The sequence below is a fragment of the Ureibacillus yapensis genome, from assembly GCF_003515775.1.
GTDB classification, from domain to species: domain Bacteria; phylum Bacillota; class Bacilli; order Bacillales_A; family Planococcaceae; genus Ureibacillus; species Ureibacillus yapensis.
Genome location: NZ_QWEI01000001.1, coordinates 922,742 through 979,816, shown reverse-complemented (window position 1 = coordinate 979,816; position 57,075 = coordinate 922,742). Strand labels below are relative to the sequence as shown.

The window sequence follows — 57,075 nt, the reverse complement described above, 5'->3', positions numbered from 1 at the left end:
GTTTATGACGACCGGAAGCTTTTTGAAATGCTGTGCCTGGAAGGGGCACAGGCGGGACTTAGTTGGTGGACAATCTTGCAAAAAAGGGAAAACTATCAGGAAGCGTTTGACCATTTCGATGCCGAAAAGATTGTAGGATACACCGAAGAAAAAGTGCAATCGTTAAAAGAAAATCCAGGGATTGTTCGCAATAAGCTAAAAATACAAAGTGTGGTAACGAATGCCGGAAATTTTCTGCGTATTCAAAAGGAGTATGGTTCCTTTTCCAATTACATATGGAGCTTTGTAGATCATCAGCCTATCATCAATAAGTGGAAGTCCATGGCGGAAGTCCCTGTCACAACGGAAATAAGTGATAGGATGAGCAAAGCGTTAAAAAAAGAAGGGTTCAAATTTGTCGGAAGTACCATTTGCTATTCCTACATGCAGGCAGTTGGAATGGTGAACGACCATATATTGGACTGTTTCTGTCATCCTTCTCATACCAAATAAACAATGGAGGAGATTTGTTAGTGGTGAAAAAAACATCTGCAGGTGAACTTATTTTATCGATTCTTGTAGCTTTAAGCTTTGTTATCAATTCTTTTAATTATACGGACTTTACCTTCGAGGGAGAATTCGCTTTACCTAGGTTACTTTTTTACCTTGTGATGATTGTTTCAGTTTTTAATGCAGGATTAATCGTACAGAAATATATCCATTCGAAAAATGAGAAATCTAATGAAGAATAACTTTTTATGCTTTATTTTCGATAAAAGCCTTAAAAAAGGGTAGATTGAAAATGTTGAGGTCCAAAAATGCTAGGGAGGAAAACAAAGATGAAAGAACAGTATAAAGAATTATTTTCACCATATACATTGCCGAATGGAGTAGAGCTTAAAAATCGGCTTGTCATGGCGCCGATGACAAATTATTCATCCAACGATGATGGAACGGTGACCGATGCAGAAGCAGATTATTATGCACGGCGCTCAAAAGGCCTTGGTATGGTGGTGACTGCCTGCATTTATGTAACGCCAAACGGAAAAGGATTCCCTGGCCAATTTGCCGGTTACGATGATGAGTTTATACCAAGCATGAAGAAAATAGCAACAGCAATTAAAGAGCAGGGCGCAAAAGCGATATTGCAAATCTACCATGGCGGGACACAAAGCCCCGAAGAATTAGTACCGAATGGTGAAATTGTAAGCGCCAGTGATGTACCTGCAACAAGCAACAGCAAAAAACCTAGGCCGCTTACGGAAAGTGAAATCGAAGAAATCATCGAGGCATTTGGCGAAACAACTCGCCGCGCGATTGAAGCAGGCTATGATGGAGTAGAAATTCATGGAGCGAACGGCTATCTGATTCAGCAATTCTTCTCCGCCCATTCCAATCGCCGTGAAGACCGTTTTGGAGGAACGTTGGAAAAACGCATGGCTTTTCCTTTAGCGGTGGTCGACCAAGTGAAAAGTGCTGCTGAGAAGCATGGCGATTCTTCGTTTATTGTAGGTTATCGTTTTTCTCCTGAAGAACCGGAGGAACAAGGCATCACAATGGCTGATACCCTGGCCTTGGTAGATGTGTTGGCCGATAAGGGACTGGATTATTTGCATGTATCCTTGAATGACTTTTTCTCGACGCCAAGAAGGGGAGTAGAAGATACCTCAAGAACGCGCATTGACTATTTACTCGAAAAAATAAACGGGCGTGTTCCTTTAATCGGTGTAGGGTCAATTTACACGGCAGAAGATGCACGGAAAGCATTTGAATCGGGAGTGCCGCTGTTGGCGTTGGGTCGAGAGTTAATCATCGACCCAGACTGGGTGGAAAAGATTGAGGAAGGCAAAGAAGAGGAAATTATCACAAAAGTGGATAAAGGAAAACAACAAGAATTAGTAATCCCTGACCCGCTTTGGGATCGTATTTTACATGTACCTGGCTGGTTCCCGGGAGTTTAGTTGACAGTTGATTGACAATAGGGTTTTGATGAGGTGATCTCAGGTGCTTGCACAGCCTAAGTTAAATAGAAGCAACTTAAAAGACAAACAAAAGCCGCTGACTAACCTCCCATGGGTAATGAAGCAAACATGGAATGATATTTTGTTTGCGCATTATCCTGTGAAAAAAGAAATTTTGGAGAAATTGGTTCCGGAACAACTCCCGTTGGATACATATGATGGCGTATGCTGGGTGACGATTGTTCCTTATTTCACGAGCGCGATGCACTTAAGAGGGATGCCGCCTGTTCCGGGAATGGCCAATTTTCCGGGATTCAATATCCGCACTTACGTGACGCTGAATGGAAAGCCGGGTATTTACTTTTTCAGTTTGGCAGCCGGGAATTGGCTGGCGGCATATGGGGCAAAAATAGCTTTTCAATTGCCCTATTTCTATATGAATATGAACTATAAGAATGTGAAGGATTTTATTATTTTTGAAAGCGAGAAGAAGCGAGGAGCTCAGTTGTTATGCCATTATAAGTCGATTTCTTCACCATCCTTGGCTGAAAAAGGATCACTGGAAGATTGGCTTGTTGAGCGATATTGTCTTTATACGGTTAGCAAAGGCATTGTGCTGCGCGCGGATATTTTGCATCATCCATGGCTGCTGGAAAAAGCAGAGGCAGAATTTCATGAAAATACACTATTATCCAGCCTGAATATTGAGCCGGCGAGCGAGCAACCCCTTTTACATTACGCTAAAAAAGCGGAAGTGCGAATTTGGCCGATTGTTAAAGCCGTTGAATAAAACAAAAAAGGAACGATCCAATACTAAAGTGGAATCGTTCCTTTTTTAGAATTTTATATCTCTAGGGTTATGCTTCTTTATTGAAAAGTTTATCATCCAACGATAATGGTGAACGATCCGCGAACATAAAATAAATACCTAGAGCCAGGTATACTACTTCTAGTTCGTATCCTGCATAAGTCCCGTCTCCAAATAACCCAAGCGGCAATTTTGCGGTAAAAATAGCACCTATCATGATAATTGCGAAAATAGCCCCGATAAAACGAGTTCCAAGCCCCACAATCAACAATAGACCGCCGATTAATTCTATTAAAGCAACGACATAGGCCAATGCACCAGGGATGCCCAGCATATCAAAATAACCGACTGTATTGCTAATTCCTCCTGTAAATTTAACTAGGCCATGGTAAAAGAACATAAAGCCGAAAACAACACGCACTAGCAGTGTCATGTATTGTTGTTTTGTCATAATGATAACCTCCGAAAGTTTATTTTTGTTATAAAGTTACGAAAAGTAAGTGATTAGGGGAAAATAAAGTGATCTACTAGAAAGCAGCTCACTAAGGATTATTTAATTACTTTTCGTAACTAAGTTTATTTCAGTAACTCTGAAAATTCCACTATTTTTTCGTAATCAAAGGAAAATTAATAATATACGGCTTAATATGTGTATTAAAGTACAAATATTTGTATTTTACTTTTGTGGGATAATAATCTTTTTACGAGATTTTCAAATAATTTTCCAACCGGGATTTTGAGAGTAAAGCAAAATATTATATAATTAACTTTGGAAATAAAAGTGAAAACTTTACATAACGATAAATCTAGAGTGAAACGGGGATATGTGATGGGGGAAGCCGCAAAGAATAAGCCAGGATTGGCAAGAAGATTAAGAAAGATTATATTGATTATCATTGGAGGATTAATTGCTGCATACGGATTGGAAGCTGTTTTGATTCCGAATCAGGTTTCCGATGGAGGAGTAACCGGCTTAAGTATTGTCGGTTCCAAATTATTTGGGTTGCCTTTGGGAGTTTTAATCGGAATTCTGAACCTCCCCTTTATCTGGTTGGGATATAAACAAATTGGGAAGAGCTTTGCCATCAATTCGGTGGTCGGCATTGCATCATTGGCAGTTGGGACGGTACTCATGCACCATGTAACGACGATTATCCATGGGGATACACTGTTGGTGACAGTTGTGGGAGGTATTATCCTGGGATTTGGCATGGGTTTGGCACTGCGCAACGGTGGGGCATTGGATGGAATTGATATGCTGGCTGTCCTGCTTTCCAAAAAACTTCCTTTTGGTACGAGTGATTTAATTTTATTCTTGAACTTATTTGTCTTTATCGTAGTCTCTTTGGTCTTTGGATTAAAAGGCGCGATTTTATCGGGAATCGCTTACTTTATTGCGTCTAAAGTAATTCATATTGTAGAAGAAGGGTTAAGCGGTTCAAAAACGTTCAAAATTATTACGGTTGAACCTGAGGTTATGGTGGAAACCATTCGTGACCGACTTGGCCGAAGTGCAACTTATCGAGATGCATACGGGGGCTATTCACACGAATTGTTTAAAGAGATTACTTGCGTCATTAACCGTTTGGAAGAAAGCAAGATGAAGGATATTATTGCCGAGATTGATCCAAATGCTTTTGTTACGGTATATGATGTTGCGGAAGTAAAAGGCGGGAGCTTCAAAAAGAGGGATATTCACTAATCAAGCAAGCTGTCTCAATATGGGACAGCTTGTTTTTCTTTGCACACGGAGAAGTGGAGGAGAGTGGGTTAAATGGTAATCACGATTTTCCCCTGAGCATGGCCTTGCTCAAAATATTTAAATGCTTCGCGAATATTGCTTAATTTAAAAGTACGGTCAATGATAGGCTTTACTTTGTTTGCTTCAATAAGCTCTTTTATAAAAATCAAGTCTTCTTGATTGGCTCTTTGCAGAATGTTGCTCAGCTTTTTGCCTTTCCTTGAATAAAAGGGACCCATGAAAATGGCTTGGTACATTTGCGCTTCGGAACCGCCAATCATTACGTAGGATCCACTCTGTTTTAATAATCGGTGGTAAGTTGAGATGGGCTGGTATCCATTCACGGCAAGGATAAGATCAAAGCGGTCTTCTAAGTTATTTATATCCTCCTTGGAATAGTCGATGACAACATCAGCACCCAGTGATTGTGCGATTTCAATATTTCTTGTACTGCAGACAGCCGTCACGTGCGTGCGGTAGGCTTTTGCGATTTGAAGTGCGAAGGTGCCCACTCCTCCTGAAGCGCCATGAAGCAGCACTTTTTGATCGGGTTGAATATTGCCTTTATGTAATGCTTGTAAAGCAGTGACAGCTGCCATGGGAACTGCTGCCGCTTCTTCAAATGTAAGGTTTGCGGGCTTGTGTGCGAGTGCTTTTTCCGTAACGGAAACATATTCTGCAAAACCGCCCCAGCCATAACTGGAAAGGTCGCCGAATACTTCATCACCCGGTTGAAACAAGGCCACATTTTTACCGACCGCCTCTACCGTTCCTGAAATATCGCCCCCGGGAACCGCATATTTTGGCTTAAACAGCCCAAATGCCAACCGAGCCAAATAGGGCTTTCCTGACAGCAAAACCAGGTTGCCATAATTCAAGGATGCAGCATGTACTTTCACTAACACTTCATAATCCTTTGGCATCGGCTTCTCAACTTCCTCTAACTGAAGCACATCGGGTGAACCATACTTTTTGGATACAACAACTTCCATTTTTCCCCTCCAACTATTACTATTTATAGTAGAAGATATTCAAAAAATAAGACATTCAACACAGCTTGCTAAATTATTTTGGGAGTGGAGTGGCTTGCAATTAGTTTTTTATGATAGAAGTTATCATGATTTGATCGAACAATATCAAATTACTGAACAACAGTTAAAGTTTACCGGCGCACCAATCGAAAGCAATAGGCTGACGGAATTGGACTCGGATCGATATGCAATTTTAGCCATACAGGAAGGGAATTTGGTGACCTATTTTAACTTGCATAAGAATGAGGGCGTCAAACCTTTCGCCGATAATCCTAGCGCCATTTTATTAAGGGCATTCTCAACAGATAACCGCTACCGGGGAAAAGGCTATGCAAAGGAAGTGTTAAAACTGTTGCCGTCATTTATCAAAGAGCATTTTAAGGAAATTGATGAAATCGTATTGGCCGTGAATAAAGAAAATGATGTGGCCCAGAAACTTTATGTGAAATGTGGCTTTATTGACCATGGAGAGCGCAGAATGGGGAAAAAAGGTGAATTGATCATTATGAGCTGCAGTTTATAGTATGAAAGCTCGCTTTCGGCATGAGGGATTAAAAAGCCTGATTTTGGTAAGGAAGTAATTTTGGTTATTCCCTATAACAAGATAATGCACCAAAAGCATATCAACCTGCTTTTGATGCATTTTGCAACCGTTATTTATTTTTTTTGCTTTTTTGTTGCTTGTTGTTATTATTTTTGATTACTTGGATATCCAGCTCTTGCGCGATTTCTTGATTGTTGTTCAGATTGTTGTTTTGTTGTTTTTGTTTTTTGTTGTTATTATTTTTAGCCATTGTGCATTCCTCCGTTATCTTATCTTTTATTTGATTTCTGGTTTTTATCGTGGTTTGTTGCGTTATTTTTATTTTTCACTTTTGAGTCAAACTCTTCTGCGATTTCAGCAGTGTTGTCCTCGGGATTGTCCCGATGGCTCGTTGTGTTGGTGTGCAGGTGCTTGTATGTTTCGAAAGGGTTATGGTTTCTAACGTTCAATGTTTCTTTGCTGTTTTTATTCCCCATGAGTTCACCTCCTAGATACTAATTTGCTCAGCATCAGGAGATTTATTCTCAAGAAGATTTTCATGTATAGAACATTTCTTGTCTGTTAAAAGTAAAGTGAGGCCGTAATTACTGTTCCACTAAGCTCGACAAGGGCACTTCTTGTTCTTTTTGGGGATCATCCAATGGATAAATTCTTGCTGTTGCTTGATTCGCGTCTACATGCTGGATATACACTCTTTCACCGTTATACATAACTTTGGCAATCACTGGTGATTCTGAAATTTCTTGAGCTCTTTGCGCATTCATCATGGCATCCTCCTAAAGTGATATTTTGCACTACTCTTTCATTATGAACAGGAAAGGCAAAAATACTCTTGAAAAAAGGTGATAAATGTTGCAAAAAAAGCCAGCTCAATGATGCTTTTCGTTGACTGGAAGCAACGCTATTTCCTCCATTCCTGCTCCAGCACGCCATAGATATAGGAATCCCGCCAACCATTATGAAGCAGGAAATCATCGCGAATTGTACCTTCCCTCGCCATGCCGGCCTTTTCCAGAACCCTTACCGAACCGATATTGCGCGGGTCACATGTGGCAGAAATTCGATGAAGATTTAATTGGGAAAAACCAAAGTCGATTAACAGCTTCGCCATCTCGGTTGCATATCCCAATCCCCAATAATCCGGATGGACGATATAACCGATTTCGCCTTTCCGATCAATAAAATCACGAATGGCAATTTCCCCGGAACCAATCAGTTTTTCTTCTGCAATCATTGCGAAAACATAGCGTGACCTGGGATATTCTTTAGCATCCGCTAGAACTTGTTGAACGAATTCCCATGAGTCCTCCTCGGAATTCGGTCCCCAAGGCTGGTATTCGCAAACTGCGGAGAGGGAAGCATATTTATGAACATCCACCCAATCGGCTTCCTTCATTTCTCTCAACAGTATCTTCCTGCCAGTTAAATTTGACAACATATCATCTCCTCCTAACCATGGTTGATTTCTATTACACTCTCGCACTCTATTGCAATCTTTGATAGTTGGTTTATAGTATGCTTGTACCCTTGTGAATGATGATTTATTTAGTTATTTTTACTTAGAAAAGACTATTAAAGAGCATTTTGTCTATAATCTTTTCATTATTAAGAAAAAAATGGAAAATAATTTCCTGAACTGTTACATTTTTCTGACATTTAAAATAGAAAATATAATTCTTTAAAACTACTTTCACGTTTCCACTATATTCTTTGGTAAAATAATGATATGTAAAGGTTATGTAAATATGGGAGGAAGCTTCAAATGCTCAGTATTTACTAAAGGAGAAAGCGTATGAATCGTTTTGAAAAACAACAACAAGTAGAAATGCAGGAGCGGATAGATGCTCTTCTTAAAATAGATTATGCGTTGGATAAGTCGGCCATCGTGGCAATTACGAATCCGCAGGGCGAAATATTATTCGTAAATGACTTATTCTGTGAGACCGCTCAATATAGCCGAGAAGAACTGATTGGCCAAAATCACCGCATTCTAAATTCAGGCTATCATTCAAAAGAATTTTTTAAAAATATGTATAAAACAATTGGCTCAGGAGAAATTTGGCGCGGCGAAATCCGGAATAAGAAAAAGAATGGCTCTTTCTACTGGGTACAGGCCACAATTGTGCCATTTTTAAATGAAAAGGGAAAACCGGAGCAATATATTTCAATCAGATCGGATATTACGAAAGAGAAATTACTCGAGGAAGAAGTAATCCAAAGCAATGAAAAATATCGGTTAATTGCCGAAAATTCGGTGAACCTGATTGCGTTGATTGAACCGGATGGACGATTTAATTATGTTTCACCGTCTTTTAAGAACATATTGAACTACGATTTGGCTACGTTGGAAACAAGTAATTTGTTTGACTTGGTCCATTTTGATGAACGAGGTGCTTTTGCCAAAAAGTTAAAAGCGTTCTTAAAAAAGAAGAAATGCAATTTCGAAAGGGAATTCCGTTTAAAATGCTCGAATGGCGAGTATATCATTGTAGAAGCATCCATCAGTCATCTGGATAATGACAAGGACTCCAGTGATCAAGTGCTCATCGTCATGAAAGATATTACAGGCCGAAAAGAAACGGAAAAGAGAATTTTCCATCTTGCTTACCATGATGCGTTAACGAATTTTCCGAATCGCCGTTCTTTTATGAGCCAACTTCGAAATGACCTGATGGAGCGAAAAAAATCAAAAGAAAAGATGTCCATCTTGATGATTGATTTGGATAACTTTAAGTCGATCAATGAACAAATTGGGCATGATAATGGGGATCTCGTCATTCAACAAGCTGCATCCAATATTAAAGAATCCATCCGCCCGACAGACATGGTTGCCCGAATGGGCGGCGATGAGTTTATCATCTTGTTGAAAGATGTTGAGCAAGAAGAAACGGTTATGATCGTCCAAAGGATTTTATCAAAGTTCAACTCACCGATTACGGTCAATGGAAACGATTTTATTGTTTCGTGCAGTATTGGAGTGGCGCACTATCCAGTCCACGGCCAATCGCCGGAGGAATTAATAAGAAATGCGGATTCTGCTTTATCGATCGTCAAAAGCGGGACCAAAAACAACTACCAAGTGTTTGATCAAACAATTGAAAACCAGTCATTGGAACGCAGATTATTGGAAAGTGCTTTAAGAAGCGCGTTAAAAGAAGAGCAGTTCTTTTTGGAGTTTCAACCCAAAATCAATATCGAAACCAATAAAATCATTGGAGCCGAAAGTTTGGTAAGATGGCATCACCATGATTTGGGAACGATTCCACCGGGAAAATTCATCTCCTTGGCCGAAGAAACAGGTTTGATCGTGCCGATGGGGGAATGGATCTTACGAGAAAGCTGCCGCCAAGTAAAAGCATGGCAAAATGAAGGGTTTCCGGATTTCGTCGTGTCAGTGAATGTCTCGGTTCGACAGCTGGAAGACCCTGATTTTATAGAAAAAGTAAAACGGATTTTAGAAGAAACAAGCCTAAGTCCAATGTCTCTTGAATTGGAAGTAACGGAAAGTATTTTTGCAGATGTAAGGAATACGGTTTCCATCTTGGAAGAAATCCAAAAACTTGGAATACAAGTTTCGGTAGATGATTTTGGGACAGGATATAGTTCCTTGAGCTATATTAAAAATCTTCCTATTAATACATTAAAAATCGACCAGTCTTTTGTAAGAGATCTTCACACAAATGAAGAAAGCAATGCGATTATTATGGCCATCGTGAATATCGCCAACAGTGTCGGCCTGAATGTAATTGCAGAAGGGGTCGAAATGGAAGAGCAGGCAAACTTGCTAGTCAAAAATGGCTGCAAACTCGCGCAAGGTTATTTCTACAGCAAACCGCTAAAGAAAGACGATTTCGAAAAGATTCTACAAGTTCAATAATTGGGAAAAGGCGTTTTGGGTTTATTCTAAAACGTCTTTTTTACAGAGATGTTTCTTCTTTCATTTTATGGAGATAGTAATAGTGCAATGAGAAAAAGCTTGGAGGTATTCGCTTGAAAAGTGCCAGTCCCTATATCTTTATTGAAAACTGTATTGAGATTGTGGAATACTATCGAAATATTTTAAACGGTGAGCTAAAAAATATGCAGCAAACAGAGGATGGGAAGTGTTTGCATGCAGAGCTGGTTGTTGGAAACAGCAGCATCTACTTTTCGGACACATTTGGCAAAACGGAGCAAGGCGACCAGATCCGTGTAAGTTTGGAGTGTGAAAGTGAAGAGGAGATCACGCGTGTCTATAACGATTTAAGCGTATCCGGAAACGTGATGGTAGAGCTTCAGGAAACAACTTGGGGAGCCTTGCATGCCAATTTAGTTGACCAGTTTGGCATAGGGTGGATTTTAAATTACCAGAAATAAAACTAAAGATTCAGGAGCCGGTTTCTAATGGGAAATCGGCTCTCTTCTGTTGAAAGAGAAGCTTTAGGTATATTGGTGAAAGGAGAAATATTTATAGAAGCAGCTTTTTTCTATATAATGGGAATACATAATTTTTTCTTGTGCCGAAAGTAAAGCTCAGGTTTATACGCCAAGGTGCAGAGATTTACAGGTCATTCGACAGAATCGAGGGTTACATATTGCACAAAATTAAATCAATTATTCCCGTTATAGTGATTAGCATAATAGGAGCCGTCTTGTTTGAGATGCTTCATCTTCCTGTGCCATGGATGCTTGGACCATTATTTGCTTTGTTAATCGGCCAATTTTTTATCAAGCATGAACTTGTAATGCCCGTCCAATTGCGGAATGCAGGGCTTGTGGTAATAGGGGTTTCAATCGGGCAAACTTTTCAATTGGATGTTTTTGCAGGGTTGGGTTGGCTCATTTTCGTGATGTTGCTTATTAATATCAGCATCGTCATGGTTAGTGTTCTGATGGCATGGGGTCTCTATAAAATGAGCGATCTATCGTTAAAGACGGCATTAACTTGTACGGTTCCGGGCGGGTTAAGCCAAATTGTCGTGTTTGCGGAAGAGGAAAAAGATATTGACCTGGCAGCTGTTGCCTATTTTCATGTGGTGCGGGTCATTTGCATTGTTATGTTGATTCCGTTTATTTTATCTGCTCATGAAAACCCGATCAGAATGGAAGATAGTTTGAATGCAGCTGATTTGCTTCCGCTTCTTTTGCTGTTCTTGGTGGCTGGAGCAAGTGTGTGGATTGGCAAGAAAATAAAGGTGCCTGTTCCATACTTTTTAACACCCGTTCTTTTAATAATCTTTTCAACTTTCGCTGGTATCGATACTCCTCATATCCCATCCATATTATTGCATGTTTCACAATTGCTGTTGGGGGCATATATCGGATTGTTGCTGAAGCCTAAAATGATTCGATTGGGGAAAAAGGTGGTTCTATTCGGTATTGGAAGCGCCTTGTTCTTGCTATTGGCTACTTTTGGCCAAGCTTATTTTTTGGTCTACTTTTTCGATTACTCAATGAGTACAAGTTTTTTAAGCACAGCGGCAGGCGGGCTGGATCAAATGAGTCTGCTTGCCACTGCTATTGGGGCGGATGTGTCGGTTGTGACCGTGTTTCAAATCTTCCGCTTGCTTTTTGTTTTTTTGATAATATTGCCTTTGTTAAAAATGGCGTGTGCCTATATTGACCGCAAGCAAAGCAACTAAATGAATCTATCAAAATTTTGCTGGATGTCATTGATTTTTCATAATAGTGGATTGTTGAAAGCCCTCATGAAGTGGTATGATAGAATATAGTGCTTCCGTAAAGGAGCCGAAAAACGAGGGGAAAAGACAAGTATGCGAAACTATATTGATCTCTGGGCTAGGACAGTCAAGACAGGGATTATTAAATCTAATTTAATACCGATGTTTGCTGCTCTGATGCTTGCTTTATATACGTATAATTTAAATTTTATCGACCATATACCACATATCGTGTTTGCTGTTGTAGGTTCTGCCTTGATTATCGGTGCTTCCGGTATTTTTAATAACTTATATGACCGTGACATTGATGCCATTATGCCACGTACCAAATCTAGACCTACCGTAACGGAGGAACTGAGTCTCCGTACGGTATTGATTGTCGGAATCATTCTATTGATTGCTGGGTTGGCAATCTTATCATTAACAACACCATTAGCCGCGTTTCTTGGCTTTTTAGGCGTCTTTTTCTATGTTGTCCCCTATACAATGTGGACAAAAAGAAGAACAATCTGGAACACGGAAGTAGGGAGCATCTCCGGTGCAATGCCGCCGTTGATCGGATGGGCAGCAGTCGCTCCGGATATTTGGTACCCGGCTGCTTGGGCGCTGTTCATCATCATGGTTATTTGGCAAATGCCGCATTTTTATGCCATTGCCATCCGGAAAAAAGATGACTACGCGGCTGCCAATATCCCGATGCTTCCGGTAAAAAAAAGCATGAGAAGAACGTATCTGCAAACGAATATTTACCTGGTCATCATGATGCTGACAAGCTTCTTGTTTGTTCCGCTAAGCTGGGGCTTAACGCTAAGTTCGCTCATCTTGGGCGGCATTTGGCTGTGGATCAGCATTGTCGGATATCGCCAAATGGATGAAACAAAATGGGCAAATAAAATGTTTGCGTATTCACTGATATATATGATGGCCGTATTTGCAACAGTCATCATCTATGCGAGTGTAGGTATGATTCTTCAATAACGAATAAAAAAAGTGTCCCAAGTGGGGCGCTTTTTTTATTTGGGTGGGGAGTTGCGGGTTGGAAATTGGGTTGGATGTAGTTAATGAACACAAAGCGTCTAAATGCCTTTTTGGAAAGAGTTTTTAGTAAAACGGGGGAATAGGAATCTTCAAAACGCCCGAATGAAGAAGGGTTTTAGTAAAACGGTCGAATAGAATGTGTCTATACGCCAAAATCAAGGTTGGACGCGGATAAACAGTTTAATAGGAGCGTAAAAAAACTCTAATTTAAAGTGAGTTTCCGGGAAAACGGAAAAAAGAAAGACTCTCTAAAAATTATATTACGTTATACAATTAATATTATATTCTGGTAGAAAATTACCAACCAGCCAGCCGAAATAGAATGTTGTTGCATATCAGATATTCTAAAACATAACAAATTGAAATGCTTAAAGTATAATCTTTTAACTAGAATTTAAAATATTTTAAATGTTGTTATATAACAAATTATTTCTAAATTGTGAACAAAAATATGATAAAAATGTGACATAACATAATATTATATATGCAATAACTTTTGAGGATGATATGATGATTATGTCATTAAGAGTTCAACAAAAACCTTAATGATAATCGCTCTTTAGTAAACTGATAAGTTAAGCTCATATGATCCTTGTAAAAGCTTGTTCGACAAGATATATAACCTCCCCTATGTTTATATATAAAAAAATGCTTTTAAAGGTCAGTCAAAAAACCCCTGCGCTTCCAGTGGCGCAGGGGTTTTTTCTGCGCCGAAAGCGAAGCGGCAGGCGCAAAAATAAAGAAGAACAAATTTTATTTAAAGCAATAAACAATAGAAATAGCTAAAATTTCATGCTTCCAGTGGCATGAGGGTTTTTTCTGCTTCCAAGGTTTACAATAATCAAAATAAGGGTAGGGAAGTATCATATAACATAAAAACAAGTAAACCCCACGCTAGCCGTGTGGTTATTTAGCAATGAAGCAAAAAAACCGATGATGAAAAGCAAATCATCGGCTCCATTTGATATGATGTTATTTCGGTTAAAATGCAGTAAATGAATAAAGACCGAAAAGCAATGAAATAGTAGACAAAGAGAAGTAGAAAGCACTGGAATTCTTTTTGCTCGGTCTGTTCAATTCATATTGTCCCATTGCAAAAAAGAGGGGACCCATGAACATAAACGCCCAAGGAAGAAGGTGTGGACTTCCCACAACAAACGTGTAAATCGCGATTAATATTAATAATAATCCTGCTACTGGCTGCATCAATAGGACTAAACTCCATTTATTCTCCATACCTCACACTCCTTATTAAAATTATTCGTTAAATTTCGTATATTTTTAAAAATTCCATAAATATTTCAAAAATTCCTTTTCAATGTCAAAAATTCATACTTTTAACTTACGATAAGTATATTTTTTGCTAAATCTCGCCAAAAAAGAGACCCGGAAATTTATTCTCCAGGTCTCTTTAGATGATTTATTAAAATTTTAAAGTGGACACTTCGTTTAAATAATCGCCAAGAACGCGCAATCCTTTATCGAAGTTTTCGAGATGGAAATGTTCATTAGGCGCATGGAAGTTTTCGCTATTTAAGCCGAATCCCATCAATACAACCGGTACCGATAAAATTTCATCAAAAGCCGCCACAATTGGAATCGAGCCACCGCCGCGCGTAAATGCAGTAGGCACATTGTAAATGCGTTCATAGGAGCGTCCGGCTGCTTGAATTAACGGATGGTCGAATGGTGTTAGATAAGGAGCGCCTTTATCGAACTCGGAAACCGTCACTTCCACGCCTTTTGGTTTATGTTTTTCGATATGGGCTTTCAGCAATTGTACGATTTCATTTGGATCCTGGTCTGGAACCAAACGGCAAGTAATTTTAGCACCCGCTTCAGCAGGAAGCACGGTTTTGATTCCTTCACCTGCGAATCCTCCGAATACTCCATTTACTTCAAGCGTTGGGCGAGCCCAAGTTTGTTCCAAGTAAGAATAGCCTTCTTCCCCGAATAATTCGTTTACGCCAACTTCTTCCTTCAATGCTTCTTCATCAAAGTTTAAATCGCGGTAAGCTTGACGTTCTTCTTCTGACAAGGGACGTACTTTATCATAAAAGCCCTCTACTTGAATCGTTCCGTGTTCATCGCGGAAAGAAGCTAGAATCTCGGCTAGTGCATGGATGGCGTTTTGCACGCCTCCGCCATAAAGACCGGAGTGAAGATCCCCTTTTGCACCGCGTACATCAATCTGCACACCCGTCAATCCACGCAACCCGTAGCATACAGCCGGTTTTCCGGGACCATATAGCCCTGTATCGGAAATTAAAATAAAATCCGAAGATAGCTTTTCTTTATTTTCTTCCACATAGGCCGGCAAGTTGGGGCTGCCAATCTCTTCTTCGCCTTCGTAAATGAATTTCACGTTAACCGGAAGGGAACCAGTTGTTTCAAGAAATGCTTCAATCATTTTTAAATGCATGAAAACTTGGCCTTTGTCATCGGAAGCTCCGCGAGCATACAATTTGTTGTCGCGAATTACAGGGTTGAAAGGTTCAGATTCCCATAGATGAAGGGGATCAACAGGCTGTACATCATAATGGCCGTAGAAAAGGATGGTCGGTTTGCTTTCGTCGTGGAGCCATTCGCCGTACACCACAGGATGGCCGGCAGTTGGGTCAACGCTTACATTTTCGATGTTTAATTTTCTAAGTTGGTCGGCCAGCCAATTGGCAGCCGTTTGCATGTCTGGTTTGTGTTCGGAAAGGGAACTGATGCTTGGAATCCGTAGAAACTCATTTAATTCCTCTAAGTGTTTTTGTCGATTTTCCTTGAAATAAGCATCTAAAGCCTGCAAATCACTCATTGTAAAATCCCTCATTTCAAAAATTTTCGGATGGCAGAAATAGTATAACACATTGCAGCATATGGTACAGATGGTGAGCTTTTATCCAAATTTTATGTTTTACCTTCTAGGAAAAGGGGTAATGGGGTTGAGTTAGAGCAAGCAATTTAGCTTAAAACCTTTTGTTAGGGTTAAAGCTTTTACGAAAATTACAAGGAGTAAGCCCGAAGATTACATGAATGTAATGTAATTGAAAGCAAATCCGATAGAGTGTAATACAATTATTTGGGAAAATGATGTTAGAAGCAAGTTCTATATTGGAGGATAATAAAGAAATGACTAACTGTTTAAATGGAATTTATGAAGAATTTAATCGTTACATATATCATTTATGTTTAAAATTGACACGCAATAAAGCAGAAGCGGAAGACCTAATGCAGGAAGTTTGGGTAAAAGTCATCCGCAACCAAGAACAAGTAGAGAAGGTTGACCATATAAAAGCATGGCTTACCACAATTACCATGAATACATTCCGCGACCGCTATCGCAAAAATGTGAGAAGAAGCAAATATATGATGAGTCAACCTGAAACATTAGACGTACCGATCTTGGATTTGGTTCCCAATAACGAGATTTCTACCGAAGAACAAGTAGAAAAAGTGGCTGTTACAAAAATCGTCCAAGAAAAAATGCAAGAGTTGGACGGCATTTATCAGAAAACGTTATGGTACTTCTATGTTGATCAATATTCATTAGCCGAAATCTCGACTTTGATGAAGGTATCAATCGGTACCGTTAAGTCGCGTTTGTTCCGTGCCAAAGCGCGGCTAAAGGAAATCCTGATGGCCGACACAGCGTTGGAGGATGTAGTGCTAGCCTAAAATAAATGAGTGAAGAGCAGGAAGCTTTTAATTAAAAGTTTCCTGTTTTTTTATATGGTTTATAGGTATTTTATGGGTTATAAGTAAAATATATGTATAATTTAGATAAATTAGAAAAAATTAATCTAAAAAAGGCAATGATTTATCTCGACAGTATTTTTATAATAGAAACTATATTCAGAAAATAATTTATTTTTAAAATATTAATAGTTTGTTATTGTTAAAGTTTCATTGCCTTTAGGATAAACAATTCAATTGGCGCCAAGTGAGGAATTACTTGATAAGCAGGGGGTTTGTAAATGATCAAATTTGAAAATGTTCATAAACATTTTGGGGATTTCCATGTTCTAAACAATATTAATCTTGAAATCAATAAAGGGGAAGTAGTGGTTATTATTGGTCCATCCGGATCAGGAAAAAGTACATTGCTTCGCTGCATGAACCAATTAGAAACAATATCCGAAGGGCGATTGGAAGTGAATGGGGTCGTCTTATCCGATAAGAAAGTGAACATTAATGAATTTAGAAAAAATGTGGGAATGGTCTTCCAGCATTTTAATCTATACCCAAACAAAACAGTGCTGGAAAATATTATGCTGGCTCCTGTTAAAGTGCTGAAAAAATCCAAAGAAGAAGCTAAAAAGACGGCTTTGTATTATTTGGAGAAAGTAGGGATTCTGGAGAAAGCCGATGCTTACCCAAGCCAGCTTTCCGGTGGACAACAGCAGCGTGTGGCGATTGCCAGAGGGCTTGCCATGAATCCGCAAATTATGCTGTTTGATGAACCGACATCTGCACTTGACCCCGAGATGATTGGGGAGGTGCTTGATGTTATGAAGGCTCTTGCCCTTGAAGGAATGACGATGGTCGTGGTTACCCATGAAATGGGCTTCGCTCGTGAAGTGGCAGACCGCATCATCTTTATTGATAAAGGGCAAATCCTGGAGGATGCAGATCCGACTGAGTTTTATAATCAACCAAAAGACGAACGCGCTCGATTATTCCTCAGCCGGATTTTGAATCATTAATAAATTACTATATAAGTTTAGGGGGAGTTTACATGTTCAAAAGCAAAAAACTATTTACTTTTATGTTTCTAGTTATTCTTTCTGTTTTTGCTTTAGCTGCTTGCGGAGGCGAAGAAGAGAGCAAAGAGGAGAACAAAGAGGAAACTGGCTCATCTGAAGGCGGTTCCACACTGGAAACAATCAAGGCAAACGATAAAATTGTTTGGGGTGTGAAAAACGATACAAAACTATTTGGTCTTAAAAACCCAAGTAATGGGGAAATTGAAGGTTTTGACGTTGATATGGCCAAGGCTATTACAGAAATCATTTTAGGAGATGCATCTAAAGTAGAATTCAAGGAAGTTACGTCAAAAACTCGTATCCCGATGTTGAATAATGGAGATATTGATGCAATCATTGCCACAATGACGATCACTGAAGAACGTAAACAAGAAGTAGATTTTTCTGACGTTTACTTTGAAGCAGGTCAAGCTTTATTAGTTAAAAAAGGCAGCCCAATCCAAAGTATTGAAGATATTACGGCAGATACAAAAGTATTGGCAGTTAAAGGTTCAACGTCTGCGATTAATATTCGTGAAAAAGCACCAGAAGCACAAGTATTGGAGTTTGAAAACTATGCAGAAGCATTCACTGCACTAAAAGCTGGCCAAGGGGATACATTAACAACTGATAATGCCATCCTGTTCGGTATGGCTTCAGAAGATAGCAACTTCGAAGTGGTGGGCGATACATTTACGGATGAGCCATATGGTATCGCAGCGAAAAAAGGCAGCGATGATTTTGTTCAAGCCATTAATGATGCACTTGCTGAATTAAAAGAAAACGGCAAGTACGATGAACTGTACAACAAATGGCTTAACTTCTAATTTTTAAGGATAACGGATAAGTCGACGGGCAGTAACAAGATTCCCTTTTGGGGGCAGCTGCCCGTTTTGTTTTATAAAATTGAATGGTTTGATTGAGGCATGAAAGGATTTGAAAGTCTAAAGTTTTTCTATCTTGGTTAGTTAATGGAGTGATAATATGCTTGATTTTACGATTCTCTCTGAAAATTTCGATATGTTTTTGGAAGGATTTTTAAATACGTTATATGTAAGTTTTCTAGCCCTTATTGGAAGTTTTGTTTTGGGAACAATCTTGGCGATATTTCGAATTGCCCCTATTAAACCATTGAATTGGATTGGGACCATCTATGTTGAATTTATACGAAATATACCGCTGTTAATCATTTTGTTTTTCATTTTCACAGGGCTCCCTGTTTTTGAGATCCGTTTAAGCGGTTTTGTTGCCGGAACATTGGCATTAATGATTTATACAGCTGCCTTTATTGCAGAAGCGATCCGTGCAGGTATTTTATCCGTACCAAAGGGGCAAATGGAAGCGGCAAGGTCATCGGGACTTACTTATACGCAAGCGATGTGGCATGTCATTTTACCCCAGGCCATCAAAATTGTTATTCCGCCATTAGGAAACCAATTTATCAACCTAGTAAAAAATTCATCCATTTTAACGATTGTTGCTGCGGGTGAATTAATGTATCAAGGGGATTTGATTTCTTCCAGAACTTTCGTAACTTTTGATGTTTATATTTTTGTTGCAGTCTTTTACCTGATTATTACGCTTCCTTTAAGTTTGGGCGTAAACCGTTTGGAAAAAAGACTTGCACAGAGCAATTAAGGGGGTCAGGTGAATGGATTTTATCGGAGCATATAGCCCTGACAATTTAAGTTTTTTAGTGGAAGGTTTTTGGATTACAATCAAAGTTGCGGCCATTTCCATTGTGTTGAGTTTTATCATCGGGGGAATTCTGGGGATTCTGCGTTATGCCAAGATCCCGGTCATTTCCATGATTTCGGCTTGTATCATCGAGATTATTCGAAACTTGCCGCTGCTTTTGATTATTTTCTTCGTATATTTTGCATTGCCGGAAATCGGAATTAAGTTCAGTGTTGTAGCGTCGGCAATCATTGCACTAACCGTTTTTGAATCGGCGATGTTGGCGGAAATTATCAGAAGTGGGTTGAATTCCGTACCGAAAGGGCAAATTGAAGCAGGGCGGTCGTCAGGCTTGTCATATATTCAGACGCTTTGGCATATTGTTCTGCCTCAAGGCGTGAAAAAAATGGTTCCGCCAATCGTGAGTCAATTTATTTCATTATTGAAGGATACATCGCTGGCAACCGTGATTGCTCTCCCGGAACTGATGCATAACGCGCAGGTGGTTAATGCACAAAGCATTAATAATATTATTCCGATTTTCATTTTAGTAGCGTTAATGTACTTTGTCGTGAATTATATCTTGTCGATCGTAGCAAGAAGGCTGGAATTGAAAACAAGCTAATGGGGGGACTACCTTTTTGGGTAGTTTCTTTTATTTTTCCGAATGGAGGCAATAAAAAAAGTAAGATGCTCTTTCATTGCATCTTACTTTTGGAGAGGGTGTTCTTCCTCAATAAGCTTATTCTGTCCGTTTCCAGCCGTTAGACATTTTTCGAAGATAGTATGTAGCGTCTTGATCTCGTCGTTCGTAAGCATGCCGAACATTGTGTGAACGATTGCTGATACCTGTGCACGGGATTCTTCTAAAACCTTTTCCCCCTCCGGTGTGATGGCGATTTGCGAAGCGCGGCGATCCGTATTGCTTTGCGTCTTTTCTACAAAACCGCCTTTGATCAGCTTTGAGGTTAAAACCGTAATGCCACCGGTCGTTACTTTTAGATGCTCGGCAATCGCGGAAGGGCGTTTCGGTCCTTCTTTGGCCAATAAGTCCAAAAGTAAAATATGTGACTTAGAAAAACCGAGAGTATTGTGATGGTTCCACTCATTTGCCCATTTTCGCTCTATGGAAGAGGCGACTTCAAAAAGGGAGGAAAGAGATTCATGTCTTTGATTATCCATAATGTTTCAGCTCCACTTACCTAATTCATATCGCATAATGTCATTTTACGAACTAGAATTCGTTAAGGTGCTTGATCAGCCTTGAGCAGCAAGTTGTTGCATTGCATTTAATTCATAAGCACGCACTTTACGTGGAATGAAGCGGCGGATATCCATTTCGTTATAGCCTACTTGAATCCGCTTTTCATCAAGCATGATGGGACTGCGCAACATACGAGGATGCTGTTGAATTAAATTATAAAGATCCTGGATGGATAATTGATCAATATCAATGTTCAAGTTTTTGAAATCATTTGAGTTTGTTGCAATAATTTCATCTGTTCCGTCTTCAGTCATTTTTAAAATATTCTTAAATTCAGCCAATGTTAATGGTTGTGATGTGATTCGTTTTTCAGTAAAAGGAATATTGTTGGCTTTTAACCATTTGATTGCTTTTCGTGAAGAAGAACAGCTAGATTGTGTGTAAATTGTAACTGTCATAAAATCTCCCACTTTCTTTTAATTTAGGTTTGTTAGCCCACTGATAAGTTATTTTAGTTTATATAAATATCTTACCAGTAAGACATCTATAAGTCAATTATAATTGCAAAATGCTTATGTAAGCTGCTTACAATTAATTAATAACCGTTTTCTTATAAATATATACGTATTTCAAAAATAAAAGTTTCATTTATTTGCATTTTTCTTCTTTTGGTGATAGTTTGAAATATTTCTTTTAAATCTCTGTATCATTTGAAAAATAGAATTTAAGATTTTGTAAAAAAGTGAAGTGATTTGTAAAATACAGGCAAGGAGGGGGTAGATGATAAAGTGGAAACGCAACGAACCCGATACGATTCCGCTGCTTGAGTGCATCTTGAGGAGATTATGTGGTGATGATCCCTTATATAGCCAGTACGAAGAAAAACTGAAGCGTGAAAAAGCCGGTTTTTATGGAGAACAACGTTTGGACCGAGAATGGCTGGACTTCCAAATACAGTGTCCTTTTGTATTGCTGAATGGTTTGAGGTTTGAAAATAAAGACGCTTTTACGCATCAAATAGATGCACTCTTTCTTTGTCCTTATTTTATTTTTGTTATGGAAGTAAAAAATATTGCCGGCCGCATTGATATAAATGATGAAACCAATCAATGTATACGCACTCGCGCTGATGGAAGGATGGAAGGCTTTACTAATCCAGTTGATCAAGTAAGAAGGCATGGGGGATTTGTGAGAGAGTTCTTGCGGGAACTAGGAATAGCCATTCCGGTAGTGTCCGGAGTAGTCTTTGCGAATCCTTATTCAATCATCGGGGAAGTCAACGCGAGAGATGTACTTGTGTTTCAGGTGAGCGGATTGAGGTATAAAATGGGGAAATTATTTGCGAGATATAAAGAGCGTATTATTGAAGATACTGAGATGCATTCGATAGCCGAGGAACTGATTAGGAAACGGAGGTTAGGCAGCAGCTGGCAGCCTAAGATTGATTCACAAAGATTGAAGAGGGGAGTATTGTGTCCCGGTTGCAATCATGGAGTGCAAATGCATTATAAATATGGAAGTTGGCATTGCAGTAGGTGTGGGAATAATGATGAAAGCGCCTTTTATGAAGCGTTGAACGATTATCGTTTGCTGTGGGGGGAGCGCCTGACGAATGGTGAATTTAGGGAGTTTTTTGGGATTGAGTCTAGAAAGACTGCATATCGAATACTTAACAGCCTGGATCTGAAATGTGAAGGGGAACGGAGATATAAAAATTACCTAATACCATCAACTATTTCTGAAATGTCCCATAGAAAATAAAAAGTGTCTCATAGAATGTTAAATCTGTCCCATAGAATCCTAAAAGTGTCCCATAGGTTTCAAAATGTGTCCCATAGAATCCGAAATGCACCAGGGTAACCCTCTTCAAAAATCCCAGGCACAACCAAATTCAGAAAAATTTACTAGTCTACCACCCATTTTTTGACCATAACTAACAAACTGCCAAACTTCACTTTTCAACCCACTAGCAAAATAGCAGAATCTTACCAAAAAAACGGTTTAAGCTCCTCGATGAAGAGCTTAAACCGTACATCATTCTATAAATCTGTTTTTCCTGTAGTAAACCAGTCCTGCACATTCCACACTTTTGTTGCCAATCCTTCATAGAATTCAGGCTCATGGGATACCAACACAATAGTGCCCTTGAAATCCTGCATGGCGCGTTTCAATTCTGCTTTGGCATCCACATCCAAGTGGTTTGTTGGTTCGTCAAAGATTAACCAGTTTGTTTCGTTCATCATCAGTTTGCATAGACGCACTTTCGCTTGCTCGCCCCCTGATAGCGAATTTAACGGACGTGTAATATGATCCGTTTTCAGACCGGCACGGGCTAAAGCAGCACGAACCTGCGCTTGCTCCATAGATGGGAAGGCATTCCACACATCATCGATTGGCGTGATTTTATCCGCTTTTACTTCTTGTTCAAAATAAGAAGGTACCAAATAGTCGCCAAGGATGACGTTTCCATCAAGAGGCTTCACTTTCCCGAGCATCGTTTTGAGAAGTGTGGATTTACCCACACCGTTCATGCCGACAAGCGCAATTTTTTCTCCGCGCTCAATCATAAATGTCAGAGGTGGGAGCAATGGTTTTTCTTGATCATATCCAATGACAAGATTTTCGGCTTCCACAACATAGCGGCTTGGTGTTCTTGCTTCTTTAAAACTGAATTCCGGTTTTACGGCAGTTTCTGGACGGTCAATGCGTTCCAGACGATCAAGCTGTTTTGCACGTGACTTGGCACGTCCTGTCGTTGAGTAGCGCGCTTTATTTTTTGCAATGAAATCCTCTTGCTTCTTAATGAATTCTTGTTGCTTCTCATACGCCTCAATATGCTGGCGCTTGTTAATTTCCGCAAGTTCCAAGAATTTCTCGTAAGTAGCTGTATAGCGTGTTAGTTTAGAGAATTCAAGTTGGAAAATCACATCGACCGTTTCATTCATGAACTCAGTATCATGGGAGATCAATAAAAACGCATGGGGATAGTTTTTAAGATAGTTTTTTAACCAAGTTACATGCTCTTCGTCCAGGTAGTTGGTTGGCTCATCCAGCAATAGCACTTTCGGTTTTTCAAGCAACAGTTTGGCCAATAAAACCTTTGTGCGCTGACCGCCGGATAGGGCAGCCACATCCCGCTCGAGTCCAATGGCATCCAAGCCAAGACCGCGCGCGACTTCCTCGATTTTAATATCCAGACTATAGAAGTCGCCGGCATCCAATGCATCCTGTACTTCCGCCATTTGTTCGAGCAGTTCTTCCAGCTCTTCTGGTGTCGCGTCGCCCATTTTATTTGCAATTTCATTTAGTTCTTCTTCTTTTTTATAAAGAGGAAGGAAAGCGTCCCGCAAAGCGTCGCGCATTGTACGTCCGGCAGTCAATACGGTATGTTGGTCCAAATATCCGTAGTGTGTGCCCGGCAGCCATTCCACTTTACCTGTATCATGGATAGTTTGCCCGGTAATGATGCCCATTAACGTGGATTTACCCACACCATTGGCACCGACCAATCCGATGTGGTCGCCTTCAACAAGGCGGAATGAAACATCCTTGAAGAGTGTGCGATCACCAAAGGAATGACCTAAGTTTTCAACTGTTAATATTGCCATGTTATATCCTCCAATTAATCAAATGCGCCTTGGCGTATTTGCGTCCAGATTTTATCGAGCTGGCTCGATAACTTCCTTTAAAAATCTGTGACATCCGCCGGAGGCTTTAATTTCATTCAGTATGAGTTTGAACCCTATGGAATAGATTTGCTTTTTCATATTTATCTAATCAATTATAGTAGTCGTGACTTTTGCTGAATGAAATTCATTTCAATTCAGTTCTATAGCCATTAAAAAAACTCGCGGGGTTATGACAATGCCGCGAGCTGTTTGTTCAGTTCAGCAAGTTGTTTTTCCATGTTGGAAAGGATTTCTTCAGCTTTTGCTACAGAGTCCGCATGGCCTGTACTTTCCAGCTTTTCGATATCGCCTTGAAGTCTGACATAATCCATTTTCAACTCTGCAATTTGTTGTTCAAGCTCAGATTTAGTAGCCATGAAAGTCGCTCCTTATGATTCGTCATCAAAACTTATGAACATTGTAACATAAGCACGAAGGTTTTTTCATTAATAATGATAGTACTGTGGGGAAAAATAAAAGCACTTCAAACGAGCGATACGACTCGTCCGAAATGCTTGCTGTCGCTTAAAGGTGATTGTTAAAGCGGAACCATGTTATGGCGTTCATAAGCAAAGTCCAGCAGGAGCGATTTGATGACTTCATTGTTATTTTGAAGATCCAGTTCAAATTGCTTGCGAACGGCGCGTTCACGTCTGGCTTCGTGCAATAATAATTCCATTACGGCGTTCTGTATGTTGGATTGCTTCATTTTGCGTCCCAGCCCGAGATGGACAAAGCCATTGTGCTCCCGTGGAAAAGCATTGTTCAACTCGCGCTCATTTTGCGCAGCCGTAATGCAGGGAATGCCAACCGTCGCCACTTTGTAAGGGGTGTAGTTTGCATTGCATATCACGATGTCTGCTTCAGGCAAAAGTTTTTCCAGGGCTTGGTCATCTTTTAAAAGCTTTGTATTTCGACGGCTCAAGACCATCATTTGCAGATCTTCAATGGAGTGTTTGTATTCACGGTCGATGGCCACTGTAATTTGCAAAGGAATTTGCAGCTGTGTTAAATGGCGCAGCGTTCGAAACGTTAAGTTGTTTTCGTCTCCATCTTCATAAGCAACCACAATGTGCGGAGGATGGGATAATTCGTTTGACACGCGTTCTTTTGCAATGGTTTTTAGAGATTCCTTTACAGCAAAAGCAAAGGTGCCTGATAAATTATTTTGGGCGCTATTTTCTTTTATTTCTTCATAAAGGGAAAGGATATTGCAATCCGCCAACTGTGCACCTTCCCCAAAATCATCGAAATGAACGATCGTTTTGCAGTATGGGCGCAGCTTTTCAATATGCTCCACCAAAGTATCCCTGCCATCCTGGACAATTAAATCAGGCTGTAAACTGCGAAGTTGATTGGTCAGTTCTGTGTGATGGCTAAACAAAACTGGAGATAGTTGGGCATCAGTTAAAATCTCGATCGCTTCTTGTCCATCTTGATTCAAAAAAATAGTAACACTTTCTTCTTCTTGCAAGAGTTTCGCGATGGTTGCTACACGTTCAATTGGATAATATCCTTTTAATGCATTATGTTCGACGATAAAAACGATTTTCTTTTTTAATGATGATAGACTTAGTTCATTTTGCATAAAATCCCATCCCTTCCCGGCTCTAAATTAAATTATGGTGAAAAATTAGAAAGTATGTGTAAAAATAACAATAGAAATCAACTGATGAATAGATTGCTAGATTTTCCAATGTATGCGCTAAGTTAGACAAAGATGAACGAAATGTGGTGATAAAGATGAAAATGCGTTCTGCCTTAATCGTGGGAGGTACAGGGCTGGTAGGTTCGAATCTCGTAAAGCTTCTTTGCGATAGCGAGGAATATATATCGGTCACCGTCATTGCACGGAGAAGCCTGGCTTTTGCCCACCCAAAGCTCATAGTAAAAGTTCGTTCATTTGATGAGTTGGAAGAAAACGATATTGAATTTGCCGACGAACTATTTTGCTGCTTGGGCACAACGCAAAAAAAAGCCGGCACTCGGGAGGCTTTTGAAAAAGTGGATGTGGAATATCCTCTGCATATCGCTTCTTTGGCCAAAAAAAGCGGCATTATGCACGCGATTATCATTACGGCAATGGGGTCGAATGAAAAATCGCCTTTCTATTACAATCGAGTGAAAGGGAAATTGGAGAAAGAATTAATTGCCCTGGAACTTTCACAGTTATCCATCGTGCGCCCATCCTTATTGCTTGGAGATAGACAAGAGTTCCGTTTGGGAGAAAAGATGGGGGAGTGGGCTTTGGCAATATTCAATCCATTGCTGGTGGGCCCGCTGAACAAATATCGCCCAATCGAAGCAGACCAGCTTGCATTGGCAATGAAAGTCATTGCTTTATTCGGCAAAAAATCTCCTGTTGCCATCTATGAATCTGCAGAGCTGAATTGGTTGAAAATGCCAGAACCCAAAAAAGAGAATCCTCTGTTGAGTGAAGATGAAGAGCTATTCAACTGGGACAAGCTGAAACCGGAAGAGTTGATTCCTCTGGATGAAGAAGTTGTGTTCAATAAGGAAAAATTAAAAAGTTTTAGCGTCAATCAAGAAAGTAAATAAGAATTTGGAATGGAAGAAGGTCTTTCGCAAATACTACAAAGAGCGGAAGGCTTTTTTATTTTTGCTAAAGGTTGAGGTTGCTTGAAGGATTAAAATTTTTCTCCGCTTTTCTAATGTCCAGCTGTGAACGCCAGCCTCTCGAGCGTTTCGACTTCTCCGACAAAGGCAAAAAGCGCCTTCTTGTCGAAGTCTCCGCCGCACAGGATGTGCAAGTGCCGACAATGCCACAGGACGTGGCGTACTTGTCGGCCAACGCTTGTCGAGGCTGTTCAGGCGTTCTCCGCTTTTCTAATAAGGAGATAATAAGATGTTTGATTCGATTCTTTTTCAGATCACTGCGGTTGTTACTTTGGGGATTTTATCGCAATGGGTGGCGTGGCGTTTTCGGTTGCCGGCGATTATCATTACCTCTCTCATAGGGTTAGTGGCAGGGCCCTTTTTGAATTTGCTGGATCCGCAAGAAAGTTTGGGTCCGTTGTATGGTCCACTTATTTCCATTGCTGTGGCTGTTGTTTTATTTGAAGGCAGCTTGAATTTGGACATGAAAAAAATGAAAGATTCCCGTCATGCCATTTTTCGTATCTCCACATTCGGTTCGTTGATCGCATGGTTTGTCGGCGCCATCGTGGCCTATTTTTTAGCAGGCTTGTCATTGGAAGCGTCATTTATTATTAGCGGCTTATTTATTATTACAGGTCCGACCGTTATTATTCCTTTATTGCGCCAGGCCAAAATAAAAGAACGGCCAGCCACAATCCTGAAATGGGAAGGCATTATCGTTGATCCGGTGGGTGTTCTGCTAGCTTTATTCTCATTGAAGATTGTCTTGTGGATGAGCGAAATGATTACGACGACTGCGCTATTATTATTCTTTGGTGCATCCGTTTTATCGACGCTTATTGGGGTGGTTGTGGGCTATATGCTCGGAAAGTTTTTGGAACAGGGGTACATTCCCGAATTTCTAAAATCGCCTATTGTATTGGTCAGTGCGCTGCTGGTATTCGTTTTATCGGATGAAATGATGCACGAAACAGGGCTGTTAGCCGTAACCGCAATGGGCATTATAATGGCAAATATGGATTTAACCTCTTTAAAAGATTTGCTTCATTTTAAGGAGAATATTTCGGTTCTTATGATTTCTGCGGTTTTTATTATACTGACAGCATCACTTTCAATCGATACATTGATTGGTTTGCTGAATTGGCCTATGTTGGCATTTGTCATCGCGATGTTGTTTCTGGTGAGGCCTTTATCGGTTTGGCTATCCACGATTGGACTTGGCTTAACAAAACAAGAACGGCTCTTCATTGGCTGGATTGCACCAAGAGGAATCATTTCGCTAACGGTCTCGGGTTTTTTCGCAAGTGAACTGGCTCATTTTGGATTTCAGAATACGGAAGCAATCACAGCATTAACACTTTCTCTAATATTTACAACGGTTATCGCTCATGGCCTCTCCATTCGCTGGGTGGCGAAAAAACTTGAGCTGCAGTCAGGGGATGATGGGGGGCTTTTAATCGTAGGGGGGAGTGCCTTCAGTGCGGTATTGGCGCATGCAATCCAATCCTTCAATAAACCGGTGTTGATCGTTGACCGTTCATGGGAAGCCCTCTCATCGGCACGCTCGTTGGGAATTGCCGCAGAAGTGGGAGATATTTTAAGTGAACAGTTTGAATATCATGCGGACTTGACCCCATATGAAGTCTTGGTAGCATCCACTTATGATGATGCATATAATGCGCTGATTTGCCAGCGGTTCATACCTGAGCTGGGACGTGAGCAAACTTTCCAAACCGCTCTTCCTCAGCATTATCCGAGAGAATATAGTAAGGGGATTGGCGGCAAGAAGCTATTTGAAGAAGGGTATGATATTCACAAATTAAATCGGCTCATCGAAGAAGGGTATACGATACGCAAAACCCCCTTAACGGAGCAATATACATTCGATGATTATCTAAAGGATGATCGACATAAGACAATTCCGTTATTTGCAGTAGATAAAGGCCAGCATTTAACATTCTTAACCGGTGAACAAAAAGGACCATTTGATGCCGGCACGACGATTGTAAGCTTAACTTCGCCGACCCGGATGATGACAAAAGCCATTGAAAAAGCAACAGGTGGAGAAAGTCGGACAAAAGACTGAAAATAATGACTTCCAAAACGGTTCTCTACTATAGCTTTTGGGTATCTGTTAGAATAATGTAGGGAAATAATATTTTGGAGGATTGAAAGATGAAAATATTACTCGTGGATGGCACCATATTTGGAGCTAAAACAGGTGCACTATTGCGACAAGTGGAGCAATATATAAAAGAATATAATAATGAATTGGAACTGGAAATATTATACTTCTCAAATTTAAAGCATCAAATTTTGGATGGCAGTCCGTTAAATGAAGATATGAAAATGATGATTCAAAAGTTTGAAGAAGCAGACGGCTATATAATCGCATCGCCGATTTACCAAGCGTCGATTCCAGGTGTGCTGAAAAATGCCTTTGATATGCTCAACCCCAAAGCGATGCGCTACAAACCGGTTTCAATGGTAGCGAATGGCGGTACATATCAACATCATTTAGTCGTGGAAAATCAATTAAGACCCATTTTGGACTATTTCCGCTGCTTGGTAACGCCGAACTATGTTTACTCACACGCATCGCATTTTGATGAAAACAACAATATCACGGATGAAGAGATTAAAGACCGTCTTCGTGAATTGGCGCGTGTGTTTGTTGAATATTGCAAACTAAGTGGAACATTGTCGAAAGAACCTGTTGATAAGCATTAAAATAAGACTCCCGGACTTAAAATCCGGGAGTCTTAACTTTTGCATAACCCCTAAGAAACAGCAGGAGTTTCCTTCAATTTAATTTTCTCCGGTTCAGCAGGCGACACCAATGCGTAGCGTTCCCATCTCCGGCTTTTCCATCTGAATAACACAATGATGGCGCGGGTCCATTCATCCGCCGCAATGGCCAGCCATACACCAACCAACCCTAGGTCAAGTACGAATACCAAAAAATAGCCCAGTGGCAGACTCATGCAAATCATCGACAAGAAACCGATTTTTACGGGGAATCGGGCATCTCCCGCAGCACGCATCGTATTAATGATGGTAATGTTGATTGTGCGCCCGGTTTCAAGTAAAAGACTTAATGCCAGGACAGATGCGCCAACCATGATTACCTCCGGATTTGCCGTGAATAGTTCCATTAACGATTCGCGGAAAATCATGACAAGCGCAGCAAGGGCAATGGTGAATGATAGCGCGCTTTTAACACTGGCCCATAGTTGTTTATAGGCAGCATCTTTGTCGCCTGAGCCAACAAGGCGACCGACGATAATGGAAGTCCCCATTCCAATCGCAATAGCGAAAAGATAGGTAAACATCGAAATATTCATGGCATATTGCCTTGCTGCCAAGGCTTCTGTACCAAGATAAGTGACATAATATAAAAAGACGATTTGGCAAGCTTGATACATGATTTGCTCGAAGGCGCTAGGTAATCCAATCGACAGGATCTTCTGAACGTATTCCTTTGAAAAGGTGAAATACTGCCGCCATTCTATTTTTACTTCCAGAGCTTGATACAACAGCCAGAAGAAGACAAATACGGCAATCAATCGACTGGCAACAGAAGAAATCGCTGCACCTTGCACACCAAGTTCAGGTGCGCCAAAATGGCCGAAAATTAAAAGATAGTTGCCAATCACATGGATGACGTTCATGCCAAGTGAGACCAGCATCGTTTGCTTTGTCCATCCATGTACACGAATGACCGCAGCCAATGAATTAATGACAGCCTGAAGGAAAATACCGCCTCCTACAATCAGTAAGTAGCTTTGTGCATGCTGAAGCACCTCGCCCTGCAGGTTCATGATCACCATTAATCGATTAGAGAATAAAACAAAGCCAATGGACATAATGACACCGACACAAAGGTTAAGCGTAACCGCTAAAGCGGAAATTCGTGCGGCTTCAATATATCGGCGCGATCCAAGATATTGGGAAACCACAATGGCAGCCCCGTTTCCGACTACTTCCAGAATCAGGATGGCTATGTGTATATATTGGTTGGCAGTGCCCACACCCGAAACGGCATCATCCGATACGGCACTTAACATAAAAGTATCGGCAAGCCCCATTAACATAAATAAGAATACTTCGAGGAAAATAGGCCAAGTTAAATGGAACAAACTTAGCTTTTCCGCAGGTTTTTTTAGAGTCTCACTCATTATTGCTTAATCCTTCTTTCTATAACTTCACACAGAAAAATATCTTATCATAAAAATGATGAAAAAACGTAAAGAAATTGATTTGTTATTGTAAATTTCCCCCTAGCAAAATGGGGCGGTTGATGGAGCAGGTTTAAGTGCTTTTTTACGGGGCATATCTAAAAAGTAGACAGGTTTTAATGGGAAACATGGAAGACTGTTTTAGCAGGATAAGGTATGATGGATTCTGAACACAATTAATTCAACTGCCTATAATTGTATGAACTTAAAAGGAGTATAATTCAACTGGAATGACAAAAAATAAGATCATAAAAAAGAGAAGAGGATTGTATGGGAATAGGATGGAATTTTGATAATAGCTATGCCAGACTTTCAGATACTTTTTATGCAAGTGTCGGCCTGAATCCTGTAAGAAACCCAAAAATCGTGATGTTCAACGGGAAACTTGCAGAAGAACTGGGCTTAAATCCACAGGAGCTTCAGAGCGAAGAGGGCGTGCAAATCCTGGCCGGAAATAAAGCGCCCGAAGGATCCTTCCCAATGGCGCAAGCATATGCGGGCCATCAATTTGGGCACTTTACAATGCTTGGCGATGGGCGTGCCATTTTATACGGGGAGCAAATGACCCCGAAAAAAGAACGCTTTGATATTCAATTAAAAGGTTCGGGACGAACGCCATTTTCACGCGGAGGTGACGGGCGTGCCGCTCTTGGCCCGATGCTCAGGGAATTTATCATCAGCGAAGCAATGCATGGCCTGGGCATTCCAACAACGCGCAGCCTTGCCGTTGTATCCACGGGGGAAGAGGTTATGCGTGAAACGCCGCTTCCGGGTGCAATCTTAACACGCGTAGCATCAAGCCATATTCGAGTGGGTACATTCCAATATACTGCGGGATGGGGCTCCTATGAGGACTTGCAAACATTGGCGAGCTATACATTGGTTCGTCATTTCTCCCATATCCCGCCCAGCGACCATCAACACCTGCGTTTGCTCCAGGAAGTTGTCCATAAACAAGCAGAGTTGATAGCGAAATGGCAGTTGGTCGGTTTTATCCACGGAGTGATGAATACCGATAATATGGCTATCAGCGGAGAAACGATCGACTATGGACCATGTGCTTTTATGGATACGTATCATCCAGACACGGTTTTCAGTTCAATTGATACACATGGGCGCTATGCTTATGGCAATCAACCCAAAATTGGCTTGTGGAACTTGGCCCGCTTTGCAGAGTCGTTGATTCCTTTATTGGACGAGGATGAAGAAAAAGCAATTGAACTGGCACAAGGCGAAATTTCACATTATATGGGCATCTTTGAGGATCATTGGCTCTCGGGAATGAGAGAGAAGCTGGGATTATTCAATGAAGAAGATGAAGACCAGGAATTAGCTGAAGAGCTTCTTGAGCTTATGAAAAACAATCGCGCGGACTATACAAATACTTTCCGTTCGCTTACAATCAACAAGCTGGAAGAGTCTCCGCTTTATGGAAAAGGGGAATTTAATCAGTGGCTTGAAAAGTGGCAGGCCAGACGTGAACGGCAATCACAATCTGTTGAAGAATCTACAGATTTAATGAAAAAAAGCAATCCTTCCGTCATTCCACGCAATCATCGAGTGGAGGAAGCATTAAAAGCAGCCGAGAAACATGGCGATTACAGCCTTGTTGAGAACCTATTAAAGGTACTCCAAAATCCTTATGAATATTCTTCCGAGCAAGAAGAATATTGCAAGCTGCCGGGGCCATCAAATGTACCTTATCGCACATTTTGCGGGACATAAGGAATTTCTGGCCACGCACCAATAATCGAATGGAGGAGAATAGTTATGGAAAAAATAGAAGTTGGCGAAATCTTCACAATCACGGATGAAAATGATGAAGAATTGGAAGTAGAAATTCTTGCTTCGGTTAATATCGAAGGAACGGAATACGTAGCCGTTGGTTTTGTCGAGGACATACAAGAAGAAACGGAAGAAGATATTGATGTCTTCTTTTTAAGTGTGGATGAAGAAGGCGATTTTAACGCAGTTGAAAGTGACGAAGAATTTGAAAAAGTCTCCGCTGCCTTCGATGAAATCTTGGACGAAGAGTAAAAATCTTAACAGAAGCGCCTTTTGCAAGCTTGAAAAGGCGCTTTTTTTTCGCCCAAAAAGGACCAACCTGGAAATTTAAACTCCCAGTTGCAGTTGGCTAAGATATTGTTTTGGTGTGCCATAATAAAATAACTGATTGAAGTTGGGAAATCTTGATTCAAAATAAATCAAGATAGGCGCATCCAAAAGTTCAGGATAATTTGAAAAAAATGAACGGTCTCCAAACAGGATCGCTTGCAAGGCGGTTCCTAATTCCCTCTTGAAAATTTCGTAACGCTTGCCGGCCGCATCCACCGAATTCTCATTGCCATCTACATAAACCTTCCCAATTAAACGATAGGACTCATTCTTTTGCCATTCGGCTATAACCTCATCTCGCATTTGCGGATTGATCGCTTCGTAATTATAATTCGGTCCAATATCCAAAAATAATTGCCCTGTTTGATCTGAATGCGTAAGGGTGTATTTTCTTCCCTGAATAGGCTCGTTTGGATTGGCAGGGGAAATAAATCGAATGGTTAATTTTTGCGGATCGAAGTGTGCCATATTACCCTCCTTATCAAAAACCTAAAACTAATATATGGGCGGAAATGCCAAAAGGTTAATGGGAGCCGCCATACCTAAAGTGCCATACATTTTAAAGTCCTGCCAAATTTATGAATAGAAACGCTGTGAATGTTCAATCCTTGAACTAGGTAAATTGAGAAAATATAGGAGGATTTTATAATGGATTATAAATTATTGTTAGTAACCATGACATTGCTGTTTGTCTTGCTTTTATCGGCGTGCGGCTGGGGAGATGATAATAAGAAAGACGTGGACCCGGCTGCTGATGTAACAAACAATTTAGGAAGCGAAGATAAGCAAGTGAGCGAAGAAGAAGTGGAACGGCTGGAAGATCAGGGGAATATCCCGACAAGCCCCATTCCAGAAGGATTGAAAGAATCCGAAAATCCCAAATATCCAGTCGGCAGTACAGCAGTGGTGAATGCGAGCCACAGGGAAGGAATGGAAGGGGCGGTTGCAACCGTTAAAGCAGCGTATGACACAACCGTGTACTCTGTTTCGTATCAGCCAACAAACGGAGAGCCTTTTGAAGAGAACCATAAGTGGTTTGTAGCGGAAGAATTGACGGGGGTGGATAAAGGTACATTAGCTCAGGGGTCCGAAGTAATTATTAACGCCAACCGTTTAGAAGGGATGTTAGGAGCAGAAGGCGCCGTTGATACGGTAGAAAACACAACCGTCTATGTTGTGGATTACACAAATTCACTGGGTGAAACAATAACAGACTATTTGTGGCTGAAAGAAAGTGAGCTCGTTCCCGAATCGGAATCGAAGTATGACAGCGACAACGACGGAAAATCTGCGATAACGCAATAATCCGGAAGTAAATATGCTCAGAATAAAGGCATTTCCAACCCAACTGTGGTGGAGATGCCTTTTTTCATTTTAATTAAGTGCAGTCGGAACCAAGTAGAGGAAATATCTCACTTTCGATGGGAAATTCCCTTAAAGTCAAAAATTAGCATTTTTCAATCAAGAGTAGGCTTAAATTCAAGAATACGAGCAAAACTTTATATTTCCGCATCGGAAATACGGGAGATTTTCCATGTTTAAGTAAAATTTATTTTGAAATTTTTTAAATTGTCTGATAAAATCATTTAACACTGATTTTAATTTAACACCAATCCGCGGGTGATTGGTTTAATGATTTTCAGCGATTTTTCGAAAAAGAGGGATTATTATGAAGTACTCGGATAAAATTTTAAACACTCCATCATCATTTATACGAAATATCTTAAAAGTTACGGATGCACCTGATGTGATTTCGTTTGCTGGAGGTTTACCCAACCCCATCTCTTTCCCAATTGATGAACTGAAACAATCCATTAATCATGCGATTGATGAAAATGGCGCAAAATTATTTCAATATTCAACTACTGAAGGATACTTGCCTTTAAGACAATATATTGCGGACAAATATAAAACAGATTTTGGATTGGACTTTGAACCAGAGGATATTTTGATTACAACAGGATCGCAGCAAGCATTGGAGCTTATTTCGCAAGTGCTTCTCAACAAAGGAGAAGGAGTGGTAATCGAGGAGCCGGGCTATTTAGGGGCAATCCAGGCCTTTACATTAGCGGAACCTGTCTTTTACCCGGTAACGCTGGAAGAAGACGGATTGAATGCCGAACAACTCGAAGAAACACTTTCAACGAATGAGCATATCAAATTCATTTATACAGTGCCAAATTTCCACAACCCAACAGGCATTACATATTCACAAGAGAAACGCGAAGCCATCTATGAAGTGCTAAAGAAATATGATGTGGCATTAATTGAAGATGACCCTTACGGCGAATTGCGCTGGAGCGGTGAAAAATTGCCTTACATTGGCGCAGGGCGACTGGAAAATTCGGTATTGCTTGGTTCTTTCTCGAAAATTGTGACGCCGGGAATGCGTATCGGCTATATTGTGACGAAGAATAAAGAATTAATGGGCCACATCAATACGGCTAAACAAGCAATGGATCTTCACACAAATATTTTCTCGCAAATGATTCTCCATGATTATTTAGCAAGTAATGATCTGAAAACGCACATTGGAAAAATTGCCGACTTGTATCAAACGCAGGCAAATACCATGTTAAATGCCATGGCAAAATACTTCCCATCCACTGTGAACTATACAAAACCGGATGGAGGAATGTTTATCTGGGTAACGTTGGAAGAGGGAACGTCGGCACTTGAATTTTTCAATAAAGCGATGGAAGAAAAAGTGGCGTTCGTACCAGGCGACCCATTCTATACGAACAAAACCAATGTCAACACACTTCGCTTGAACTATACCAATTCTTCAACTGAAATGATTGAAGAAGGAATTAAACGACTAGGGAAAATACTGTATGCACTTTCAAATGAAAAGCAGACAGTGTAAAACAATGCAGACAGGGTCAGTTCATGACTTGTCTGTATTTTTTATTGACCCCCTTCGAACTGTCTTTTCTGGTAATATATACTAAATGGAGCTATATATAGGGAGGTTTATATGAAGAAAAAATGGATATTGCCTGTTGGGATCATCCTTGTAATATTGCTTGCTGCAGGAGCTGGTTTCGGTTATCAACAATACCATGCAGCAAAGATGCAAGATAGAAAAGAGACAGTCGCGGCCGAATGGGTCAAGGCATTGAAGGAACAGAAATTTGATCAGCTTCCTAAGCTTGCAACAACGGATTCTCTTGAAGAGGCTGGGTATACCGAGGACTCTCTCGCAGAGAAGTACAAAGTGGTTTATGGCGGAATTGGCGTCTCAAACATGGAAGTCGAGTATGAAATTACAGAAGAAAACATACTCGAATATACAGCGACATTTGATACCGTCTTGGGGACCCTGTCAGACATTCCTTATCAAACAGAGCTTATTGAAAGTGAAGAAGAGTTTAAGGTAAATTGGACGCCCGAATTGATTTTTCCCGAAATGCTTCCTGACGATAAAATCCGTTATACCATTGATGAAGCCAATCGAGGAGAAATTATCGATCGCCATGGTTCGGAACTGGCATTTAATACAACCACCTACCAAGCAGGAGTTGTTCCGAAAGATCTGGGACAAGGGGAAGCAAGAGCAGCAAAAATTGCACATATCGCCAAACAATTAGGGATTACGGCTGAATTTATCGAAAGCCAACTCTCGCAAAGCTGGGTACAGGATGAATACTTTGTTCCCTTGAAAACATTGCCTTATGGTTCAGAAACGCCGAGGATTTATGCAGTTCAGTACCAGCAGGTTGCAATCCGGGCGTATCCTCTGCGTGAAGCGGCAGCCCATTTAACAGGATATGTAGGGGAAGTGACAGCTGAGGATATTGAAAAAGACCCTACCTTGCAAGTTGGGGATGTAATCGGCCGGTCCGGGCTTGAAATGGCATTCGAGAAGGAACTGCGGGGCCAAAACGGCGGGGAAATTTACATTGAAACGGCCAATGGCGATAAACGGGCGACCATTCAGAAGGTTGAAAAGCAAGATGGACAAACCATAAAGGTGACTATTGATGCGAACTTGCAGCAAACTGCTTTTGATGCCCTGGAAAATGCTGCAGGTGCAACCGTTGCAGTGGAACCGAAAACAGGGAATTTATTGGCACTCGTCAGTAAACCATCCTACAACCCCAACCAGTTTGTAGTGGGTATTTCGCAATCCCAATACGATGAGTACAACAATAATGAAGACAAGCCATTTATGAATCGATTTACGAACCGGTATGCACCCGGTTCAACATTTAAACCGATTACCGCGGCCATTGGATTGGAGTCGGGTGCAACCACGGTGGAAGAAACCCATAAAATCAGCGGCTTGCAATGGCAAAAAGATCAATCCTGGGGCAACTATAAAATTTCGCGTGTAACAGACACGGCAAATGTAGATTTAAGAAAAGCATTGATTACATCCGATAATATTTACTTTGCCCAGGAAGCATTGGAGATGGGGGAAGAAACATTCCGCGCAGGATTGAACAAGCTGCCTTTCGGCGAATCTTTTGATCTGCCGTTAAGCATGAAGCCGGCCCAAATTTCCAACGAAGATCAATTTGGTTCGGAAATTCTTTTGGCGGATACGGCTTATGGGCAAGGTCAGCTGCTTCTGTCACCCATTCAAATGGTAAGCTTCTATTCCATTTTTGCAAATGAGGGGGTACTGGCTTATCCGAACCTTGTTGCAGACAAAGCTGTGAAAGTAAAAGAAATATTTTCCAAAGAAACAATCGATGCGATAAAACCGATGCTTGTGGATGTTGTCACGGCAAATGAAGGGACGGCCCACGTATTAAACGGGGTCGGCGACATTGGTGCGAAAACCGGAACTGCGGAATTAAAGCAATCACAAGGGGAACGAGGGGCTGAAAACAGTTTAACATTTGTTTTTGATGCGAAAGATTCCGGTTATTTGGCCGCTTCTGTTGTAGAAGACCACCAAAAAGTCGGGAAGAACGCAAACCAATTAATTGAACCGGTTATTCAGTATCTTGAGCTGCTCACAAAATAATATGAACAAGTTGGGACATAAGGATGGAATATCACCTTATGTCCTTTGAATTTGTATGGGCAGTTTTTCATAGTTTTCATGAGTAACAAAACTGAATAAACGTTTTTCTTGTGATATATTTAACTCATGTATGATGAGAGGATGTTAAAACAATGGCAAAAAGTTTAGTACTCGCCGAAAAACCTTCAGTAGCGCGCGATATTGCGCGTGTATTGAAGTGCGATAAAAAAGGAAATGGCTATTTGGAAGGTGCACAATATATCGTAACGTGGGCTCTGGGACACTTGGTAACGCTGGCGGACCCCGAGAGTTATGATGTGAAATATAAAACATGGAAACTGGAAGATTTGCCGATGATGCCGGATCGGTTAAAACTGACGGTCATCAAGCAATCCGGAAAACAATTCAATGCAGTGAAATCCCAATTAAACCGAAGTGATGTAAATGAGATTATTATCGCAACAGATGCCGGGCGCGAAGGCGAATTGGTTGCGCGCTGGATTATTGAAAAAGCGAAAGTTAAAAAGCCGATTAAGCGTTTATGGATTTCATCCGTGACGGATAAAGCGATCAAAGATGGCTTCAAAAATCTAAAGCCAGGAAAACAATACGAAAATCTTTACCATGCAGCCGTAGCAAGGTCGGAAGCGGATTGGTATATCGGCTTGAATGCTACACGTGCTTTAACAACACGCTTTAATGCCCAGTTGAATTGCGGACGGGTTCAGACTCCCACAGTTGCAATGATTGCAGCGCGTGAAGAAGAGATTAAGAACTTCAAGCCACAAACCTATTATGGAATCGAAGCGCAAACAGACACGGTCAAATTAACATGGCAAGATGACAAGGGCAATAGCCGCAGCTTCAATAAAGAAAAAATCGATGATATTGTAAAATCGCTTGGGCGTCAAGATGCAAAGGTTGTTGCAATTGACCGCAAAGCAAAGAAATCCTTTGCCCCAGGACTTTATGATTTAACGGAACTGCAACGGGATGCCAATAAATTCTTTGGCTATTCCGCCAAAGAAACATTAAATATTATGCAGAAACTCTATGAGCAGCACAAAGTATTAACGTATCCGCGGACAGATTCCCGTTATTTATCATCAGATATCGTTAGTACGCTGCCGGAACGCCTGAAAGCTTGTGGAGTAGGGGAATACCGCTCCCTAACCAACAAAGTGCTGAATAAGCCGATTAAGCCTACCAAAGCATTTGTGGATGATAGCAAAGTAAGCGACCACCATGCAATTATCCCAACAGAAGGGTATGTGAACTTTTCGGCTTTCTCGGACAAAGAACGCAAAATCTATGATTTGGTTGTGAAGCGTTTCTTGGCTGTTCTGTTCCCGGCACACGAATATGAGCAATTAACTTTGCAATGTGAAATTGGGAAAGAAAAGTTCATCGCAAGAGGCAAAACGGTGCTTCAAGCAGGATGGAAAGAAGTCTATGAAAATCGCTTTGATGAGGAAGAGTCAAATGATGATGTAAAAGAGCAGCTTCTTCCTCGAATGGAAAAAGGCGATGTATTAAAGACAAAGTTGATTGCCCAAACATCTGGCCAAACAAAACCACCAGCACGCTTTACAGAAGCAACATTGCTTTCCGCAATGGAAAACCCGACAAAATACTTGGAAACTGGCGACAAAAAGCTTGCAGAAACGTTAAAATCCACGGGTGGACTCGGTACGGTGGCGACGCGTGCGGATATTATCGATAAACTGTTCAACTCATTCCTGATCGAAAAACGTGGTGGCAAGGAAATTTACATCACTTCCAAAGGCCGCCAGCTGCTTGATTTGGTACCGGAAGAGTTGCGCTCGCCGGCAACAACGGCAGAGTGGGAGCAAAAGCTTGAATTGATTGCAAAAGGCAAATTGAAGAAAGATGTGTTCATCAATGAAATGAAAGAACATACAAAAGAAATTGTTGCGGAAATCAAAGCAAGCGACAAGAAATACAAGCATGACAACATTTCAACGAAGTCTTGTCCGGACTGCGGCAAACCAATGCTTGAAGTGAACGGCAAAAAGGGCAAGATGCTCGTGTGCCAAGACCGTGAATGCGGACATCGCAAAAACGTGTCCCGTATTACAAACGCACGCTGCCCGGAATGCAAGAAGAAGCTTGAATTGCGCGGTGAAGGGGAAGGCCAAATTTTTGTATGCAAATGCGGCCACCGTGAGAAGCTATCTGCATTTGAAGCCCGCCGCAAAAAAGAAGGCGGAGGCAAAGTGGATAAGCGTACGGTTCAGAAGTATTTGAAACAGCAGGAAAAAGAAGCGGAACCGATTAACAATGCATTTGCGGATTTATTGAAAGGCATTAAATTTGATGACTAAGCTTCTTTAATATGAATTTGCAGAATTGAAAAGCTAAGAGATTATCGTCTCTTAGCTTTTTACTGTTTTTGCGCGGGATTTTACTGTTGCATGTTCTGTTGATTCGAGTTTTGTTGCTGTGAGTTTTGTTGCTGTGAGTTTTGTTGCTGTGAGTTTTGTTGCTGTGAGTTTTGCTGCTGTGAGTTTTGCTGCTGTGAGTTTTGCTGTTGTGAGTTTTGCTGCTGCGAGTTCTGCTGCTGCGAGTTCTGCTGTTGTGAGTTTTGCTGCTGTGAGTTTTGCTGCTGCGAGTTTTGCTGCTGCGAGTTTTGTTGCTGTTGCTGTAGGTTTAGGGCAGTTTGGGAAGCTTGTAAATCAACGGCGATCTGTTGAAAAACGTCACCTGGAAAGTAGTATCCCATGGAAACCATATAATCGGTAATTTTACCATGAGTATCTATTGCTGTATTCAATTGACGTCTAAGAGTTTCCCTCACTTCAGGGGTAGCTGCTTCAGAAATTGCAATCGCATAGTTTATGATTCCCGATTTTACCGCGAGCATTAAATCTGTTGCTATTACTTGATCTGTTATTGCCCCCATTCCACTCATGTTTTGATTATTTGCAGTCATGCAATCTCCTCCTATTGCAGATAGCCTTGCAATGCTTGAATATTTTCTCTGTCAATTTGGGCGGTTTGTGAAAGCAATTGTTTTAGTTGCTCATCCTGCGCAAGTTCCGACATGGCAATCGATTTAGTCAAACATAAGTTTTTGAAAGTCAATAATTCGTGAATTTCCAGTCTTTCGTGGACACCCAAGTTATCTTTCATAATTTCCTCCTGAATTGTTGTTTTGGCTCTTCATAGCTTGCCCTCCATTAAAAAAATTAACCTGAAAAGCAAGTCTCCATTAAATAAAATCGGAGAATTAATCGAATCATTCTTTCGATGATTACCATTATTTCAAGGGGGTATAGATTTTATATAACAATAATAAGGAGGCGTAAAAATGAATCATTTAAAAGCTATTGTTATTAAATTTGTCATGATTGCTGTAGTTTTAGGAATTATTCTTTCAGGAATAGTAGGCATGGAATTTAGTGACACGCTGCTCATTAGTTTAGTTTTAACTGTTTTGGCCTATGTGGTGGGTGATTTAGGGATTTTTCAAAATGCCGGTGACTATACGGAACGGAAAAAACGAAATTTAATCGCCACAATTTCCGATGTTATTTTAGCAGCAATCGTCATTTATTTTATGGGACAAAGCATGGTACAAGATAGCAGCAACTTTTTAACAGCTGCCATTATATCAGCGATCGTGATTGGTTTAGGGGAATGGTTCTTCCATAAGTATCTCGATCGACAAGTATTTAATCGAGAAGAAATTCACCATGATGCCCAAAGAAATTACTAATTAGACTTATTCAAATCAGCATCCTCCCGACATTTGTTGGGGGGATTTTCTTTTTAGAAAGATTTAGGGGGGGTTTAAGAGTAAAACTTAATTGTACATTTTAATTATTATTTAAAAGTAAAATAAATTCGCTTTTAGTCAAAATTTTACAAAGAGATTGTAAAATTTATATTTTAATTTTGTAATAACATTTACATTCCGTGTCAAATTATGAATAATAGTGTCGAGGGATTGAAAGGATGGAGTAAAAATAGATGGATTGGCAGATGATGATTTTCCAATTTCTCGGGGGCCTCGGCTTATTCTTTTTTGCAATCAAGTATATGGGGGACGGTCTCCAAAAGATTGCAGGAGATAGACTACGGGAAATTCTTAATAAATTTACAACAAATCCTTTAATGGGTGTATTCGTCGGGATTGTCGTAACAGTCTTGATTCAGTCAAGCTCTGGCACCACCGTCATCGTAGTAGGGCTTGTTAGTGCCGGATTTATGACGTTGCGGCAAGCAATTGGCGTCATCATGGGTGCCAACATTGGTACAACGATTACGGCTTTTATTATTGGATTTGATATAGGGGTTTATTCTTACCCGATAATGGCGTTAGGGGCACTGCTATTATTCTTTTTTAATAGAGAAAAAGTTCAAAATGTTGGTCAAGTTCTTTTCGGTTTTGCCGGTTTATTCATTGGTCTTGAAATGATGGGCCAAGGGATGAAGCCGCTGGGAGACTGGGAAGGATTTATTGATTTAACAATCAGTTTTAGTGACCATCCGATTTTGGGAATTATGGCGGGCACAATCTTTACGCTCATTGTACAATCTTCATCAGCAACGGTCGGGGTTTTGCAAAGTTTGTATGCGGAAGGATTGATTCCTCTACATGGAGCTCTGCCTATTTTGTTTGGAGAAAACATTGGCACAACCATTACTGCGGTTTTAGCTTCTCTCAGCGCTTCGATAGCAGCCCGTCGTGCGGCAGCATCACATGTCTTATTTAATATCATAGGGACAATCATTTTTATGATTTTTTTACCCCTATTCAGTACATATGTAGAGTGGGTTGCCATGGTATTGAACCTTGAACGCAAAATGCAAATTGCATTTGCGCACGGGACATTTAATGTCATCAATATGCTCATTCAATTGCCGTTTGTCGGGGTATTGGCATTCATTGTCACAAAATTGGTACCGGGAGAGAATTCTTTGGCTGAGAATAGCGAAACATACATAGACAAGTCATTCATTGGACAATCTCCAACCATTGCATTAGGGCAGGCAAAAGAAGAAGTGGTCCGAATGGGTGAAATTGCCGTAAAAGGGCTTCAAGAATCCATGGATTATTTATTTACCAGCGATGCTAAACATGCCCATACAACGGTTCAGCTGGAGGAAGTGATCAACAAGCTTGACCGGGCAACAACTGATTATTTAGTGGCTTTATCCCAGGTATCTTTGTCTGAAAGCGACTCCAAACTTCACCATGCCTTGTTCCAAAATATACGGAATATTGAGCGAGTAGGGGATCATTTTGAAAATATCGTTGAGCTGGTTCAATTCAAGGATTCCCATCGAGTAAAGTTTAGTCCCGATGCATGTGGAGAATTAAAGGAAATGTACGAGCTGGTATTGGATACAGTCAGTTTATCCGTCCTTGCACTGGATAAGCAAAGCAAAGAATTTGCGAAGGAAGTTCTGGCCAGGGAAAACCACATTGATGACTTGGTTGAGATTATGCGCAAACGTCATTTTTATCGGCTAAAACAGGGAGGCTGTTCAAGTACGGCCGGAATTGTATACGCAGATATAATCAGTAATTTGGAGCGCGTGGGAGACCATGCTGCTAATATTGCCGAAACCATTCTAGTTATACAAAACAGTGGGAAAAATGTGTACGCTAACTAGCTTGCACATTTTTTCTTTTATTCAAGAAAAGGTGAAGTTTGCTGCTTTAAAAGATAATATTTGTAAAATTTAGAAAAAAACCTTATAATATATATACTTTCTGAAGTTTATTTATGGATAAGGGTGATAGAATTGAAAATTTCAAGTTTGATCAATAGTGATTTTCAAGAACGCAAAAAGATTTTTCAGCGCAAAGAGGCAAATGAGGCATACAAGAAAAATGCAATCTACACCCAAGTAAACAACAACCCAGTAATCAAAATTCTAGAAGATTTACTTTCCGGCGAAACCGAGAAAGAGCTTTTTGAAAAAGACTCTACCGCCGCAAAGAAAGAAATCCATGATTATTCTACAACGATTGATTCTTCATCTCCTGAAATTTTGCAAAGCATGGCGCAGATCGGCAGCAGCGAGGAGTCTGATGAGAATCGATTGGCAAGCAACCGCTTCGATTTCTCGGAAGCCGAAACCCAAAGGATGAACGGAAATGGGTATAGCGAATTTTCCTTAAATGAAAGTCTGGAAAAAGCAATCTTTCAAAAAACCTACAACAAAGCAATCTCCACATACAAACTTCACATGCAGCTGGCACAAAACGGATATTCAGCCGGACAAACGACATTTTCGCAAATTGCATAAACCTTCAATCCACAAACTCAAATGTTTTGTGGATTTTTTGCTTATATAAAAGATGCCTGCAAAATCAATTGGGATTTTGCAAGCATTGTGGTTAATGGTTATTTTAGTGCATTTGGCAACCATAGTGTTAGCGATGGAACATACGTAAGAATTAATAGTACAATGACCGAGATAATCAAGAACGGCGTGAGAGCCCTGATCAGAGAACCGAGCGAAACATTTGCCAAAGAAGAAGCGACATATAAACCGGATCCAATCGGCGGCGTCAAAATACCAATTGTTAAGTTAATGCAAATAATCATGCCAAAATGGATTGGATCAATCTCATATGTAGGAAGCAAAGGCATAAAGATGGGAATTAATATAATTAATGCTGCCATTCCATCCATAAACATACCTATAATCAATAAGAATATGTTAACAAGCAATAAAAACACTAGAGGATTTTCCGAAAGTGATACCATCCAGTTGGCGATATTCTGGGGTACTTTTTCAAAAGAAAGCATCCATCCAAAAAGGTTCGCCATAGCAATTAAAACTGTGATGACTGAAGTGGTGATGGTTGTATTGATCAATACTTTTGGCAAAACGGATAATTTTAATTCCCGATAGAAAAACACTCCAACAATCAGTGCAACAACACAAGCGATTGCCGCTGATTCAGTTGCAGTGAAAATGCCTGAAATAATCCCGACAATGATAATCAGAGGAACTGAAAGAGCAGGAATGACCTGTACCATGGACGTCGTAATTTCTTTCATGGAAGCGCGTGGTTGAGTTGGCCACTGTGCTTTCTTTCCGATGTAGGCAATGACCCCCATATACGCGAGTCCAAGTATAATACCTGGAATTATTCCGGCGATAAACATGTCCCCAATGGATGCACCTGAACCGACACCATAGATAATAAACATCATACTTGGCGGGATGATAGGACCCAAAAGACCGGCCGCTGCAGTTGTAGCTGCACTGAAAGCTCTAGAATAGCCTGCTTTCTCCATTTCGGGAACCATTGTCCGGCTCATCATGGCAATTTGAGCTGTTGCAGATCCCATAATGGCAGACAGTAACATGTTTGCAATAACGTTAACATGGGCTAATCCACCCAAATAATGGCCAAAGAATGTTTTGGCTACATCTACAAGACGTTTTGTAATACCTCCAAAGTTCATTAATTCTCCTGCAAGCATGAAAAGAGGAATCGCCAATAACCCATAATTTTCCATTCCCGAATATAACCGCTGCGGCACCGTTAGCATCAGGCCGATATTATCCGTTACAAGAATATAAATAATTGTTGTAATCCCTAAAACATAGGCAATAGGAACCCCTAACAAAAGCAAAAGGGCAAAAATGATTAAAGCAATTGTCATTATTGGAGTCCTCCTTTTTCTTCTCTTCCCAGAAGGGCCATTACCGTTGAATTAAGCAAATGAATGGCTGTACAAATAAAACTTACGGGTATACTTAAATAAGAGTATATTTTCGGCATATTCATGGCTGTAGAGGTTTGAACTTTAATATTTGAAGCACTTAGCCAATAGTAGGATAAGTACAAAATATAAGCTGTGAATACTAATAAAATAACATTGCTAAGAATGAGAAAAACCCTCTTCATTTTGGGTGACACAGTATCCGTTAGAAGGTTAATCGTTGGAGCTTCTTTTACTTTTAAGCTCATGCTGCCACCAACAAAAGTCATCCAGATCAAACAGAAAATGGCCAACTCATCCGCCCAGAATAAAGGCAGTTTTAGCAAATAGCGATATAATACGCCTCCAGCGAGAGCGACAAGCAACAAAAGAGCAAGAAGAACAGCAAGCCACTTTTCGAATCTGAAAACGGCATCGCTTACTTTATTTAGAACTTTCATATCCTCACCTTCAATCTAATAGATTTTTTAAATAAAAGGGGACTTCTGCGCTTATCTAAAATTGATAAGTGAGAAAGTCCCAGGCTTATTGATGCATGAAACATTAATTATTGAAAAGATTACTTACTCTCAACCGTTTCTATAAATGATTTAACGATATCTGATTTATCGGAAAACTCTTTGCGTACTTCATCTGTTACCGCCTGGAATGGTGCAGTATCGATGCTCTCCTGCACTTCAACTCCCGCTGCTTTCAAAGTTTCCAAGTTCGATGCTTCACGTTTAACCGCTTCCTCAACACCCCAGTCAACAGCGGTTTTCATCGCTTGTTTAACAATATCTTGATCTTCAGGAGATAATTCATCATAGATTTTCTGACTCATGACAATCACAGTAGGGAAGGTCATTTGATTTGTTAGTGTTAAATACTTTGCAGTTTCATAATATTTTTCAGTTGCAAGGGCATCCAAATCGATGTCAATTCCATCAATAACACCAGTTTGCAGGGAAGTATAAACTTCCGATAAAGGCATTGCTGTAGGACCGGCACCAACTTTTTCCCAGTAAGATTGCATTGCAGGGCTGCCGATGATACGAATCTTTTTCCCTTTCAAATCTTCAGGTGTTTCTGCAAAACCGTCCTTCATTAATACGTGGCGGTTACCGGCAAAAGCAAAATCCAGTCCAACCAAACCTTGTGAACTCAAAGCCTCCAGCATTTGCTTGGCTTCTTCGGAATCACGCATTGCCACAGCTTCTTCTAAATTATTAAACAAGTAGGGCATGAACCAAGCATTTAATGAATCTTCGCGAGTACTCATATAAGCGTTTGTGATAAATCCAAAATCAACTGTCCCCGTTTCAATCTGCTGCACCATATCGGCTTCAGCTCCAAGTTGGGAAGCAGGGTAGATATCAACATTTAGTCTTCCGTCTGAAAGAGCGGATAATTCTTCCCCGAATTTCACTGCTGTAGCATTCCACACATGGGATTCTTGTACAACGTGTGCTATTTTGAATGTACGTGTATCTCCCTCGCTTGAACCTTCGCTATTTCCTTGTGGAGCTGCTGAGTCGTTGTTTTCGACACAGGCTGTTAAAATAGCGGCGGCAATAGATAATACTAGCAATAACCAATACTTCTTAAATTTCATAGATAATCCCCCTTAAAATCTCCCTTTGTTTATATAAAGGTCACTGATATGCGATTCTATTAACTAAAAAATCAATAGTGAACAGACAAGCTAAAGCAACCTAAATACCATATTTGAATGGCAAATCCTTATCTTCTAGAAAATAATAGAACTATTCTAGAAAAAAAGCGTTTTCATTTAATCTACTATTTTTCCCCAAATAGGGAAATCAATTCTCTTATAATATAAAAAATCGACACAAAGATGTCAATAATATTTTGAAAAATTAAAATGTTCAAAACTAATTAATTATTGGTACTCTCCCTTTTTTCAAAGAAAAAACTTTTGAGGCCAAAGAAAAAAAGGGTGGAACTTAGAATGAAATCTAAATTCTACCCTTATTTCAATATAATAAATATATTATTCTTTTATTCAATATAAAGAGGAAGATTAACGGAATGCCGCTTTGAATTCGCCCGTAACGGTTTGGTGGCCGTTGTTTGATTCGTATGCTTGCTCTTGTTCCAAATCGAAACGATCCATAATCGGAATATCGTTAACCGAGAATAGGTAAGAGTCTTCAGAAGCAACATGCTCATACCAAGCCCAGTTTGGCACTACGAAATAATCGCCTTTTTTCCAGTCAAAACGAACACCATTAATGACAGTGTAACCAGATCCTCTATGAACTTGGTAAACTGTTGAATGTGTATGGCGCAACGCTTTTGTATGGAAACCTTTTGGTAAATGCTGCATTCTTGTACCTAAAGTAGGGTTGGCAGATTTACCTGTTGATGGATTGATGTATTCCACCGCAAAGCCGTGATGTGGATCTGGATCGAATTCCATTAACCCTTTAATGCCTTCTACTGTACGGTCCCATTTATAGTTGGCAAGTGGAGCAACCGTATATTTATCGTCGCCAACAGGACGAACCATACCGCCGCGGTAGCGTTTTTCAGTGAAGTTATCTGGAATATCCGGCTGTTGCAGACCGTCTTCGAATGGTTCAAAGAATGTACCGCCAATCGAGTAGATCGTCGGAATATCAAGTGCATCCATCCAGAGCATCGGTTCCGTTCCCAAATGCTCGTGGCCGTGCCATAAGTTTTTAGGCGTGATTAAGAAATCGCCTTCTTCCATGAAAATACGTTCGCCTTGCACGATTGTATATGCACCTGAGCCTTCAGAGATGAAGCGCAGGGCACTTTGCGAGTGACGGTGGGAGGGTGCTTTTTCACCTGGCAATAACATTTGCACCGCTGCATAGATAGTTTGCGTTGTAGAAGCCCAGCCCCATGGTTTACGGTATGTTAAACCAGGATTTTGGAAGTAGATCGCACGGCGTTCACCACCGCGTTCAGGCGTGAAAATTTGTGCGGCTTCCGCCATTTTCTTTTTAATTAACTCATCGCTCCAAAGGTACGCTTCCGCGTGAGGTTGTGGCGTTTTGTTCATGATTTCCGGGATTGCTTCCCAAAGAGGCCCAAGGTTGTACTGTTGAATGTCTTTTGTGTAATCGGTTACAATTGAACTTTTCATAAACTCTTTTACTTCTTGACTTACTTCACCCATATTGAAATCCCCTTTACATTTTATTTTTTATAAGAAAAGGGGAGTAGTGAACCCAAACACTACTCAGACCCTTCCGTTCCCTTGATATCTTGATTCTTAAACCGTTGGAACCACTTCTGTCGCTTTTACTTTGTTCTCAAGTGTACCGACTTTATCGATTTCGATTGTTACAACATCGCCATCTTTCAAGAATTGAGGAGGATCCATCGCTACTCCTACACCACCTGGAGTACCTGTCAAGACAACGTCTCCTGGTTCTAGCGTCATTAAGTTCGACAAGAATGAAACCAGTTTTTTCACATCGAATACTAGGTTTGCAGTATTTGTTTTTTGGCGAACTTCACCATTTACTTTTAATACTACATCCAGGCCTGATGGATCTTGCAATTCATCTGAAGTTACCAAGTAAGGTCCCATTGGTGCAGAACCGTCAACTGTTTTACCTTGCAGCCATTGTAGTGTACGACGTTGAATATCGCGGTATGTTACGTCGTTTGTAATTGTGTAGCCTGCTACATAATCAAGTGCATCTTCTTCGGATACGTTGCGTGCTTGCTTTCCGACTACGAAAGTGAATTCCGCTTCATAGTCAAGTTGGTCTGAAATTGGATAGAATGGAATATCGTCATCCGGTCCTAAAATTGTATTGGCGAATTTCGCGAAAATAACTGGGTTAGAAGGAAGTTCGCGTCCCATTTCCAAAATGTGTTCACGATAGTTGTGGCCCACACAAATGATTTTTCCTGGTTTTTGAACAGGTGCTTCAACTTTTACTTCTTCTTTATTGAAAATCACCTTTTTATCAAAGCTTTCCGGGTTGGCTAGGATGAAATCGATTGCACCTTGAGCAAGTTGAAGAGATTCTTTGCCCCCTTGATATAACTCGTCTGCAGTCGCCGGTACAAAGGCATGCGCGATTTCTTCATAACGATATTTGCCTTCCGCTTTTAGTTGTGCTTGATACGCATAGTTTAAATCGATTACTTTATCTTCTACAATCGCTCCCGCTCTTGTATATCCTGCTGCTGTGTAGTTTATAAGTTTCATTGAGATCCCCCTAAAAAATCATATTCTCCAATGGTGAAAAAAGTTCACTATTTATAAAAAGATTAATATCTTCTCAAAAAAAAGTCAATGTTATTTATTTTCAGAAAAGATGGATTAATTTGTCTTTTCCTCTCTATCTAGCAGACTTTAAGCCGCTATTTAGAGTGTCCATAGTAGTCGGAAACTTGCTGGGCGATTTCAAGGACGATTTGGCCGGTAGGGTGTTCTGCCGCTTTCGGTACAATTTCCGTATAGCCGACGATGGTAATGGCTCCAATCAGCTCATCGCTAAAATTTAAAATGGGAACACTAAAACTTGAAACATGTTCGATCAGTGGCTCAATTTTTGATGCAAAAAACCGCTTTCTCGCATTTTCTTTTTCATATTCAAAGGTTTGCAGCTCCGCCTTCGTCATTTTGGATTTTTCATTTTCAAGCCATTCCTGCAAATGTGCGTTCGGAAAAGCGGAGTAGATGATGCCTGTTGATGATGAAAGCGGTAAAGTCGTTCCAATTTGTGCACCAATATTGATTCCATAGTCTGCACTGGAAATGTAGGTGACAAGAGGGCCATTAACCGATGGAATGGCAAGTAAAGCCGTTAAATTTGTATTTTCGTTGATTTTTTTTAAGTATGGAATGACAAGTTCAATAATTGACGATTGCCCCATGGCGATGTTGCCCAGTTTTATTAGTTTTTGCCCCAATGTATATGTATTGGTTACCGGGTTTCGGTAAACAGCTCCAAATTCGCAAAGAGTGGAAAGGTATTTATATAGATTGCTCTTGGTCATGGAAGTTAAGTTTTGTATATCAGTAAATTTCAAAGGCTCTTTTTGTTCGGCCAACACATCCAATAGCTTCAGTCCAACTTGCAGTGATTGAATGACCGAGACTTTGTTTTTCGTAGTCATAGTGCTCCTCCTTGGATTATAGTTGCTTGATTTTCCTGCGAAGAAAAAAGAATTGTTCAGGCTTTTTCTTTGATTAGTTTGCTATTATAACAAAATTTGGTTTATATACAAATTTCTAAATCTTTTAAATTTTTTGTTGACGAAAGGGTGAAAAGTGTTATAAATTTCTATTAACGAGAACGCGGTTCTCTATTTGTGGACTATATAGCAGATTAGGGGGAAAAAATATATGGCAAATGTAAGCGATATCATCGTAGTAGGTGGGGGAATTGGCGGTTTAGCAGCTGCTCTTTCAATTTCTAAAAATACTGGAAAATCCATTTCCGTTTTTGAGCAAGCACCTGAGTTTGGGGAAGTTGGTGCGGGGATTCAATTAGCTCCGAATGCCTTAGAAGTGTTGGATTATCTTGGCGTAAAAGAGGAAATCCTAAAAGTGGCAGTATTGCCGAAACGTCTGGTTCTGAAGGATGTTTATACAGCGAAAGAATTAGCAACTTTGGATTTAGGAGAAGCATTCCAAAAAGAATTTGGGCAACCTTATGTGGTGCTGCATCGTTCAGATTTACACCGCGTGTTATTCGAGGCATGCCAAAAAATTGACAACATCAAATTCTTCAACAACCAAGCTATCCAAAGTGCGGAACAAAACAATGGAACTGTAACAATTACAAACCAAAATGGCGAAACATATACAGCTGAAGCGGTAATTGGCGCGGACGGATTAAAATCAAATATCCGCAAGAAGTTCGCTAATGACGAACCAATCAACTCTACTTATGTAGCTTACCGTGGTACGATTCCAATTGAAGAAGTATCAAGCGACGCAAACTTAAATATGGATGATGTGATTATGTGGATCGGTCCAAACCTTCACATGGTGCAATATCCAGTACGTCGTGGCGAGTTATACAACCAAGTAGTTGTATTTAAATCATATGATGCAACGAAAGAAGATTGGGGTAATCCAGACGAAATGGCAAAACGTTTTGAAGGTGCACACCCATTAGTAGAAAATGCAATCAAATTTATCAACCGTCAATTCCGTTGGCCAATGTATGACCGTCTTCCAATTGACAATTGGACAGAAGGAAACGTTGCATTGCTTGGGGATGCAGCTCACCCAATGCTTCAATACCTTGCACAAGGTGGAGTTCAAGCGTTAGAGGACTCTTACATTTTGGGTGAACAATTAAAAGCCAACGACTCTTACGAAGAAGCATTCAAAAAATATCAAGAGATTCGCATTCCACGTTCTGCAATGGTTCAAACTAGTGCACGCAACTGGGGAGAAATCATCCATGCTGAAGATAAAGTGTTGATCATGATGCGTAATGCAGCATTCGCAAGACATAAAGCACAAGATTTCTATGCAGTAGATTTCCTATACGGAATTTTCAATAAATATAAAAAAGAAGCTGAAAATTTAATCAAATCTTAAGCTTCTTTCCATAAAATTAAAATGCGTTAGAGTATTCTGTCTAACGCATTTTATACTAATCTTTATAGCCGAAAGCACGGGACATTGATTTGTTAATGTCCATCACTCTCTGAACAATTTCGGAAGATTGATCTTTCGGGACTTGTTCTGTAAAACCAATGATTGTACAAGCAGCAACGAGTTCATTTTTATAATCCAAAATGGGCATGCTCATGGATGAAACATGTTTTGTTAGTGGTTCTTTTGCAAAAGCAATACGGGATGTGCGTATTTCATTCAATTCATGTTGAAATGCTTCCACGGAAAAAGTGGAATCTTTGCTTTGTTCTTGTTCAATCCAATTGAAAATTTCCTCACTATTTGCATAAGCTGCATGTACTTTCCCTGCAGCTGAAAGCAGTGGGAGTTTTGTTCCGATTTGAGCACCGATATTTAAACCATAGTTTGTATTCCAGATATTCGTAATCACGGGTGTATCGTTCAACCAGACGGATAAAGAAGTTGTCATATTTGCAAGATTGCTAATTTCCTTAAAATAGGAAGAGAGTTTGCTGGCAACGTCATTGTTTTTCATGGCAGCATTGCCATACTCAAGAAACTTGTAACCCAGCGTATAGTTTCCTTGTTTTATATCTCTATAAAGGAAATCCAGTTGAGTTAAAGTGTTCAAGTATTTATAAAGATTGCTTTTTGAAATTCCTGTTTGTTCTTGAATATCCGTAAATTTTAGTGGGGTGTCACTTTGGGCAACAACGTGAATAATGTTGGCTCCGTGCACGAGCGACCCGATTGTTGAAGCTTTGTCCATTTAACAGCGAATCCTTTCTGGTTCCATCCTTAAATTCCATTATTTCACATAGAGTGATATAATTTCACTATTTATATAATAAAAGGAGTGTCTTATTTATGACAACTGCAATTTTAAATGAAAAAGTGGAACTATTCAAAAATACGATTAATGAAATCGTAAAGGTGCTTGAAGAGACTGATGAAGCAACTTTATACATTAAACCTTCCGAACCTGAGTGGTCAGGAATGCAAATTGTTGCACATATATTGGAAGCTGTTGATTTCTGGCTGGTTGATTTGGAAGCATTATTAGTAGTTCCAGGAGCAAAATGGGGCCGAAATCATGAACATGTACGTCGTTTGGCGGCAGTAGATGAAAAAGTTGTATCCCAACTTAAAAAAGCGGATGTGATCGCAGCACTGCAAAATCTGATTCCACGAGTGGAAGAAACACTCGGAAAAGTAACGGAAGAAGATTTAGTTAAAACAGCCCCAAGTTATAATCCAAACTTTGATGGCAAACCATTATCATTCTTGGTTGACCATTTAGTAGTTCAACACGTTGTGGGCCACCATGGCCAATTAGTGCGTCATTTAGCAAAAGTTCAATAACATTTAACTACAGTCTTCGGCGGATGTCACAGATTTTTTAAAGGAAGTTTATCGAGCTGGCTCGATAAAATCTGGACTCAAATACGCCAAGGCGAATTTGATCTTACAATGTCGGGTTGAACCGACTAAAAAACAAACAAACATATTCCCAATGTCCGCTGTGAGCAAATGTGCTTCTGGCGGGCATTTTTACATCTTTTTCTTGTTGGGTTTGGTATGATGGATATAGTATGATAATGCATGTGGAAGTAGGGGCGTCATTGGCAAAAGAAAAGAAAGTGAAAACGAATGCTGTGCGTTTATTGGATCAGCAAAAAATAAAATACAACTTGCTGGAATATACAATAGAGGATCATAGAATCGATGGCATTACTGTAGCAAACAAGACGGGGCAACCCGTTGCGCATGTATTTAAAACATTGGTTGCTACTGCTGGAGCGGGGAAGTACTTTGTTTTTGTGATTCCTGTGAGTGCTGAGTTGAATTTAAAAACTTGCGCGAAGGTCGTAGAGGAGAAGAAAATTGAAATGCTTCATGTAAAAGACCTGCTTCCCACGACAGGATATATTCGAGGAGGCTGCTCTCCTATTGGCATGAAAAAACAATTTCCAACCTATATCGACGAATCGGCTGTTTCATTGGACTATTTGATTGTCAGTGCCGGAAAAATTGGGTTGCAAGTCCAATTAAATCCCCATGATTTAGTAAGTATAACGCATGCGAACTTTTCAAAGCTGACGGTTTAGAAAATAAATTTTTGTGATATGTAGGGTAAAGTTGGAAAAGTTTTATAGAGTTAGAAAGAAGGCTTTGTAGTGAAAAATGAACAAATGTGGAAATGGCTATTCTTCTTTTCCGGATTGGCAGTGTTGTGTTTGGGTGTTTCCATGACAATTAAAGGGAAAGTGTTGGGAGTCAGTCCATGGGATGTGTTGCACATCGCATTATTTGAAAAAGTCGGATTAACAGTCGGTTCATGGTCCGTTATTACAGGACTTATTGTTTTAGGATCTACATCTCTCTATTTAAAAGAATGGCCGAAGCTCGCAACATGGCTTAACATGTTTTTATGTGGGGTGTTTATCGACTTTTTTAACTGGCTATTGCCAAGCTCCACAAACTCTTTATCTAGTGCGCTGTACTTCCTGCTGGGCGTTGTGATTTTGGGAGTTGGCTGTGCCCTTTATATTTCTCCCAATCTTGGAGCCGGTCCGCGAGATACGCTGATGATTATCTTCGCTAAAAAATTCGCGGGCTCGATTGGCAAAGCGCGTTTAATGATGGAGGCAATCATTGCCTTGATTGGCTGGCTGCTTGGTGGGCCTGTCGGAGCGGGAACGATCATTATTGCCTTGTGCACCGGCTATATTGTTCAATGGTCCTTGCCATTTTTTCGCAACATGCTTGAAAAAAGAATCCAGCATTCACTTGATGAAAATAAACCCTCTCATAAGGAGATGGATCACCTCGCAAAAGAATCCTAGCTTTTGCGAGGTTTTTTGCATTTACAGCTCTTTAAATTTCCTCATTTCAAAGAAGTAAAGCAGATTTTGAATAATTATGATCACTGTGATGATGAAGAAAACTCCATATTCGGAAAACGGCAATGGCAAGATTATATAGAGTAGAATCGCAGGTAATGCCCATATAAGGAATGTATAGACTTTTTTTGTTGCCTTCATGGTTGCATATTGATACATTTCATCTTCTTCGATATATTCCGGTGGCGTCATTGTAAAAGTCTTGATTTGTTTATCTGGATTCATTTTGTTATATCTTTTTATTAAAAATGAAAAAACAAGACACAAAGCCACTAATATTAGCCATGCAATGATTCCTACAGGATGAATCGTATAGTCAAAAGTATTTTCTGAAATTGTGGCATCGTTTCTCGTAAAACCCCATCCTATAAATAAGAAAATGACACAGCCTATAATATTAAAAAACGGATACATCATACGAATGTTCACTTTTCATCCTCCTCCAACCAGAATAATTGATCAAGTGGTTCCTTTAATTCCTTTGCAAGCTTTAAAGCAAGTGTAATGGAAGGAGAAAATTCACCTTTTTCAATGAAGGCGATGGTTTGCCTCGTTACTCCGACCCGTTCTCCTAATTCGCTTTGCGTGAAGTTATATCTTGCCCGCAATTCTTTTACACGATTTTTTAGCAATGTATAACCTCCTTGTTAAACATACCGAACGAAATGTTATGTTTACTTAACATATGCTACATACAATGTAATGTTTACTTAACTTTTTGTCAAGAATTTCTAACAAAAGTTAGGTTGTCATTTTAGAGTATTCCTATCGAAAGCTCAAGAGAGTGTGCTAAAATCTAAGATAACTATGGTGTAGGGGGAGAAATCCATGTCCAAAATATTAGATGCATTTTTAAACGAAAATCTGGAAGCCTTGCGAGACCAAGGCCTATACAACGAAATAGATGCGGTTGAAGGGGCAAACGGTCCCATCATCCAGGTAAATGGAAAGAAATTAATCAATCTATCATCCAATAACTATTTAGGTTTGGCAACCAACGAAGAACTAAAACAGGTTGCCAAAAAAGCAATCGATGAATACGGTGTGGGGGCAGGAGCGGTTCGTACGATCAACGGAACAATGGACCTTCACGTAAAATTGGAAGAGAAATTGGCTGAATTTAAAGGAACAGAAGCGGCGATTTCCTATCAGTCCGGATTTAACTGCAACATGGCAGCCATTTCCGCTGTCATGGACAAAAACGACGCCATTCTATCCGATCAATTGAACCATGCCTCCATCATTGATGGGTGCCGTCTTTCAAAAGCAAAAATCATTGCCTACAAACACTCGGATATGGACGATCTTCGCACAAAGGCGAAAGAGGCAAAAGAATCCGGCTTATACAATAAAATCATGGTCATAACGGACGGCGTTTTCTCGATGGATGGGGACATTGCAAAATTGCCTGAAATTGTCGAGATTGCAAAAGAGTTCGACCTCATCACCTATGTGGATGATGCGCATGGTTCTGGGGTTACGGGGAAAGGAAAAGGGACGGTAAAGCATTTTGGGCTTGAAAAAGAAATTGATTTCCAAATTGGCACGCTTTCCAAAGCAATAGGGGTAGTCGGCGGTTATGTGGCCGGAAAGAAAAATTTGATTGACTGGCTAAAAGTGCGTTCTCGTCCATTCCTTTTCTCAACCGCTGTTACGCCAGGTGATGTGGCAGCCATTACCCGTGCCGTTGAGATGATTATGGAGTCGACGGAATTGCATGATCGACTTTGGGAAAACGGCGATTATTTAAAAGCGGGATTGAAAAAACTTGGCTTTGAGATTGGTGCGTCTGAAACCCCGATTACGCCATGTATTATTGGGGATGAAAAGTTAACGCAGCAATTTTCGAAACGTCTTGTTGAAGAAGGCGTTTACGCTAA

General features: G+C 40.3%; 58 protein-coding genes and 2 pseudogenes (2 of these 60 only partly in view). 33 read left to right on the top strand and 27 right to left on the bottom strand.

The window, feature by feature from the left end; all coding sequences use genetic code 11:
* The 4 genes from D1B33_RS04625 to D1B33_RS04610 all read left to right on the top strand — a co-directional run.
* A protein-coding gene (locus D1B33_RS04625; RefSeq protein WP_118875152.1) for a DNA-3-methyladenine glycosylase I crosses the window boundary here: on the top strand, positions 1–492 show its 3' portion. It extends 75 nt beyond the left edge of the window; the window shows 492 of its 567 coding nt (coding positions 76–567); its start codon lies off the left edge, out of view; the stop codon is at positions 490–492.
* Between the two features lie 20 nt (positions 493–512).
* Positions 513–731: a hypothetical protein gene (locus D1B33_RS04620; RefSeq protein ID WP_118875151.1), complete on the top strand. Its 219-nt coding sequence runs from the start codon at positions 513–515 to the stop codon at positions 729–731.
* An 87-nt stretch (positions 732–818) separates the two neighbouring features.
* Entirely contained in the window at positions 819–1,940 is a 1,122-nt protein-coding gene (locus D1B33_RS04615; RefSeq protein ID WP_118875149.1) for an NADH-dependent flavin oxidoreductase, read from the top strand.
* A 43-nt stretch (positions 1,941–1,983) separates the two neighbouring features.
* A complete protein-coding gene (locus D1B33_RS04610; protein ID WP_233549379.1) occupies positions 1,984–2,730 on the top strand; it encodes a YqjF family protein in 747 nt (248 codons plus the stop codon).
* 67 nt (positions 2,731–2,797) lie between these two features.
* On the opposite strand, the gene D1B33_RS04605 is transcribed toward D1B33_RS04610, so the two are convergent.
* Positions 2,798–3,199: a DoxX family protein gene (locus D1B33_RS04605; protein WP_118875148.1), complete on the bottom strand. Its 402-nt coding sequence runs from the start codon at positions 3,197–3,199 to the stop codon at positions 2,798–2,800.
* Positions 3,200–3,577: 378 nt separating this feature from the next.
* Here D1B33_RS04605 and D1B33_RS04600 point away from each other — a divergent pair, with 378 nt between their 5' ends.
* Positions 3,578–4,450, top strand: coding sequence for a YitT family protein (locus tag D1B33_RS04600; RefSeq protein ID WP_118875147.1), 873 nt, complete (start codon positions 3,578–3,580; stop codon positions 4,448–4,450).
* A gap of 68 nt (positions 4,451–4,518) precedes the next feature.
* Here the strand turns inward: D1B33_RS04600 and D1B33_RS04595 are convergent, their stop codons facing one another.
* Positions 4,519–5,481, bottom strand: a complete 963-nt coding sequence (locus D1B33_RS04595; protein WP_118875146.1) for an NAD(P)-dependent alcohol dehydrogenase — start codon at positions 5,479–5,481, stop codon at positions 4,519–4,521.
* Positions 5,482–5,575: 94 nt separating this feature from the next.
* Here D1B33_RS04595 and D1B33_RS04590 point away from each other — a divergent pair, with 94 nt between their 5' ends.
* Positions 5,576–6,043: a GNAT family N-acetyltransferase gene (locus D1B33_RS04590; RefSeq protein WP_118875225.1), complete on the top strand. Its 468-nt coding sequence runs from the start codon at positions 5,576–5,578 to the stop codon at positions 6,041–6,043.
* A gap of 130 nt (positions 6,044–6,173) precedes the next feature.
* Here the strand turns inward: D1B33_RS04590 and D1B33_RS18550 are convergent, their stop codons facing one another.
* The 4 genes from D1B33_RS18550 to D1B33_RS04575 form a co-directional block, all read right to left on the bottom strand.
* Positions 6,174–6,314 carry a hypothetical protein gene (locus D1B33_RS18550; RefSeq protein WP_199677343.1) on the bottom strand — a complete coding sequence of 47 codons (141 nt, stop codon included), beginning with the start codon at positions 6,312–6,314 and terminating at the stop codon, positions 6,174–6,176.
* A 19-nt stretch (positions 6,315–6,333) separates the two neighbouring features.
* Complete coding sequence (locus tag D1B33_RS04585) at positions 6,334–6,540, bottom strand: hypothetical protein (protein ID WP_118875144.1); 207 nt, start codon at positions 6,538–6,540, stop codon at positions 6,334–6,336.
* A gap of 108 nt (positions 6,541–6,648) precedes the next feature.
* Positions 6,649–6,831 carry a small acid-soluble spore protein H gene (locus D1B33_RS04580; protein ID WP_407656696.1) on the bottom strand — a complete coding sequence of 61 codons (183 nt, stop codon included), beginning with the start codon at positions 6,829–6,831 and terminating at the stop codon, positions 6,649–6,651.
* Between the two features lie 134 nt (positions 6,832–6,965).
* On the bottom strand, positions 6,966–7,502 hold the full coding sequence (locus tag D1B33_RS04575) for a GNAT family N-acetyltransferase (protein ID WP_118875141.1): 537 nt from the start codon (positions 7,500–7,502) through the stop codon (positions 6,966–6,968).
* 354 nt (positions 7,503–7,856) lie between these two features.
* Here D1B33_RS04575 and D1B33_RS04570 point away from each other — a divergent pair, with 354 nt between their 5' ends.
* The 4 genes from D1B33_RS04570 (at position 7,857) to cyoE (ending at position 12,702) form a co-directional block, all read left to right on the top strand.
* On the top strand, positions 7,857–9,941 hold the full coding sequence (locus D1B33_RS04570) for a bifunctional diguanylate cyclase/phosphodiesterase (RefSeq protein ID WP_118875140.1): 2,085 nt from the start codon (positions 7,857–7,859) through the stop codon (positions 9,939–9,941).
* A 113-nt stretch (positions 9,942–10,054) separates the two neighbouring features.
* Positions 10,055–10,420 carry a VOC family protein gene (locus tag D1B33_RS04565; RefSeq protein ID WP_118875139.1) on the top strand — a complete coding sequence of 122 codons (366 nt, stop codon included), beginning with the start codon at positions 10,055–10,057 and terminating at the stop codon, positions 10,418–10,420.
* A 218-nt stretch (positions 10,421–10,638) separates the two neighbouring features.
* Positions 10,639–11,685, top strand: a complete 1,047-nt coding sequence (locus tag D1B33_RS04560) for an AbrB family transcriptional regulator (protein WP_147370376.1) — start codon at positions 10,639–10,641, stop codon at positions 11,683–11,685.
* A 132-nt stretch (positions 11,686–11,817) separates the two neighbouring features.
* Entirely contained in the window at positions 11,818–12,702 is an 885-nt protein-coding gene (gene cyoE / locus D1B33_RS04555; RefSeq protein WP_118875137.1) for a heme o synthase, read from the top strand.
* A gap of 1,041 nt (positions 12,703–13,743) precedes the next feature.
* On the opposite strand, the gene D1B33_RS04550 is transcribed toward cyoE, so the two are convergent.
* Together D1B33_RS04550 and D1B33_RS04545 are read right to left on the bottom strand one after the other, a co-directional pair.
* Positions 13,744–13,998, bottom strand: coding sequence for a hypothetical protein (locus D1B33_RS04550; RefSeq protein ID WP_118875135.1), 255 nt, complete (start codon positions 13,996–13,998; stop codon positions 13,744–13,746).
* A gap of 187 nt (positions 13,999–14,185) precedes the next feature.
* Positions 14,186–15,568: a dipeptidase gene (locus D1B33_RS04545; protein WP_118875134.1), complete on the bottom strand. Its 1,383-nt coding sequence runs from the start codon at positions 15,566–15,568 to the stop codon at positions 14,186–14,188.
* Positions 15,569–15,882: 314 nt separating this feature from the next.
* On the opposite strand from D1B33_RS04545, the gene D1B33_RS04540 reads away from it, so the two are divergent.
* The 5 genes from D1B33_RS04540 (at position 15,883) to D1B33_RS04520 (ending at position 19,797) form a co-directional block, all read left to right on the top strand.
* Positions 15,883–16,428 carry an RNA polymerase sigma factor gene (locus tag D1B33_RS04540; RefSeq protein ID WP_118875133.1) on the top strand — a complete coding sequence of 182 codons (546 nt, stop codon included), beginning with the start codon at positions 15,883–15,885 and terminating at the stop codon, positions 16,426–16,428.
* A 299-nt stretch (positions 16,429–16,727) separates the two neighbouring features.
* Positions 16,728–17,456, top strand: a complete 729-nt coding sequence (locus D1B33_RS04535) for an amino acid ABC transporter ATP-binding protein (RefSeq protein ID WP_118875132.1) — start codon at positions 16,728–16,730, stop codon at positions 17,454–17,456.
* A 32-nt stretch (positions 17,457–17,488) separates the two neighbouring features.
* The gene (locus tag D1B33_RS04530) at positions 17,489–18,322 is read left to right on the top strand and encodes a transporter substrate-binding domain-containing protein (RefSeq protein WP_118875131.1); all 834 of its coding nucleotides are present in this window, start codon (positions 17,489–17,491) and stop codon (positions 18,320–18,322) included.
* 157 nt (positions 18,323–18,479) lie between these two features.
* Positions 18,480–19,133, top strand: a complete 654-nt coding sequence (locus D1B33_RS04525) for an amino acid ABC transporter permease (RefSeq protein WP_118875130.1) — start codon at positions 18,480–18,482, stop codon at positions 19,131–19,133.
* A gap of 13 nt (positions 19,134–19,146) precedes the next feature.
* Positions 19,147–19,797: an amino acid ABC transporter permease gene (locus tag D1B33_RS04520; RefSeq protein ID WP_118875129.1), complete on the top strand. Its 651-nt coding sequence runs from the start codon at positions 19,147–19,149 to the stop codon at positions 19,795–19,797.
* A gap of 83 nt (positions 19,798–19,880) precedes the next feature.
* Here D1B33_RS04520 and D1B33_RS04515 read toward each other — a convergent pair whose 3' ends face one another.
* Positions 19,881–20,354 carry a MarR family winged helix-turn-helix transcriptional regulator gene (locus D1B33_RS04515; RefSeq protein ID WP_118875128.1) on the bottom strand — a complete coding sequence of 158 codons (474 nt, stop codon included), beginning with the start codon at positions 20,352–20,354 and terminating at the stop codon, positions 19,881–19,883.
* 75 nt (positions 20,355–20,429) lie between these two features.
* The gene (gene spx, locus D1B33_RS04510; protein WP_118875127.1) at positions 20,430–20,834 is read right to left on the bottom strand and encodes a transcriptional regulator Spx; all 405 of its coding nucleotides are present in this window, start codon (positions 20,832–20,834) and stop codon (positions 20,430–20,432) included.
* Between the two features lie 322 nt (positions 20,835–21,156).
* On the opposite strand from spx, the gene D1B33_RS04505 reads away from it, so the two are divergent.
* Positions 21,157–22,137 carry a nuclease-related domain-containing protein gene (locus tag D1B33_RS04505; RefSeq protein ID WP_118875126.1) on the top strand — a complete coding sequence of 327 codons (981 nt, stop codon included), beginning with the start codon at positions 21,157–21,159 and terminating at the stop codon, positions 22,135–22,137.
* 278 nt (positions 22,138–22,415) lie between these two features.
* On the opposite strand, the gene D1B33_RS04500 is transcribed toward D1B33_RS04505, so the two are convergent.
* From D1B33_RS04500 to D1B33_RS04490, 3 genes are all read right to left on the bottom strand, one after another.
* Positions 22,416–23,984, bottom strand: a complete 1,569-nt coding sequence (locus tag D1B33_RS04500) for an ABC-F family ATP-binding cassette domain-containing protein (protein WP_118875124.1) — start codon at positions 23,982–23,984, stop codon at positions 22,416–22,418.
* Positions 23,985–24,232: 248 nt separating this feature from the next.
* Positions 24,233–24,421: an SE1832 family protein gene (locus tag D1B33_RS04495; RefSeq protein ID WP_118875122.1), complete on the bottom strand. Its 189-nt coding sequence runs from the start codon at positions 24,419–24,421 to the stop codon at positions 24,233–24,235.
* A 161-nt stretch (positions 24,422–24,582) separates the two neighbouring features.
* Positions 24,583–25,632 carry a PseG/SpsG family protein gene (locus D1B33_RS04490; RefSeq protein WP_118875121.1) on the bottom strand — a complete coding sequence of 350 codons (1,050 nt, stop codon included), beginning with the start codon at positions 25,630–25,632 and terminating at the stop codon, positions 24,583–24,585.
* A gap of 155 nt (positions 25,633–25,787) precedes the next feature.
* Between D1B33_RS04490 and D1B33_RS04485 the strand changes: the two genes are divergently transcribed.
* From D1B33_RS04485 to D1B33_RS04475, 3 genes are all read left to right on the top strand, one after another.
* Positions 25,788–26,603, top strand: a complete 816-nt coding sequence (locus D1B33_RS04485; RefSeq protein WP_118875119.1) for an NAD-dependent epimerase/dehydratase family protein — start codon at positions 25,788–25,790, stop codon at positions 26,601–26,603.
* Positions 26,604–26,910: 307 nt separating this feature from the next.
* Complete coding sequence (locus tag D1B33_RS04480; protein ID WP_118875118.1) at positions 26,911–28,749, top strand: cation:proton antiporter; 1,839 nt, start codon at positions 26,911–26,913, stop codon at positions 28,747–28,749.
* A gap of 89 nt (positions 28,750–28,838) precedes the next feature.
* On the top strand, positions 28,839–29,393 hold the full coding sequence (locus D1B33_RS04475) for an NADPH-dependent FMN reductase (RefSeq protein ID WP_118875116.1): 555 nt from the start codon (positions 28,839–28,841) through the stop codon (positions 29,391–29,393).
* 50 nt (positions 29,394–29,443) lie between these two features.
* On the opposite strand, the gene D1B33_RS04470 is transcribed toward D1B33_RS04475, so the two are convergent.
* On the bottom strand, positions 29,444–30,841 hold the full coding sequence (locus D1B33_RS04470; protein ID WP_118875115.1) for an MATE family efflux transporter: 1,398 nt from the start codon (positions 30,839–30,841) through the stop codon (positions 29,444–29,446).
* A gap of 330 nt (positions 30,842–31,171) precedes the next feature.
* On the opposite strand from D1B33_RS04470, the gene D1B33_RS04465 reads away from it, so the two are divergent.
* Together D1B33_RS04465 and D1B33_RS04460 are read left to right on the top strand one after the other, a co-directional pair.
* Complete coding sequence (locus D1B33_RS04465; protein ID WP_118875113.1) at positions 31,172–32,626, top strand: protein adenylyltransferase SelO; 1,455 nt, start codon at positions 31,172–31,174, stop codon at positions 32,624–32,626.
* 45 nt (positions 32,627–32,671) lie between these two features.
* Positions 32,672–32,938: a DUF1292 domain-containing protein gene (locus D1B33_RS04460; RefSeq protein WP_118875112.1), complete on the top strand. Its 267-nt coding sequence runs from the start codon at positions 32,672–32,674 to the stop codon at positions 32,936–32,938.
* A gap of 75 nt (positions 32,939–33,013) precedes the next feature.
* Here D1B33_RS04460 and D1B33_RS04455 read toward each other — a convergent pair whose 3' ends face one another.
* Positions 33,014–33,484 (bottom strand): staygreen family protein, encoded by a 471-nt coding sequence (locus D1B33_RS04455; RefSeq protein ID WP_118875111.1) that lies wholly within the window; start codon positions 33,482–33,484, stop codon positions 33,014–33,016.
* Between the two features lie 180 nt (positions 33,485–33,664).
* Between D1B33_RS04455 and D1B33_RS04450 the strand changes: the two genes are divergently transcribed.
* From D1B33_RS04450 to D1B33_RS04435, 4 genes are all read left to right on the top strand, one after another.
* The gene (locus D1B33_RS04450) at positions 33,665–34,321 is read left to right on the top strand and encodes a YdhK family protein (RefSeq protein WP_118875110.1); all 657 of its coding nucleotides are present in this window, start codon (positions 33,665–33,667) and stop codon (positions 34,319–34,321) included.
* Positions 34,322–34,685: 364 nt separating this feature from the next.
* Positions 34,686–35,882, top strand: a complete 1,197-nt coding sequence (locus tag D1B33_RS04445) for an aminotransferase-like domain-containing protein (protein WP_118875109.1) — start codon at positions 34,686–34,688, stop codon at positions 35,880–35,882.
* A gap of 111 nt (positions 35,883–35,993) precedes the next feature.
* Positions 35,994–37,991 (top strand): penicillin-binding protein PBP4(5), encoded by a 1,998-nt coding sequence (gene pbp4, locus D1B33_RS04440; protein WP_118875108.1) that lies wholly within the window; start codon positions 35,994–35,996, stop codon positions 37,989–37,991.
* Between the two features lie 152 nt (positions 37,992–38,143).
* Complete coding sequence (locus D1B33_RS04435; RefSeq protein WP_118875107.1) at positions 38,144–40,336, top strand: DNA topoisomerase III; 2,193 nt, start codon at positions 38,144–38,146, stop codon at positions 40,334–40,336.
* 51 nt (positions 40,337–40,387) lie between these two features.
* Here the strand turns inward: D1B33_RS04435 and D1B33_RS18865 are convergent.
* From D1B33_RS18865 to D1B33_RS04425, 3 genes and pseudogenes are all read right to left on the bottom strand, one after another.
* Positions 40,388–40,588: pseudogene (locus D1B33_RS18865) on the bottom strand (pentapeptide repeat-containing protein); the annotation flags it as partial.
* 140 nt (positions 40,589–40,728) lie between these two features.
* Positions 40,729–40,914: pseudogene (locus D1B33_RS18860) on the bottom strand (spore coat protein); the annotation flags it as partial.
* 41 nt (positions 40,915–40,955) lie between these two features.
* On the bottom strand, positions 40,956–41,144 hold the full coding sequence (locus tag D1B33_RS04425) for a hypothetical protein (protein ID WP_118875104.1): 189 nt from the start codon (positions 41,142–41,144) through the stop codon (positions 40,956–40,958).
* A 178-nt stretch (positions 41,145–41,322) separates the two neighbouring features.
* Here D1B33_RS04425 and D1B33_RS04420 point away from each other — a divergent pair, with 178 nt between their 5' ends.
* The 3 genes from D1B33_RS04420 to D1B33_RS04410 all read left to right on the top strand — a co-directional run bounded on the left by D1B33_RS04420 (position 41,323) and on the right by D1B33_RS04410 (position 44,273).
* A complete protein-coding gene (locus tag D1B33_RS04420; RefSeq protein ID WP_118875103.1) occupies positions 41,323–41,730 on the top strand; it encodes a DUF2512 family protein in 408 nt (135 codons plus the stop codon).
* 254 nt (positions 41,731–41,984) lie between these two features.
* Entirely contained in the window at positions 41,985–43,634 is a 1,650-nt protein-coding gene (locus D1B33_RS04415; RefSeq protein WP_233549378.1) for a Na/Pi cotransporter family protein, read from the top strand.
* A gap of 132 nt (positions 43,635–43,766) precedes the next feature.
* Positions 43,767–44,273: a hypothetical protein gene (locus D1B33_RS04410; RefSeq protein ID WP_118875102.1), complete on the top strand. Its 507-nt coding sequence runs from the start codon at positions 43,767–43,769 to the stop codon at positions 44,271–44,273.
* 98 nt (positions 44,274–44,371) lie between these two features.
* Here the strand turns inward: D1B33_RS04410 and D1B33_RS04405 are convergent, their stop codons facing one another.
* The 6 genes from D1B33_RS04405 to D1B33_RS04380 all read right to left on the bottom strand — a co-directional run bounded on the left by D1B33_RS04405 (position 44,372) and on the right by D1B33_RS04380 (position 50,815).
* Complete coding sequence (locus tag D1B33_RS04405; protein WP_118875101.1) at positions 44,372–45,646, bottom strand: TRAP transporter large permease; 1,275 nt, start codon at positions 45,644–45,646, stop codon at positions 44,372–44,374.
* Entirely contained in the window at positions 45,646–46,146 is a 501-nt protein-coding gene (locus D1B33_RS04400; protein WP_118875100.1) for a TRAP transporter small permease, read from the bottom strand. Before D1B33_RS04400 ends, D1B33_RS04405 begins: the two co-directional genes overlap by 1 nt.
* A 119-nt stretch (positions 46,147–46,265) precedes the next feature.
* Positions 46,266–47,300 (bottom strand): TRAP transporter substrate-binding protein, encoded by a 1,035-nt coding sequence (locus tag D1B33_RS04395; protein WP_118875099.1) that lies wholly within the window; start codon positions 47,298–47,300, stop codon positions 46,266–46,268.
* A gap of 429 nt (positions 47,301–47,729) precedes the next feature.
* The gene (locus tag D1B33_RS04390; protein WP_118875098.1) at positions 47,730–48,854 is read right to left on the bottom strand and encodes a cupin domain-containing protein; all 1,125 of its coding nucleotides are present in this window, start codon (positions 48,852–48,854) and stop codon (positions 47,730–47,732) included.
* Positions 48,855–48,950: 96 nt separating this feature from the next.
* Positions 48,951–49,901, bottom strand: a complete 951-nt coding sequence (locus D1B33_RS04385) for a fumarylacetoacetate hydrolase family protein (protein ID WP_118875097.1) — start codon at positions 49,899–49,901, stop codon at positions 48,951–48,953.
* A 155-nt stretch (positions 49,902–50,056) separates the two neighbouring features.
* Positions 50,057–50,815: an IclR family transcriptional regulator gene (locus D1B33_RS04380; protein WP_118875096.1), complete on the bottom strand. Its 759-nt coding sequence runs from the start codon at positions 50,813–50,815 to the stop codon at positions 50,057–50,059.
* Between the two features lie 229 nt (positions 50,816–51,044).
* Here D1B33_RS04380 and D1B33_RS04375 point away from each other — a divergent pair, with 229 nt between their 5' ends.
* Complete coding sequence (locus tag D1B33_RS04375) at positions 51,045–52,253, top strand: FAD-dependent monooxygenase (protein WP_118875095.1); 1,209 nt, start codon at positions 51,045–51,047, stop codon at positions 52,251–52,253.
* A 55-nt stretch (positions 52,254–52,308) separates the two neighbouring features.
* Here the strand turns inward: D1B33_RS04375 and D1B33_RS04370 are convergent, their stop codons facing one another.
* Entirely contained in the window at positions 52,309–53,061 is a 753-nt protein-coding gene (locus D1B33_RS04370; RefSeq protein WP_118875094.1) for an IclR family transcriptional regulator, read from the bottom strand.
* 98 nt (positions 53,062–53,159) lie between these two features.
* Between D1B33_RS04370 and D1B33_RS04365 the strand changes: the two genes are divergently transcribed.
* From D1B33_RS04365 to D1B33_RS04355, 3 genes are all read left to right on the top strand, one after another.
* Positions 53,160–53,654 (top strand): DinB family protein, encoded by a 495-nt coding sequence (locus D1B33_RS04365; protein ID WP_118875093.1) that lies wholly within the window; start codon positions 53,160–53,162, stop codon positions 53,652–53,654.
* 260 nt (positions 53,655–53,914) lie between these two features.
* Positions 53,915–54,400: a Cys-tRNA(Pro) deacylase gene (gene ybaK, locus D1B33_RS04360; protein ID WP_118875223.1), complete on the top strand. Its 486-nt coding sequence runs from the start codon at positions 53,915–53,917 to the stop codon at positions 54,398–54,400.
* A 69-nt stretch (positions 54,401–54,469) separates the two neighbouring features.
* On the top strand, positions 54,470–55,138 hold the full coding sequence (locus D1B33_RS04355) for a YczE/YyaS/YitT family protein (protein ID WP_325049409.1): 669 nt from the start codon (positions 54,470–54,472) through the stop codon (positions 55,136–55,138).
* Positions 55,139–55,159: 21 nt separating this feature from the next.
* Here D1B33_RS04355 and D1B33_RS04350 read toward each other — a convergent pair whose 3' ends face one another.
* Both D1B33_RS04350 and D1B33_RS04345 read right to left on the bottom strand, forming a co-directional pair.
* Positions 55,160–55,624, bottom strand: coding sequence for a hypothetical protein (locus tag D1B33_RS04350; RefSeq protein WP_118875092.1), 465 nt, complete (start codon positions 55,622–55,624; stop codon positions 55,160–55,162).
* Positions 55,621–55,827: a helix-turn-helix transcriptional regulator gene (locus D1B33_RS04345; protein ID WP_118875091.1), complete on the bottom strand. Its 207-nt coding sequence runs from the start codon at positions 55,825–55,827 to the stop codon at positions 55,621–55,623. The genes D1B33_RS04350 and D1B33_RS04345 overlap by 4 nt, the downstream gene beginning before the upstream one ends.
* A 196-nt stretch (positions 55,828–56,023) precedes the next feature.
* Here D1B33_RS04345 and D1B33_RS04340 point away from each other — a divergent pair, with 196 nt between their 5' ends.
* Positions 56,024–57,075 carry the 5' portion of a glycine C-acetyltransferase gene (locus D1B33_RS04340; protein ID WP_118875090.1) on the top strand. The gene runs 139 nt beyond the window's last position, so the window shows 1,052 of its 1,191 coding nt (coding positions 1–1,052); its start codon is at positions 56,024–56,026; the stop codon falls past the right edge of the window.

What these genes read in the sequence shown, in the direction of transcription:
- D1B33_RS04615 (WP_118875149.1), top strand. Translation starts at nt 819, where the DNA reads ATGAAAGAACAGTATAAAGAATTATTTTCACCATATACATTGCCGAAT.
- D1B33_RS04605 (WP_118875148.1), bottom strand. Translation starts at nt 3,199, where the DNA reads ATGACAAAACAACAATACATGACACTGCTAGTGCGTGTTGTTTTCGGC.
- D1B33_RS04600 (WP_118875147.1), top strand. Translation starts at nt 3,578, where the DNA reads ATGGGGGAAGCCGCAAAGAATAAGCCAGGATTGGCAAGAAGATTAAGA.
- D1B33_RS04595 (WP_118875146.1), bottom strand. Translation starts at nt 5,481, where the DNA reads ATGGAAGTTGTTGTATCCAAAAAGTATGGTTCACCCGATGTGCTTCAG.
- D1B33_RS18550 (WP_199677343.1), bottom strand. Translation starts at nt 6,314, where the DNA reads ATGGCTAAAAATAATAACAACAAAAAACAAAAACAACAAAACAACAAT.
- D1B33_RS04585 (WP_118875144.1), bottom strand. Translation starts at nt 6,540, where the DNA reads ATGGGGAATAAAAACAGCAAAGAAACATTGAACGTTAGAAACCATAAC.
- D1B33_RS04580 (WP_407656696.1), bottom strand. Translation starts at nt 6,831, where the DNA reads ATGATGAATGCGCAAAGAGCTCAAGAAATTTCAGAATCACCAGTGATT.
- D1B33_RS04575 (WP_118875141.1), bottom strand. Translation starts at nt 7,502, where the DNA reads ATGTTGTCAAATTTAACTGGCAGGAAGATACTGTTGAGAGAAATGAAG.
- D1B33_RS04570 (WP_118875140.1), top strand. Translation starts at nt 7,857, where the DNA reads ATGAATCGTTTTGAAAAACAACAACAAGTAGAAATGCAGGAGCGGATA.
- cyoE (WP_118875137.1), top strand. Translation starts at nt 11,818, where the DNA reads ATGCGAAACTATATTGATCTCTGGGCTAGGACAGTCAAGACAGGGATT.
- D1B33_RS04550 (WP_118875135.1), bottom strand. Translation starts at nt 13,998, where the DNA reads ATGGAGAATAAATGGAGTTTAGTCCTATTGATGCAGCCAGTAGCAGGA.
- D1B33_RS04545 (WP_118875134.1), bottom strand. Translation starts at nt 15,568, where the DNA reads ATGAGTGATTTGCAGGCTTTAGATGCTTATTTCAAGGAAAATCGACAA.
- D1B33_RS04540 (WP_118875133.1), top strand. Translation starts at nt 15,883, where the DNA reads ATGACTAACTGTTTAAATGGAATTTATGAAGAATTTAATCGTTACATA.
- D1B33_RS04535 (WP_118875132.1), top strand. Translation starts at nt 16,728, where the DNA reads ATGATCAAATTTGAAAATGTTCATAAACATTTTGGGGATTTCCATGTT.
- D1B33_RS04530 (WP_118875131.1), top strand. Translation starts at nt 17,489, where the DNA reads ATGTTCAAAAGCAAAAAACTATTTACTTTTATGTTTCTAGTTATTCTT.
- D1B33_RS04525 (WP_118875130.1), top strand. Translation starts at nt 18,480, where the DNA reads ATGCTTGATTTTACGATTCTCTCTGAAAATTTCGATATGTTTTTGGAA.
- D1B33_RS04520 (WP_118875129.1), top strand. Translation starts at nt 19,147, where the DNA reads ATGGATTTTATCGGAGCATATAGCCCTGACAATTTAAGTTTTTTAGTG.
- D1B33_RS04515 (WP_118875128.1), bottom strand. Translation starts at nt 20,354, where the DNA reads ATGGATAATCAAAGACATGAATCTCTTTCCTCCCTTTTTGAAGTCGCC.
- spx (WP_118875127.1), bottom strand. Translation starts at nt 20,834, where the DNA reads ATGACAGTTACAATTTACACACAATCTAGCTGTTCTTCTTCACGAAAA.
- D1B33_RS04505 (WP_118875126.1), top strand. Translation starts at nt 21,157, where the DNA reads ATGATAAAGTGGAAACGCAACGAACCCGATACGATTCCGCTGCTTGAG.
- D1B33_RS04500 (WP_118875124.1), bottom strand. Translation starts at nt 23,984, where the DNA reads ATGGCAATATTAACAGTTGAAAACTTAGGTCATTCCTTTGGTGATCGC.
- D1B33_RS04495 (WP_118875122.1), bottom strand. Translation starts at nt 24,421, where the DNA reads ATGGCTACTAAATCTGAGCTTGAACAACAAATTGCAGAGTTGAAAATG.
- D1B33_RS04490 (WP_118875121.1), bottom strand. Translation starts at nt 25,632, where the DNA reads ATGCAAAATGAACTAAGTCTATCATCATTAAAAAAGAAAATCGTTTTT.
- D1B33_RS04485 (WP_118875119.1), top strand. Translation starts at nt 25,788, where the DNA reads ATGAAAATGCGTTCTGCCTTAATCGTGGGAGGTACAGGGCTGGTAGGT.
- D1B33_RS04480 (WP_118875118.1), top strand. Translation starts at nt 26,911, where the DNA reads ATGTTTGATTCGATTCTTTTTCAGATCACTGCGGTTGTTACTTTGGGG.
- D1B33_RS04475 (WP_118875116.1), top strand. Translation starts at nt 28,839, where the DNA reads ATGAAAATATTACTCGTGGATGGCACCATATTTGGAGCTAAAACAGGT.
- D1B33_RS04470 (WP_118875115.1), bottom strand. Translation starts at nt 30,841, where the DNA reads ATGAGTGAGACTCTAAAAAAACCTGCGGAAAAGCTAAGTTTGTTCCAT.
- D1B33_RS04465 (WP_118875113.1), top strand. Translation starts at nt 31,172, where the DNA reads ATGGGAATAGGATGGAATTTTGATAATAGCTATGCCAGACTTTCAGAT.
- D1B33_RS04460 (WP_118875112.1), top strand. Translation starts at nt 32,672, where the DNA reads ATGGAAAAAATAGAAGTTGGCGAAATCTTCACAATCACGGATGAAAAT.
- D1B33_RS04455 (WP_118875111.1), bottom strand. Translation starts at nt 33,484, where the DNA reads ATGGCACACTTCGATCCGCAAAAATTAACCATTCGATTTATTTCCCCT.
- D1B33_RS04450 (WP_118875110.1), top strand. Translation starts at nt 33,665, where the DNA reads ATGGATTATAAATTATTGTTAGTAACCATGACATTGCTGTTTGTCTTG.
- D1B33_RS04445 (WP_118875109.1), top strand. Translation starts at nt 34,686, where the DNA reads ATGAAGTACTCGGATAAAATTTTAAACACTCCATCATCATTTATACGA.
- pbp4 (WP_118875108.1), top strand. Translation starts at nt 35,994, where the DNA reads ATGAAGAAAAAATGGATATTGCCTGTTGGGATCATCCTTGTAATATTG.
- D1B33_RS04435 (WP_118875107.1), top strand. Translation starts at nt 38,144, where the DNA reads ATGGCAAAAAGTTTAGTACTCGCCGAAAAACCTTCAGTAGCGCGCGAT.
- D1B33_RS04425 (WP_118875104.1), bottom strand. Translation starts at nt 41,144, where the DNA reads ATGAAAGATAACTTGGGTGTCCACGAAAGACTGGAAATTCACGAATTA.
- D1B33_RS04420 (WP_118875103.1), top strand. Translation starts at nt 41,323, where the DNA reads ATGAATCATTTAAAAGCTATTGTTATTAAATTTGTCATGATTGCTGTA.
- D1B33_RS04415 (WP_233549378.1), top strand. Translation starts at nt 41,985, where the DNA reads ATGGATTGGCAGATGATGATTTTCCAATTTCTCGGGGGCCTCGGCTTA.
- D1B33_RS04405 (WP_118875101.1), bottom strand. Translation starts at nt 45,646, where the DNA reads ATGACAATTGCTTTAATCATTTTTGCCCTTTTGCTTTTGTTAGGGGTT.
- D1B33_RS04400 (WP_118875100.1), bottom strand. Translation starts at nt 46,146, where the DNA reads ATGAAAGTTCTAAATAAAGTAAGCGATGCCGTTTTCAGATTCGAAAAG.
- D1B33_RS04395 (WP_118875099.1), bottom strand. Translation starts at nt 47,300, where the DNA reads ATGAAATTTAAGAAGTATTGGTTATTGCTAGTATTATCTATTGCCGCC.
- D1B33_RS04390 (WP_118875098.1), bottom strand. Translation starts at nt 48,854, where the DNA reads ATGGGTGAAGTAAGTCAAGAAGTAAAAGAGTTTATGAAAAGTTCAATT.
- D1B33_RS04385 (WP_118875097.1), bottom strand. Translation starts at nt 49,901, where the DNA reads ATGAAACTTATAAACTACACAGCAGCAGGATATACAAGAGCGGGAGCG.
- D1B33_RS04380 (WP_118875096.1), bottom strand. Translation starts at nt 50,815, where the DNA reads ATGACTACGAAAAACAAAGTCTCGGTCATTCAATCACTGCAAGTTGGA.
- D1B33_RS04375 (WP_118875095.1), top strand. Translation starts at nt 51,045, where the DNA reads ATGGCAAATGTAAGCGATATCATCGTAGTAGGTGGGGGAATTGGCGGT.
- D1B33_RS04370 (WP_118875094.1), bottom strand. Translation starts at nt 53,061, where the DNA reads ATGGACAAAGCTTCAACAATCGGGTCGCTCGTGCACGGAGCCAACATT.
- D1B33_RS04365 (WP_118875093.1), top strand. Translation starts at nt 53,160, where the DNA reads ATGACAACTGCAATTTTAAATGAAAAAGTGGAACTATTCAAAAATACG.